The following is a 57,671-nucleotide window of genomic DNA, read 5'->3' as shown; positions in this document are numbered from 1 at the left end:
GAGAAACACGAAAAAGGAATATTGAAAGGAGCGATTGCCGGGCTTATTTTTGCTCCTGTGATGATTGCCGGCATCGCCGCGGCGGTACGCCGGAAAAAACGGCCTTAAATCTGGCCGAATTTTCTGGTTGCGGACAGATAACGGGCAAGCGCGCCCATATTTGCGTAATAATAAGAAAAACGATCTACTTTTTTGACTTGAATCAGGCTGGAATCGATCAGCTTTTTCAGGTGCTGAGAAATGGTAGCCTGTGAATAATCAAAAGCAGCGACCACATCTTTGTTGCACACATCGGTCCGTTCCCGGTTGCACTGCATAATAAATCGGTAAATATTGATGCGGGCAGGATGCGCTAGCGCATCCGAAACTTTTGCAATGAGCAGGACTTCATCATCCTGAATACTGTCAGATTCTTTTCTTAGTCTCATCTAAACTCCTCCCAAAAAATACACTGCTCATTTACAATACACTTTTTTGTAGGAATTTGTCAAGAAATTTGGTAAAAAAATGAAAAATAAAGGCCCCTGCAGGCAAGGACCCTTCTTTTCTACTCTACGCTAAAACCAGATTCACATTGGCGGATTCAAATTCCGCGGCCAGTTCCGCGTTAAGATTCCGATCCGTGATGACAAGATCGATGGCGGTAATCGGGCATATGTGGGCGAGAACATCCCGCCCGAACTTGCTGTGATCCACCACCAGAATGACTTCCTTTGCCTTTTCCACCACTTTTTTGCGAACCAGAGCCTCTTCAATATTGTAATCAGACAGTCCCCTCTCCAGCGTCAGACCGCCTCCGCCGATAATGGCCTTGCTGATCTGAAAATTTTCCAGTTCAAACATCGTAAGGGCTCCGGAAACGGACCCTTCCCCATGCCGTACCTTTCCACCGATTACATAGATATCAAAATCCGTGTCCATCAGCTCGTTAACAACATGGATGGAGTTGGTAATTACGGTAAGATTCCGTTTTTCCTTCAGAGCTTTGGCAACCTGCAGCGTGGTTGTTCCGACTTCCAGCAGGATCGAATCGCCATCTTTAATAAAGTCCGCGCATTTTCTGGCGATTTCCGCTTTTTCCGCGAGATTGCGGGAAAGCCGATCCGATGTAGCCGGTTCTTTGGCTTCCGGAGCCATAAGGGTCGCTCCTCCATAGATTTTCTTTATAATTCCTTCTTTCTCCAGATGATTCAGATCCCGCCTTGCCGTTTCGATGGAAATATCAAATAGTGAAACGATCTGGTCGATTTTGATAATTTCATGCTCCTGCAGGTATTCGATCAGTTTATTGTAACGTTCTTGTGGAAGCATAGCTGTCCCCTCCTTTTGCGTCCTTACAGTATAACAGAAAAAAAGAAATATGACAATATTATTACTAACTTTTGAAGAAAAAATAAAAAAGTTGCAAAAAAGTGTTTACAAAAATGCAAAGATATAGTAATATTGCATTGTAAGTTGGTAAACAATTAGTCAATAAAATATTCAGGAGGTAATGTGATGAAAGTATTTTGTTTAGGTGGCGCGGGAAGAATCTGCAGAGAATCTACGTTAGATCTGGTGCAGCATACGGATTTTGAGAGAATAACAGTTGCGGACTATGATGAAAAAGCGGGAAGAGAGGTTGTTGAATGGCTGAATGACCCGAGAGTAGATTTTGTAAAAGTGGATGTCAACGATCACGACGCGACCGTAAAGCAAATGAAAGGTTACGACATTGTAATGGATGGAACGACCATCGCGCTAAACGGTAAGACGACCGCCTGTATCGCTGAGGCAGGATGCCACGGCGTAAACCTGAACGGATTTGGTGAAGAAAATCAGTACGCGGATATTTTTAAAGAAAAAGGAAAGACCTGCGTGCCGGGATTCGGAATGACTCCGGGAACGACTCAGATGATGGCAATGCACGGAGCCAACCAGCTGGATACCGTGGAAATCGTAAGAGTCAGCCACGGCGCGTATCGTCCGTTCGCGTTTTCAAAGGCGATTACCGCGACTACAACATATGAATACGATCCGAATCTGCCGACTCGTACCGTATTTGAAGACGGAAAGTTCATCCAGGTTCCGCCGTTCGCAAGACCGAGAGATATCGCGCTTCCGGAACCTTACGGAACGCATCCGCAGTACATCATTCCTCATTCCGAGACTGTGACTCTGGCGGAAGCTCTGAAAGATAAAGGCGTCAGACTCATCGAGACAAGAGGAACCTGGCCGCAGAAGAACATGCAGCTTGTCCGGGCGCTGTATGACTGGGGAATCCTGAGAAATGACAAGATCATGATTAACGGAAAAGAAATCGGTGTTATGGACTGTGTTGCCGAATATCTCCTGAACAGCAAAGAAGGAACGGAGACCGAGCTTTACGGATACGCCCTTCATATTGAAGTGGTAGGCACGAAAAACGGAAAGAAAATGCAGCACATCCTGACTCATACACATCCGAAATCTGACGGCTCCGTTCCGGGCTGGGAAAAGCTGAGAGCCTACACCAGGAATGTGGGAATCCCGATGGCCGTCGCGGTTAAACTGATTGCGGAAGGCAAGGTGAAAGACACCGGACTTCTGATTCCGGAGTATGCCTTTGACCCGCAGGATGTATTTGACGAACTGGCTAAGAGAGAAATCTACATCCACGAAGAGATCAACGAACTGGACGACTAATTCAGATATAAAAGGGCAGGGAGAAAGAAATCTCTGCCCCGCCATGCGTATTGTTGCGGGCGGACATCCGTCCGGAGTGCTGGGTGATTATCTGCATGGAAATAAACAGACCCAGTCCGGAATGAGGGGAAGGAGTTCTTCTTTCAGACAAGTGCGGCAGGAAATGGAAATTTCCTGCCCCATTGGCGTATGGCGGATGGAATTGTTAATTAAGTTGGAAACTACCTGCTGTATACGGTAGGGATCTACAATTAAAATGGCGTTTTCCGCAATCTCAGCGGATACCACCGCCCGGTGCCCGGACTGGGCGATGTGGAACTCTCCCTGATTCAGGAGATCGGTGAATACTTCCACGGCGGAATGTTCGTAAAATCGGTATTCCAGGCTCTGGGAAGTGACGCGGGAGGCCTGTGCCAGATCATCCACCAGCGTTGTAAGCATCATGGCTTTGGCTCTGTGACAGGGCGGGAGAAGATCCCGATGATTTCCTTATTTTTTTCCACCGTATTGACATAGTCAAAAAAGCGTTCCGGCATCTTGTACAGCTGTTTGTCCGTAACGCCGATCAGATTCGCGATGGTTGGACTCACATATTCAAACTCCTGACGTTTGTAGTCGTACAGAAACATGGAATCCGAGGAATTTTCCACAAGCAGGCGAAACCGGGTGGACTGGCGGATATCCATAAAGCGGAGCTTTTTAAAATAAATGATAATGAGGGTCAGGATCAGGATGTTGACCGTAAACAGACCGATAAAATAGGTCGCTACAGCGAGGGCGGTATCCTGGAGGGTGAATCCGAAGTGGTTGATGAAAATGCCCCATATAATGATAAAAAAGCTTGCCATCCGCTTTTCCGGCAGATTCTGGGTCCAGGAATATGAAATAAACATGCATCCCGCGCCGATCAGCATTCCGGAGCAGTAGATAACATTGGGAATCAGGGCGACGCTGCGGATCAAAGGAAACTGCGGATAGGCGAGAATCAGGACAGCGGAAAAAAGGGTCGCCCGCAAAAGCCAGCGGGGCGGTTTGAGCTGAAAAAAATGGTAGGTTCCCAGCAGAAAGAGGCAGGAGCCGGCAAGCGCCGCCAGCTGCCGGAGCATGATATAATAACCGTTATGGAACTGGATCTGAAAATTTACAAAATCCAGGAGAAACATCCCCGAATAAATCAGCCAGGAAATTCCCCAGAACCACATAAAGTTTTTTCCGCTCTGGCGCGATAAAATCAGAAAAATGATGCTCAGCATCAAGGTTGTCACCGTTGATGCCAGCATGGGATAGCTGGTAACAAGATACATAAGGTCCGCTCCTTTGAGACGTTTGTGAGGCGTTTGAAAGTTTTCTGCTTTTATGATAAATTAAAGAAAGCCTAATGTAAAGAAGACTGATTGATAATCAAGGGATTATTGTGACGGCCATGGCGGCGTTATGCGGAATGCTGGTTGTAATTTTTCCCATGGTTCAGGAAGAAGCGGCGATTCTTACCGGAATCTTTTTTACCGGATTCGCGCTCTATGGAATCAACGGGATTCTCTGGCTCTACGCGCTTGATCAGGGGGGAAGGGTGTTTGCGGGCAGTGTTGCCGGCATCCTTAACGGATTCGCGTATCTGGGGGCCTTTCTGGAGAATCTTCTCTTCCACACGGTTATGAACATTTTTTCAGGAACCATGGCGGTATTCTTCGTCATGGAAGTCTTTTGCATCTGTATGGTGATCTGCGGAATGGTGGTCTGCAAAAAGAATACGGTGGTCATTCCGGAAGTTCGGGAATAAGCGCGCGAACAGAAGTATAAGTTTCCTTAAAGAATTTAGTCAGAATATTGAAAATCTAAAAGAGGCGAATTAACATAAAGGCATCAGAAACAGGAGGGATGCTTTATGGCTTTTATTCTCGGAATGGATACCGGCGGAACGTATACCGACGGCGTCGTAATCGATTCTGCCAGACGGAACATTATATGCAAGGCAAAAGCACTGACGACGCGGGAGGATCTGACGCGGGGGATGAAAACCTGTATGGAACATCTGGACTTTGACAGGATGGAGGAAATTTCGCAGGTCTCCCTATCCACAACCCTGGCGACAAACGCCATTGTGGAAGGCCGCGGCGCCCGTGTGGGGCTTATTTACATGGGAGCGGAACTGGAAGATAAAGTTCCGGCGGAGCTGGAAGTGAAGGTAAAGGGGCGTTTCGATATTATGGGAAGGCTGCAGGAGGATCTGGATCAGGATGAAATTCGAAACGCTCTGCTGCAGATGAAGGGCCGTGTGGAAGCCATAGCTGTTTCCGGCTATGCCAGTGTGCGAAACCCCAAACATGAAAAGGAAGTCGGGCGCATGGCGCAGGAACTTTTGGACGTACCGGTTGTCTGCGCCCATCAGCTGACTTCGGCTCTGGGATTTCACCACAGGACGGTTACCGCGGTGCTGAACGGAAGGCTGATTCCGATTATCCGTCAACTGCTGCGATCCACAAAAGAAGTTCTGCGGGAAAAGAATATCCACGCCCAGCTGCTGGTGGTAAAAGGAGACGGCACGCTGATGACAGAAGCCGTGGCAAAAGAGCGTCCCATTGAAACCATTTTATCGGGACCCGCGGCCAGCGTGATTGGGAGCCTTGCCCTGACCGGAAGAAAGGAAGGCATCGTTTTGGATATGGGTGGGACGACAACCGATATTGCCCATGTCTCGGACGGTACGGTAAAGATTAAAAAGGAAGGGGCGAAGGTAGGAGGCTGGTTTACAAGGGTACAGGCGGCAGAAATGTGTACCTTTGGTCTGGGAGGCGATAGCCGTATTTACCTGGATGAGAAGGGACGCCTTCAGATCGGTCCGCAGAAAGTCTGGCCTCTGTGCCTGATTGGAGCGGAATATCCGCATCTTGTACGGGAGTTGAAAAGCTTTACCAGAGTCGGAGAGTACAAGCGATATTTTGCGCAGGAAGCGGACTGTTTTCTGCCGGGAAGTAACCCGCTTCCCGCGGGAGCATCCGAATGGGAGCAGAGGATTGCGGATATGCTGCGGGAAGGGCCCCATAGTCTGACCTATCTGGCAAGGCAGTTGGGAGTGGACGCGGAAACGCTGGAACTGACGCCGCTGGTGGAATCCGGCGTACTGTCCCGTATCTCAGTGACTCCTACGGATCTGCTTCACGCGCAGGGGACCTATACCAGGTGGAACCGGGACGCGGCCCTGGCAGGGATCCGAATTTTGGCAAAGAGAAAGGAAATGCCGATATCGAAATTTTTATCCGCGGCGGCAGGGCGGATTACCGAAACCGTCGAGCTCCTTATCAGCGAAGACGGCGGTCAGTATATTCTGAGCGCGCCCTGGCAGCGGATGGTCTGTGAGAGCCGGGAGGAAGCCGTGTTTTACGCGATTCATGAAGGCAGGAAGCATATTGAGCACCTTCTTCGGGATGCCGGATGCCGCACCTGGACGATTCGTGAAACCTCTTCGGACATTCTGGCGGATGTGGCGGCTGAGGACGGAACCGCGCAAACAGCCTGTATGGGCACAAAGCTTGTCATAAGCGGAACCGGCTCCCCTCTGTAGCGAGGCAATACCGGTTACAGGGGCAGCGTCCGCGGATCAAAGTCTTCCAGCGATTTCAGATATTGACTGCACAGGGGAATAATTTTTTCCTCATTAATTCCCTCACTGGTATCATAGACGCCGATGACATAGTAGCCGGCAGAACTGGCTGTGGTAATCGCGTGGAGCGCGTCTTCAAAAACGATAGTGCTTTCTTTGGTGCTCTCCATCTGATCCGCTGCGCGGTCATAAACGTCCGGATGATCCTTTCCGGCGCCTACATCGCCGCAGGTGACAATGTGGGAAAAGTAAGGGAGGATCTGCAGGCGATCCAGCACCATAATTACAATTTCTCTCGGGGAAGAAGTGGCGACTGCCATTTCGACCCCTTTTTCTTTCAACAGATTTAAAAGGGGCAAAACTCCAGGCTTCAGCCTGACATTGGTACGATATTCGTGCTTTACAACACGGTTAAATCCCTGGAGAATTTCTTTGGTGGACTGCTGCAGCCCATATTCTTCCCGGAACAGCTGAGCGGCCTGCTCAAGACTTAAAGGTCGCAGCTGTTCCCGCAGATTGGGAGCGGGCATTTTTCCGCAGCTTTTGAGATAGGTTTCTCCCGCGATATCCCAGATGTACATGGAATCGGTCAGGGTGCCGTCCATATCAAAGATGGCGGCTTTTACTTCATGAATTTCTTTTCGCAAGGTATTTCTCCTGTTTCTTCTTTTTTCTGGATTTGGACATGGACTGTCGGCGGTCATGTCTGATACGCCTTATTATACCCCGAAACCGGTCTTGTGTCAGGCGGGGAAGAAAATAAAATCTTACTTCTGAAAAATCAGAATATTTCTTTAACTTATCTTTAACATTCCTTATACAAAGCTATAGGTTATCTTGAGGCAGCCTTTAATCCCATGCTTTATAGTAAAAGCATAAACAAAGTCAATGAAAGATGGAAATACCATTTAAAGGAGGAAGAATTATGTATAACAGAACTTACACAGGAAAAATCGAGTTAGCGGTACTGGACACTGCGGGTACATTCTGCGACGGTCCTAGGGATCTGAGACACAGATGGCCGAAAGATGACCTGAGAGGATGTAAGGCTTCGGTTGTACCGTTTTATGAAGCTCTGCAGCAGTTCGGAATCGAATGTGACTGGGCAGAAATCAGAAAGCCGATGGGAGCGTTCAAGCCGACTCATCTGAGAATGCTTTTAAATCTGCCGGAAATCTCCGCCCAGTGGGAAGAAAAATACGGACGTCCGTGGAATGAAGATGATTTCGACGCAGTTCTGGCAGCATTCCGTCCTTTAATGAGTAAATACATAGTGGACGAGGACCTGGCAAAACCGATTCCGGGGGCGGTAGAATGTATTGACAAGCTGAGAGCGGCAGGAATCCTGGTAGGATGCGATACCGGATACTACGCGGAAGACTCGGCGGCGCTGAACAAACTGCTGGAAGAGAAATTCGGCATGAAGTTTGACGTAGTAACCAACGCGGAAAAAGTTCCGGGAAGACCGGCTCCGTTCATGGTATTCGACTGTATGCTGCAGGCATATGAAATCACTAAGAAGGAAATTCCGGTAGAAGCCGTTGTAAAAATTGACGATACCGCGCCGGGAATGAAATGCGGAAACAACGCGGGTGTATGGACCATCGGACTTTATGCTTCCGGTTCCAATAATTATGACCAGCTGGCAGCCGCAAAACCTGATTTCTTAGTACCAGACGTATCTTTATGTTCCGGAAATTATCTTCGGACAGATCGAGCCAAGACTCAGAAGAGGGGAAAGACCGGGACAGGGCATCATTGAGACAATTTAAGTCCGGCTGGCAAAAGGGCACTCCCGCACTTCACTCAGGGAGTGCCCTGATTTTATGAGACAGAAAATACGTGTCAACAAGTAAAAAGGAGGGGCGTTATGAGTGAGAAACCAAACAATGGAATGCTCGGCTATACACAAGAAGAGTATAAGAAGTTTTCAAAGAACGCCTGGATCGTACTGCTGGCTTTCTCCGTTCTGTACTGTTTTCTGTACTGCGGCAGACTGAATCTGCAGTATACAATGCCCGCCATGATGGAAGAGGAAGGGTGGACAGAACTGGATCTGGGAATCCTTTCATCGGTACTGTTCTGGACCTATGGAATCGGCCATCTGTTTAACGGAAGGCTGGGTGAAATTTTCGGTGTAAACCGGTTTATTGTCGCGGGGATGTTTTTGTCCGCGGCGGCGAATCTGCTGATCGGATTCCAGTCCAGTCTGGTTGTAATCGCGGTTTTATGGGGATTTAACGGATATTTTCAGTCCATGCTGTGGTCGCCGGGAATCGCGCTGCTTTCCAGATGGTGGCCGGGAGAAAAGCGCGGATTTGCCACAGGATTCGCCAATGCCTTTTCCGGTTTCGGTCAGGTATTCGCGGCGCTGACCGTATCGCTGGCGTTTATCATTATGCCAAACAGCGGCTGGAAAGCGGGATTTATCGTACCGGTTGTCATTATGGTTATTTTCGCCATTATCTATATTTTCCTGGCAAAAGACAGCCCGAAAAAGATTGGTCTGAAAGAATACGTGGATCCGGACGCGAAACGCCATGAGCAGGATCTCGAACTGCAGAAGTTGATCGCGGAGAGGGGAAAGCTGTTCCCGTATATCTATCTGTTTAAAAAATGGAGATTTGATCTGTGGCTGCTGATTATCGCCGGCTCCAGTATCGCGAGATACGGACTTCTGACCTGGATTCCGACCTATTATGTGCAGGAATTTAACTACGATATTGAAAAAGGCGCGTTGGGCACGGTACTGCTGCCTCTGGGAATGGCCTTCGGGACGCTGATTATTCCGTGGATTTCCGACAAGTTTTTCTCAACCAACCGGCTGCCGATGGTGATTATCTGCGCGGTGGTCTCCGGCGCGACGGTATTCTTCTTTATGAAAGTGGAACCGGGAGCATTGGCGGGAGCGCTTTTGTTTGTTGCTGGATTTTTCATCTATGCTATTAACGGTCTGGTATGGGCCTATGCGACGGATGTAGGCGGAAGAGCCTTCGCGGGAACCGCGGCCGGTATTTTAGACTGCTTCGCTTACCTGGGAGCTTCCGTACAAGCGATTTTCTTCGGAAGCGTACTTACCAACAGCAGCAACTGGACGTTAGTATTTACAGCCATCGCGGGAGTGTGCGTCGCCATTATCATAATTGCCATTATCGCGGGATGGGGACTGAATCAGGAGAAAAAAGAAGAAAAAGCCGCTTAGTTAACATGGATCTAACATAGATGTCCTATAATGATAAAATTACAAAAAAGAATTGCTCGAAAAGGAGGAGAAAAATGGAATATCCGAAAGTAAAAAGAAATGTATTGCTCAATCCCGGTCCGGCTACGACCACGGATACGGTAAAATATGCGCAGGTGGTTCCGGATATCTGCCCGAGAGAAAAGGAATTCGGCGCGATTATGAAACAGATGGGAGAAGATCTGGTAAAGATCGTCCACGGCGATCTGGATAAATACACAGCGGTGCTGTTTACCGGCTCCGGTACCATTAATATTGACGCTTGTGTCAACTCCCTGGTTCCGGAGGGGAAGAAAATTCTGGTTTTGAATAATGGCGCTTATTCGGGAAGAGCGGCGGAAGTCGCCCGCTATTATCACATGGATCACATCAATCTGGAACTGCCGATTACAGAACCCATTGATGTGGCAAAGGCGGAAGAAGCCATCAAATCCGATCCGGATATCGCGGTTGTATACTGCTGCCACCATGAAACCGGCACCGGCGTGCTGAATCCGATTCGGGAGATTGGAGCGGTCGCCCACAAATATGGAAAAACCATGGTTGTCGATACGACTTCGACATACGCCATGATTCCCATCGATATGGATAAGGATAATCTGGACTTTATTATGGCTTCCGCGCAGAAGGGGCTGATGTCCATGACAGGACTTTCCTATGTAATCGGAAATACGGAGATGATCGAAGCTTCTAAAGACTACCCGACCAGATCCTATTATACGAACCTGTTCATGCAGTATGACTTTATTAAGAATAAAGGCGAAATGCACTTTACGCCTCCGGTACAGACCATCTACGCTACCCGCCAGGCAATCAAAGAGTATTGGGAAGTCGGCGAGCAGGCCAAATGGGAACGGCATCAGACCGTGTGGAAAGCGCTGTATGAAGGGCTTGACAGACTGGGATTCCAGACGATTATTCCAAGAGAGCTGCAGTCCAGACTGGTAATTTCCGTTCTGTATCCGAAGGATCCGAATTTCGATTTTACAAAGATTCACGACTATGTCTATGAAAGAGGATTTACCATTTATCCGGGAAAGGTTTCTGACCTTCCGACCTTCCGGCTGTGTTCGCTGGGGACCATTGTACCTAAGGATATTGAAGACTTCTTCGAATGTTTTGAAGAAGGCCTGAAGTCCATGGGAGTACAGATCCCTGTCAAGTATTAGTGACATTTTAAACACTCAAAGAAAAGGAGCTTGCCCGGCAGACTGCTGACATCTGCCGGAGCAAGCTCCTTTTCCTTTCAGCCGGATACCAGTTTATATCCGACGCCCCTTACTGTATGGATGTATCGGGGCTTTTCCGGATTTGGCTCGATTTTTTTTCTGAGATTGCTGATATGAACCATGACGGTGCGCACATCCTCGTCAATCCCGTAGGAGTCCCAAAGATTATCGAAGATCTGGCGGCTTGTAAACACCCGGTTCGGATATCGGGAGAGAAGAACCAGAAGTTCAAATTCTTTTGCTGTAAGGTGTACAGGTTTTCCTCCGACTGTGACGGTATGAGCGGAAAGATCGATTTCCAGATCGCCGGCCGTCAGAATGTTCTGCGGCGCCGGGGCGTCGGGAGCACCGGAGTGGCTCATATTCTGTCGGCGGAGGTGTGCCTTTACCCGGGCAACCAGTTCGGCCGGGCTGAAGGGTTTGGAGATATAATCATCTCCGCCGATGGAAAGACCCAGTACCTTATCCATCTCCTGATTCTTGCAGCTGACGAAAAGAATGGGGACATCGCTCTGCTCACGGCTTTTCGTCCTGAGCAAGGGCGACGGCCTTTGTGCTGTCGGTCGTCCAGACGACTTCATAGCCTTCTCTGGATAAGTAGAGCTTCATAAGCTGAATAATTTCCATTTCATTGTCGACTACCATGATCTTGTCTTGTGCCATGATGCACCTTCCTGTTATCCTACTATTTTACCTTCAAAATTATTCCATTGCAAGACTTGTGAATTTGAAATATGTCGCTTTTAAAATACATGTTTTTTCCGTCATGTGAGGACCTGTCCAAAATCCGCTCAAAACATTGACAATTCGGCATCCGCGGCTTATAATAGTACGATATGACATGGGTCGAAAGGAGATTAACCAAATGACAGAAGAAATACTGTTAACCAAAGAAGGCTACGATAAAATTGTAGAGGAGCACGAGGAGCTTGTTGCCGTCAGAAGGGCAGAGGTAGCGGAAAAATTAAAAGAAGCGATCGCGCAGGGCGATATATCGGAGAATGCCGACTATGACGCCGCTAAAAACGAGCAGGCGGAGCTGGAAGAGCGTATTCAAAAGCTGGAGAACATGATTCGTAAAGCCAAGATTATTGATGAAAGCGAGCTGGCAGGGGATCAGGTAACGGTAGGACTGACTGTAAAAGTTCAGGATATGGACACAAAGGAAGAAGAGGAATTTACCATTGTAGGCTCTACAGAGGCGGACCCGTTTGAAGGAAGAATCTCCAATGAATCGCTGGTAGGTCAGGCGCTGCTGGGAAAAAAGGCAGGGGAAGAAGTTGCGGTAGAAGTTCCGGACGGAATTATCAACTATAAAATAATCGAAATCAGCAAGTAAGAAACCAGAGGTAGTAAGAATGAGTGAACAGAAGAAAAACCAGAATGTAAATCCGGACACGGAAGAGCTGACAGAAGAAGGATTGAGTGAACAGCGCAGAATCCGGAGAGAAAAGCTGAAAAATCTGCAGGAAGCGGGAAGGAATCCCTATTTGATTGAAAAGTGGGATGTCAACGCTTACAGCCAGGACATTAAAGACCGGTTTGAAGAAATGGACGGAAAGGAAGTTTCCATTGCCGGAAGAATGATGGCCAAAAGAGGCATGGGAAAGGCATCCTTCATTGATATCCAGGATTCCAAAGGCAGAATTCAGTGCCATGTAAAAAAAGATGTTCTGGGAGAGGAAGAATATAAATGGTTTAAAACTTCCGATATCGGAGATCTGTTCGGTATCGTGGGAAAGGTGTTCCAGACCCAGCGGGGCGAAATTACAGTGGAAGTTTCCAAAATGGTGCTTCTTTCCAAGTCCCTGCAGGTGCTCCCCAATAAGTGGCACGGCCTGAAGGATACGGATATCCGTTACAGACAGCGTTATGTGGACCTGATTATGAATCAGGATGTAAAGGATACCTTCATCAAGCGGGCGGCCATTATCAAGGAAATCAAGCGGGTTCTGGAGGAAGACTTCGGTTACCTGGAAGTGGATACGCCAATCTTGACAACGATTGCGGGCGGCGCCAACGCCCGTCCATTTGAGACACACCATAATACGCTGGATCTGGATATGAAGCTGCGTATTTCCAATGAATTGTACCTGAAGAGGCTGGTTGTGGGAGGCCTCGACCGGGTTTATGAAATGGGTAAAATGTTCCGTAATGAAGGGATGGATCGGAATCATAACCCGGAATTTACATCCATGGAATGCTACATGGCCTATGAGGATATGGAGAAAACCATGGAAGTTACGGAACAGGTCGTTTCCAAAGCCGCGCTTAAGGCCACCGGCAGCATGGTGATCGAATATCAGGGAAAGAAGTTCGACCTGACGCCGCCGTGGAGAAGACTGAGAATGAGCGACGCGGTGAAAGAGATTACCGGCGTGGACTTTGATCAGATTCAGACGGACGAGGAAGCGAGAACCGCAGCCATCGGCCAGGGAATGGATAAGGATGAAGTGCAGGAGATGACCAGAGGTAAGATCCTGGCGGAAATGTTCGAGGAATATTGCGAAGATGTTCCGGGATATCTGGACGGTCCGGTTTTCGTAGTGGGACATCCGGTGGAAATTTCTCCGCTGGCAAAGCGGGATCCGGAAGATCCGAGAATCACCAGAAGATTCGAAGCGTATATCAACGGCTGGGAAATTGCCAACGCTTTCTCCGAGCTGAACGACCCGATTGACCAGTACGAACGGTTTAAAGAGCAGCAGGCGCAGCTCGACGACGGTTCGGATGATGAGGCGCATCCGATGGACGAGGATTTTGTAAACGCGCTGGAAGTCGGACTGCCGCCGACGGGAGGTCTGGGAATCGGCATCGACCGCGTAATCATGCTGATTACCAACGCTCCGAGCATTCGGGATATTATCCTCTTCCCGACAATGAAGCCGCTGGACAGTGATTCCAAAAAGGCGAAAAAGCCGGCAGCCGCGGCTCCGGAAAAAATTGATTTTTCCAATGTGGAAATTGAACCGCTCTTTGAAGATATGGTGGACTTCGACACATTCAGCAAGTCGGATTTCCGGGCGGTTAAGATCAAGGAATGTGAAGCGGTTCCCAAGAGCAAAAAGCTGCTGAAATTCGTTCTGGATGACGGAACGGATGAGGATCGCGTAATTCTCAGCGGAATCCACGATTATTACGAGCCGGAAGAGCTGGTAGGAAAGACTGCGATTGCCATTGTCAACCTGCCGCCGCGCAAGATGATGGGAATTGATTCCTGCGGCATGCTGATCAGCGCCGTACATCACGAAAAGGGAGAGGAAAGACTGCATCTTCTGATGGTGGACGATCACATTCCGGCCGGCGCCAAGCTGTACTAAGATGTAACGTTTTGGATGTCAAAACTCAGAGATAAAAAATCGCATAATGAACAGAAAAAAGGCAGCCCAAGTATCAAAGTGGCTGCCTTTTCCGTATAAGTGGTTGCTTATTTCGTAATAATACTCCAGTATCCGGTCTTTTTTGAGCCAATACGCTCAATGGCACTTTTATCTTTCAGGGATTTAATTGCTCGATCAATAGTACGAGCAGAAATATCAAGTATTTCAATCAGGTCTGATCTCGTAGCCGTAGGATTAGCTGCAATCGCGTTGTATACAAGCAATTCGTTTTTATCAAAATTTATTTCGCCATTTATTTCGCCATCTGCGTTGTTATTTTGTATCGTAGCATTGAGCATAAAGGCATTATCACTGTATTCCGGTGCGGGAAGTCCGGCCCCCTCCATTTCCTTAAACATACGATCAACACCTTCACCAAACTCTTTTACATAATCATATTCCTGCAGGAAACGAGCGATTTTTGGATTGCGAGAAAAATGTACGGTGCGGATATTGCTTAAACGCACAATGCCGGGGAGAGTACCGGGACTCTCTACGGTAATATGATCGTCGAACATTTTTATCTGAATATCGGTTCCTTTAATGCTGTAATCACGGTGGGCGATGGCGTTGATGATGATCTCTTTCCAAACAAACTCAGGGTATTCCGGAGTGGTGTGAAATCTGCCATCGTTGCCGAGCCGTGTGCGTTCCTTGATTTGATCGCCTACAAAATTGAGGGACTGGCGTACTATATCAAGGATTTTACTTACAGTATTCGGCAACAAAATTCATATCAATATCATCTAACGTAGAGCGGAACACAGGCTCATCTTCAAAATAGCGGGAGCCTTTGGCATACATAAGCTGTAAGCGTTCATCAAAGTTTAGCTTCTTTGATTTGTCGCCCATTCGATAATAAACGTCATCCTGCTGATTGGCGTGTAACTCAGAACTTTGGGGAATCGTTATAATTAAAAGATGATTTGGTTTCCCGTCTTTATCCTTGCATTCAACTGTTCCGAACATTACTTTTACCGAAGGAGTGCAGTAATCAAAAGGGACACGGAGTATATCGTTGATATTGTTGGTATATGTGTCAATACCCGTTATGTCTCCATTGTCTTCAATGCCGATGACGAGTGTACCGCCATCTGCATTGGCAAAGGCCACGATATGATTGGATAATCCTTTAGCGTCTTTTCTTGCGCTTTTGCGGTCAAAGACCTGATCCTCTTTTTTCGTACATAATTCTTCAAGCGAGTATTTCATATATAAACAGCTCCATTCTGTCACTTTATTTCAAAAACTGGTTATGGTATTCTTGATAACGGAAACGATAACCCTACGCAATCTGCTGAATATCATACCCAATTTCGATATATTCTAATATTGTATCATTCTTTTTATATAAGTAAATGCTGTTGCTCTGGTTTTCTCATGAAAATCAGTTGAAAAAACAGGCGCAAAGTGATACCATAAAATGAACTGTAAAAGTATACAAAAATTCCCGGCTGTAACAGCCGGATAAAAATAAAAGGGAGAGTGAACTATGAAGGATATACAGGTACGTTCCCTATTCCGGGAACCAGACAAGTATGCGGACCAGGAAATTACGGTTCATGGCTGGATTCGGACCAACAGAGGATCGAACAAATTCGGATTTATTGAACTGAATGACGGGACATTTTTCAAATCCGTGCAGGTGGTTTATGAAGCCGAATTTTTGAATAATTTTGAGGAAATTTCAAAGGCGCCGATCGCGGCGGCATTGATGGTAAAAGGGACATTTGTTCTGACTCCGCAGGCAAAACAGCCTTTTGAAATCAAGGCAAAGGAAGTTGTAATCGAGGCGGACTCTGATTCGGATTATCCCCTCCAGAAAAAACGCCACAGTATGGAGTTTCTGCGGGAAATTGCCCATCTTCGTCCGAGGAGCAATACGTTTTCAGCAGTATTCCGGGTGCGCTCCCTGGCAGCCTACGCAATCCATAAATTCTTCCAGGAACGGGATTTCGTATATGTGCATACGCCGATTGTAACCGGAAGCGACTGCGAAGGGGCGGGAGAAATGTTCCGTATCACAACCCTGGATATGGAAAACCTCCCGAAAACAGAAGATGGCAAAATTGATTACAGCCAGGACTTTTTCGGAAAGGAAACGAGCCTGACCGTGAGCGGACAGCTGGAAGCGGAAACTTTTGCCCTGGCCTTCCGCAACGTCTACACCTTCGGACCGACCTTCCGCGCGGAAAATTCCAATACCGCGAGACACGCGTCCGAATTCTGGATGATTGAGCCGGAAGTGGCCTTCGCGGATCTTTCCGACAATATGGATCTGGCGGAAGATATGATCAAATATATTATCCGCTACGTTCTGGAGCATGCTCCGGAGGAGATGGAATTTTTCGGCAAGTTCATGGATAAAGGTCTGCTGGAGCGGCTGACCGCCCTTGTGAACGCGGAATTCGCCCGTGTCACCTACACCGAAGCCGTAGAACTTTTAAAGAAATCCGGTAAGAAATTTGAGTACCCGGTGGAATGGGGGATTGATCTGCAGACGGAGCATGAACGTTATCTGACCGAGGAGATTTATAAAAAGCCGGTCTTTGTAACGGACTATCCGAAAGACATCAAGGCCTTTTACATGCGCCTCAACGACGATGGAAAAACGGTCGCGGCATGTGATCTGTTAGTTCCGGGGGTAGGCGAGATTATCGGCGGTAGCCAGAGAGAAGAACGCTACGACGTGCTGAAATCCAGAATGGATGAGCTGAGTTTGGATGAGAAGGACTATTGGTGGTATATGGATCTCCGCAAATACGGAGGCGTGAAACACGCGGGCTATGGTCTCGGCTTTGAGCGAATCATTATGTACCTGACCGGAATCAGCAACATCCGCGACGTTCTCCCATTCCCGAGGACGCCGAAAACGGCTGAATTTTAAATAGAAAAACGGGCTAAGCTGCCATGCTTTCTGCGGGCAGCTTTTTTCGTGGAAAAAACGATGCTGCTATAAAAGAAAAAATCCCTTTGACAAACGACGCGAGTAGCAGTACAATAATTAGCGTAGCAATAATTAGAAAGACAATGATATTTCGAAAATCAAATTCTATCGGAAAGGAAATGGTGTTCAGAAGCTATGAGCGCCGGAATAGGGAGAATGAAGACAGAACAGACAAAGAGGATGGATGCAAACGTCGATAGCCGCCTTTTTAACGATATTATGTCGGTACAGATCCTGTTTCATAAAATGCTGTTTCACAGACTAAAGCCTTCCGGACTGACTGCGGGACAGCCTAAAATACTGGAATTCCTGGCGGCGAGGGGAGAGGCAGTGCAGCGGGAGATCGCCAGTGCCAGCGACATCGGAGCCCCCACGGCAGCCAGGATTTTATCGAAAATGGAAGCTTCCGGACTGATACAGAGGGCCCACAGAGAAGGAAATCGGCGCAGCGTCGTAGTAGAGCTTACTTCCAAAGGACAGGAGCAGTCTCGGCTGGTGCGGGAGACCTTTGCCCGGTGCGAATCAATCGCGATTCGAGGATTGGAGGACAGAGATCGGATTTTGAGCCTCCTGGGGAAGGTGGAAGAAAATCTCAGAACGCCAGACGGAGAGGATGTCGAAGAAGAACGCGGCTCAGAGGCTACGAAAAAATTTCCCTTTCAGAAAAGCCTGCACTATAGACTGATGATCTGCCAGACGTTGCTGCGAAAGCGGCTGTATGAGGAACTTGCGGATACAAAGCTTACAACCGGTCAGCCTAAGGTTCTGGAATTTCTCGCTGGCAGAGAAGGCTGCCAGCAAAAGGAAATCGCTCAGGCGTGCCTGATAGAGCCGGCTACGGTTACAAGCCTGCTGCTTCATATGGAACAGGCCGGTCTGGTTGTACGCAGAGAAGAAAACGGAAACCGTCGGTCGCTGTTTGTATATCTGACGGATGAAGGCAGAGCGATGGCAGCCCGATCCAAAGAGGGCGTCCAGCGCGTGATAAACGGTGCTTTCGCGGGAATAGAAGACAGGCAGGAGGAAGCGGCCGCGGATCTGAGGCAAATGTATGAGAACTTAAAGGAGCGAGCAGAACGATAATTTGGAGGAATTATGTCAAAAAAAGAAGTCTTAAAACGTTATTTCATTTTTTTAATCGGTATCTATATTAATTCGTTTGGGATCAGCTTTATTACAAAAGCGGCTCTCGGCACGTCTCCTATTTCCAGTGTGCCTTATGTCCTGAGCCTTGGATTCTGGCCGACGATGGGGGAATTCACGATTGCCCTCAGCCTGTTGCTGATTCTGCTGCAAATTGCGCTTTTGGGAAAAAAGTTTAAAAAGGCCAGCCTGCTGCAGATTCCGGTGTCTATCGTGTTCGGATACTTTATCGACTGGTCCATGCTGCTTTTGGAATGGGTGAATCCCCAGGAATATCTGATGAAAATTTTATTTCTTTTGATCGGATGTGTGATTCTGGGATTCGGCGTGTTCCTCGAAGTCGCGGCGGATGTGGTTATGCTTCCGGGGGAAGCCTTTGTACAGGCGGTCACCATTCGTTTCCGGACCGATTTCGGAATCACGAAGGTATGTTTTGACGCTTCCATGGCAGGAAGCGCGCTGGTCATTTCTCTTATTTTATTCCACGGGGTAATCGGGGTTCGGGAAGGGACGATTGTCGCGGCGCTGACCGTGGGACTGATTGCCAAACTTTTCGGAAAGGCATTGAAAAAACCGACTGCCAAGCTTCTTCCGGCACAGGTGCGGGAAGCGGTTCCTGAATATGAAGAGACCGGTACGCCGCATCGGATTATTACCATTGGAAGGGAGTTCGGAAGCGGCGGCAGAGAAGTGGGAAAACTGGTGGCGGAAAAGCTGGGAATTGCCTATTATGACAGTGAGGTAATACGGCGCGCTGCCGAGGAAAGCGATTATTCCGAACAGTATATCCGGAATAATGAGGAAAAGCTTCCGGACGCGCGTCTCTATGATCTGTACACGCAGTACTACTCCTATGGAGCTGAGGAAAAGCCCAAGTATGAAGCATTGTTTCAGGTGGAACAGAAGGTTATGAAAGAACTGGCGGAAAAAAATTCCTGCGTTATTGTGGGAAGAGCTTCCGGCTATGTGTTCCGGAAATATAAAACCGCGCTGCATGTGTTTATCAGCGCGGGAATGCAGCATAAAATCGATCGGGTTGTCCGGCGGGACGGACTGGATCCGAAAGAAGCGGAGAAAAAAATTAAAAAGGTGGCGATCGAGCGTAAAAACCACTGTAAATACTTTACCGGAAGAGACTGGGGGATGGCGGAAAATTACGATCTGGCGCTGCGGACAGACGCTTTTTCTGTGGAGGATGTAGCAGACACCATTATTAAAATGTCAGACAAAAAACTGCGGGCACAGTAGGAAGAAAAAAGATTGACATTTTTTTACAAATATGTCAGAATAGAAAAAAGGAGGCTGTGCCAATGAACGTGAGGAATTTACATAGAGCAAGAACGACTGCCGGGATTATCGCGGTGATTATGCTCCTGGCCGTGACATTCTGTGTCCATCGTGTATACGCGGCCGCCGGGATGCCTGAGTTTCAAACGGTAAAGCAAATCCGTTATACAAAATCCGCGGCCTGGCTGTTTCAAGAACCGAAAGCCTCAGCGCCGAAAGCGGTAAAGCTGAAAAAGAGCAGAAAAGTCCGGGTGACCGGAATCTCCAAAGCCGGCTGGTCAAGAGTATACGATTCGAAAAAAACGTACTATATCAGAAGCGGACGGCTGTCCCGGAATAACGGATATTTAGTAGCGATTGACGCGGGTCACCAGAGAAAAGGAAATCCGTCAAAGGAGCCTATCGGTCCCGGAGCAAAGCAGAAAAAGGCAAAAGTGTCCTCCGGCGCAACAGGAACCAGTACCGGAATTCCAGAATATAAGCTGACACTGAAAATGGCGAAAAAGCTTAAAAAGGAGCTGGTTTCCAGGGGCTACAAAGTAAAACTGATCCGCGCAAAGCATAATGTGAATATCAGCAACTCCCGGCGTGCTAAAATTGCCAATAAAGCGGGAGCGGATGTATTTATCCGGATTCACGCCAACTCATCGACAGACAGCGGAGTAAAAGGCGCTCTGACGATTTCTCCAACCGCGGAAAACAAATACTGCAAAAAGATTTCGAAAAAAAGCCGCAGTCTTTCCAGGGCGGTTCTGTCAGAATTCTGCGAAGTGACCGGCGCGAAAAACAGAGGCGTTATGTATACGGATACCATGTCCGGCATCAACTGGAGCAAGGTGCCGGTAACGATTGTAGAGATGGGATTTCTTTCAAACCCGAAAGAGGATAAAAAGATGAATCGTTCCGTCCGATACCAGAACAAGATGGCGAAGGGCATGGCAAACGGAATCGACCGTTTCCTGAAACGAACTTAAGAACGCGGGAGAACGCGTCGCCGCATGCTGTGAAAGGAACAAAATTCTTCTTGCGTGCGGGCAGAAATTAAGATACAATCAACGTACCTTAAACAGGAAGCACAGAAAGGTATTCAGTATAAGGAGGAACTTAATATGGAAAAAAGTACGCTGCGGAAGGTGGAGGAACTGTTTTTATTCTTTCTGGCCACCTCTATTATCGGATGGATGTACGAAGTGTTCCTGGAGGTAGTCGTTTACCGCTGGGGGTACTCGGACAGAGGTGTTTTAATCGGGCCGTACTGTATTGTGTATGGCGTCGGCGCGATTGTACTGCTGCTTTGCCTCGGAAAGTTTATGAAAAAGAAAATACGGATCGGAAAAGTCAATATCACCCCGGTTCTTGTTTTCATTGGAATTATGGTGATTGCAACGGCCATCGAGCTGATTGCCAGTTATATTATGGAGTGGACGACAGGAGACTGGATGTGGGATTACGATCGGTTCTGGATGAACTTTGAAGGCCGGATCGCGCCAAATCCCAGCTTTCGCTTTGGCATTGGCGGAATGGTGATGCTGTATATTTTCTACCCGCTCTTCCGTAAGATTATTGATAAACGAAAAGACCGGAATGTCGCCATTGTCGCCGCGATTACAGCCGTTATCTTTTTGCTGGACTGTATTTTTCATAATCAGATCTGACAGAGGCACCATTTTATCCCCGGATACATAATCTGATCCTGAGACGGTAAAACCGTCTTGACTCTGAGGCAGAAGGGGAATGAAAGATGGCATGGCAATATTTGATCTATCCGTTTAAGGTTATGGGCATCAGCCAGACTTACGACGGATCTTACAGCCATAGAAAATACAGTACAGGAAATAAAAAGGATTACCCTATCGACGAGGCGGGAGCGGATACCGGAAGAGATTATATGTACGCTCCGGCTGATGTCGTTGTGAAAAAAATTTACGGCAGGGGAGATTCGGGAAAGCCAAATACCATATGGCTTCAAACGCGTAAAAAAGTGATTACGCCCATTGGAATTTTCTATGTGACCGGGAGAGTTACCCATATGAGCGACGCGGATATCGCGAATTTAAAAGTGGGAGATGTTTTTCGGGCAAAGGAAAAGATGTTCCGCGAAGGAACAGATGGAGGCGCTACGGGCAACCACATTCACATGACGTGGGGAACCGGAAAATTTAAAGGCTCCGGCTGGAGCGCCAACAGCAACGGAGCCTACGTGCTTACCACAACCGGAAGCAACCGAAAGCCGGAAAAGCTTTTCTTCGTGGACAGTGGATTCACAAGGATCAGAGACAGCCGCGGGCTGAAATTTGAGAAAAAGCCGGAGCCGAAAACCCGCTACGTTCATACGCCGGGAAGCAGGCTGAATGTACGAAAATCTTATAGCGTAAAATCGGAAGTTGTAGGAAAACTGGCTGACAAATTAAAGGTTACCGTATACGCGCGGCGGAACGGCTGGTCCCTGATTGGTGTAAAAAAATGGGTAGCTTCCAGGTACCTGAAAAAAACCCGATAGATAATTTGACGGGAAACTGACTGGCATTTGAGCGGATGTCGGCAGGAAGCCGAAAGAAAATTGGAAAGATAGAAACAGATTGTAAATTTTTGAATTTGTTTCTATCTTTTTCAGCGTTTCCGGGCTGTATTTCGAGGAAAAATCCGGATTACCGGTTGATCGGCGGAGCAAAGCCCTGGGAACGCTGAAAATTGTATAAACAAAATGGGAATTTTTAAATTTGTTTCTAAGCAGGAAGGGTTCCAAACAGGACTCACAGAAAAATTTGAGCAGGAAGTACTTTTTTTTAAAGAAAAGCTTTTATTTTGGAGAAAGACGTGCTATAATATTTTCGCTGACAAAAATTGCGGGGAATTAGCTCAGCTGGGAGAGCGCATGGTTCGCAATCATGAGGTCAGGGGTTCGATCCCCCTATTCTCCACCATTTAGCCATCATCGATACGATGATGGCTTTTTTCTTTTTGTGGAATCGCAGCTTTGAGCAGCCTAGAGAATGTGTACAGTTCCCATTTCCTACGGCCGCCGTATCCAACCGGCGACCATGTTCAGAAGAATTACATCCTGAATCACGCGCGGATCTTTTCCGGTTTGCCGGAGAATCTTATTGATTTTGTACTGGACGGTATTTTTGTGGACAAAGAGTTGCTTTGCGATTTGGCCGATTGAACCGTTGTTCTGTACATAGGCATTCATAAAATCCGCGAATTCTACCATTTCCTCTTCTGTAAAGCCGGGGAGCAGCTGGCGGATCAGCGCTTCTTTATATTCCGGCAGAACATCGTGGAAAATCAGTTCCGCCGTACTGTTGTCATAGAAAAAAATACCGCTCTCACCCTGCTTCACAGTTAAAAGTTTCCGCGCCTGATTGTAAGAACGTTTCACGCCGGTATAATCGGGTTGGACGCTCCCTACAGAGGCGAGAAATGTTTCCTGTCCCGCGTTTCGGGCAGCTGTCTTTAAAAAAGCCGCCAATTTTTCTGTCTGGCTGGTGCTGCAGATGACAACTCCTACATCTCCGTTGCAAGAGCAGAGACAGCTGGAAAGCACAGGCGGCTCCGCGTCCTGCAGAATCTGTCCGGGCGTGACCAGGGCAACCGCAAAGGGCGCGTTCTCTGAAAAGCCATAGCTGTGGAGTTCATCCCGAAAGGCAGGAAGGAGTTCCGCAGGTTCTTTATTCACCCATTCGTTGATAAAAAATAAGAGGGCTTGTTCCTGCTGGCTTTTTTTGTGGTAAGAAAAAAGATCCAAGACGAGAATTTCCGTCATCTTTTTCAATACCTTCGCGTATTTCATTACTTCCGCAACCTCCCCGGTAATTCCAATAACACCGATGATCTGATCGTTTAAAAATACCGGCAGATTGATTCCTTTGCGGCATCCGTGATACTGCCCATCTTCATAAATGCACAGCTCTTTCAGATGGTAGCGGATAATGCGCCAGGCTCCTTCATGAAACATTCCGACCCGCGACGGATCGGTACTGGCTAAAATAGCGCCTTTTTCATCCATGATATTCAGGTCATAATCCAGAATCATGCTGATTTCTTCGATAATTTTGGCTGCGGTATCTTTTTGCAGATACATGGAACACCTCCGTATTTAGTACAGGTAACAAAAAAACGTGTAAATTTTTGGGGAACAGCCCATTTCTTTCGGGCTATGGAACTATTATACTAGTAATACACAAATTTTACAATCCGGAAAGGAGGCAGACGCATGTTATACAGCGCAGGAACGAGATCCTGCACAACCATGGCGGCGACAGGCGCCGCGACAAAAGACGGAAGTGTTATTTTTGGAAAAAACAGCGATCGGCTGATAAACGAGGCGCAGCCTCTGTGTTTCTTTGAAGCGCGGGATCACGAGGAAGGGGAAGAAGTTCAATGCAGCTTTATCCGAATTCCGCAGGTCCCCCACACTTATGCGTGTATCGGCTCAAAGCCCCATGTGTTCTTCGGATTTGAACACGGAATCAACGAGCACGGGGTTATGATCGGCAATGAACAGGTATCAGGGCGGGAAGCGCCGGAACGCAGATGGGGTCTGATCGGAATGGATATTCTGCGGCTGGCGCTGGAAAGATCCGATTCTGCGAAAAAAGCGGTGGAAATCATCGGGCAGCTGCTGGAGACTTTTGGTACCGGAGGAGATCCGGAAACCAGAATCCGTCCCTTTAACAGCAATTATGTAATCGCGGATGGGGAGGAAGTTTATCTCTTTGAATCCCATCAGAGAAGCTGGGCAGCTAAAAAAGTCGAGAAGACCGGCTATTTATCCAACTGCTATTCCATCCAGTCTGATTATACCTGGATTAGCGAAGGAGCGCTGCGGGAAGCGAAGGAAAAAGGCTGGATTTCCCCGCAGACAGAGGAAAACGATTTTAATCCGGCGAAGGCATGGACCATTGACGACTGTCTGTTCGGGGAATCGGAAGGCTTCGTCCGCTACGCGCGGCTTGACAGGCTGATGAATGGCAGAGAGCCTTTTACTCCGAAGATGATGATGGACAATCTGCGGGACCATTATGAGGGAGAAGCGCTGGGACAGACGATTTTCAGTCCCGCCGCGGCGAAAATCCCATGTATCTGCAGCCATCCGGGAGGCGTCAGCGGATGTGTAACCGCGGCCAGCTGTGTGGCAGTTATCCGCAAGGACGCGCCGGAAGAACTGCGGTTTACTTATTGGTCGAGTATGGCGCCTCCATGCTGTTCCGTATTCCGTCCGTTTTATAATGTAAAATGGCTCCCGGAAGATCTGCAGCACGCGGACGCTCTGTATAGGGAACAGGATCCGTGGTGGACCTTTATTGAGCTGGAACGGTACATAGCGCTGAACTATGAGAAGTTCGCGCCCAAGGTGAAAGAGACGTTCTCCAGTATGGAAAACAGGTTTCTGGAGGAAGCAGAGTATATCGAGGGAAACTGGAACGGAGATCCGCAGGAGCTGAAGGATTTTTCCGCCAGAGCGGCTTCCGAGAGTTTTCAGGCGGCGAGAGCTCTGATCGCGGAAATAAAGGGTACACTGAAAACTTCGGATCTGGATCGGATGCTGCTTTCTTATTTTACACAAGTTTCAGACGGATGCGGAATGCCGTATGACCGCGCCGTGATTAAGTAAGAAGGAGGGGAGAATAGAATGGATGCCAGTAATACTTACGGGATAATCAGTCTGTTGCCGGTAGTGGTTGTAATTGTATCGGCGCTGATTACAAAACGGACCCTGGAGTGCTTGATTGTAGGTTCTCTGGTAGGGTTTGTCATTCTGGAAAAACAGAATTTCTTGTCTGAATGGGTCGCCGCGGCTCAGGAGGTTTTCGGAGAATCCGCCTGGTATATTCTCGTATTCGGGGTGTTCGGCGTGATCATCATGCTGCTGGAAAAATCCGGAGGCGCGCAGGGACTGTCGCAGTTGGGTACTAAATTCGCGAAAACCAGAGGCGTGGCGCTGATTTCCACATGGATATTAGGAATTTTGATTTTTATTGACGATTATTTGAATAATCTGGGCGTCAGCGTGGCTATGCGGAATGTAACGGATAAGTTCAAGGTTTCACGGGAATTCCTGGCATATTTAATCAATAGTACCGGAGCTGCCGTGTGTGTGCTGATTCCTATTTCATCCTGGGCCGTATTTATGTCCGGACAGTATGAATCCCTGGAGATTATGGGAAGCGACGGAACGAGCCTGGGCGCGTATATTCAGTCCATTCCCTATATGTTTTACGCCTGGTTGGCAGTGATTCTGGCACCGCTGTTCGCGCTGAAAATAATCCCGTTGTTCGGACCGATGAGAAAGGCAGAACAGCGCGCGGCGCAGGGGCAGGTTTTTCCGCCAAGCTATTATGAACAGCTGGAAAAAGGCACGATGGAAGAAGTCAAGGAAGAGATGGATCCGTCTAAAGCGAGGGCAGTTAACTTTATTGTTCCTATGGTAGTCTTTGTCATTGCCACCATTGTAACAGACGGCGACATTCTAATGGGCGGCGTTGTCACGATTATCGTATGCGCGGTAATGTTTATTCCGCAAAAACTCATGACAGTAGCCGAATTTTGTGATATATCTTTTAAGGGGTTTACCAGTATGAGTTTTGTGACCGGTCTGGTGCTGACCTCCTTTATTCTGGGGAAAGCCAATGAAGAATTGGGACTGACTCCATATATTATCGACAAGGTAGAGCCTTTGCTTAGTCCTGGACTGCTGCCGGTTATCGCGTTTCTGCTGGTTGCCTTCCTTGCGTTTGCCTGCGGAAGCTTCTGGGGAATCATCGCTATTGTCGCGCCGATTATTCTGCCGCTGGCGGTTGCGGTGGACGCTAATGTATATCTCGTAGGCGCGGCGATTATATCGGGAACGGTTTTCGCCAGCCACACCTGTTTTTACGCGGATGCCGTTACGCTGATTTCGGCCGGAACGCAGATTCAGAATACGGATTACGCGAAGACCGCCATCCCGCTTACCATTATACCGGTTGCGCTCAGCGCGATACTCTACCTGATTTTCGGAATGGTTATTTAACAGGCAATCAATAAGGCAAGGTGAAGGGGAACTATGAAAAAGTGCGTGATTGTACCAGATTCTTTTAAAGGAACCATGTCCTCGGTTGAGGTCTGCGATGTGATTTCGGAAAAGGTGCGGAACCTTTTTCCTCACTGTCAGATCTGCGGAATTCCCATCGCGGATGGAGGCGAGGGAACGGTGGATTGTTTCGTCCGCGCTATTGGCGGAGAAAAAAGAAATGTGAGGGTACAGGGCCCATTTGGAGAAGAGATTGAAAGCTTTTACGGAGTTGTGAAAGGCGATACGGCAGTCGTGGAAATGGCGGCGGCTGCCGGACTGCCTCTGGCCTGTGGAAAGCGTGATCCCGGAAAAGCCTCGACTTACGGGGTGGGACAGTTGATCGCTCATGCGGTCCGGTCCGGCTGCCGCGGTGTGATTCTGGGACTGGGGGGAAGCTGCACCAACGACGGGGGCGCCGGAATGGCGGCAGCCTTGGGAACCCGTTTTTTTCGAAAGGACGGAAGCTGCTTTGTCCCCTCGGGAGATTCGCTGGAAGACGTTGTATCCATTGATAACAGCGGGGCGGAAAAGATGCTTTCAGGTGTTGAAATTCAGGGAATGTGTGATATAGAAAATCCCATGTTCGGAGAAAAAGGCGCCGCGTATATTTTCGGCCCGCAGAAGGGGGCGGATACAGAAGAAATCCAGGTGCTGGATCGGAATCTGCGAGCTTTTTCAGAAGTGATAAAAAGGGAACTGGGGATGGATGTAAGCCGTATTCCCGGAAGCGGCGCGGCCGGAGCTATGGGGGCAGGGGTTTGCGCGTTTTTAGGCGGCAGTCTGGTTTCCGGAATCGAACTGCTGCTGGAGGTTGTGAATTTTGATCAGATGCTGCAGAGCTGTGATCTGGTGATAACCGGAGAGGGAAAGCTGGATCAGCAGAGCTTTGACGGGAAAGTGATTGCCGGTGTCGTGCGGCATGCCCGGAAATTTCATGTGCCGGTGGTAGCTGTTGCCGGATATGTGGAGCCGGATGTCCGCCGCGCGCTGGACGCCTTCGGAGTCAGCGGGGCTTTGTCGGTTTACGATAAAAGGATGAACCTGGAACAGATTCTTCCTACCTGCAAAACCGATTTGGGCAGGAGAGTGGAGGACCTGGCATATTTACAGGTTTGATCCGGGATTCGGAATGCGAAGGCTGGAAAGCAAACTATTGAGGAAATCATCAAAATGTGTACAGAGATGCTTTTTTAGTTTCTTTGCACACATTTTTACTTGGTCCCGTTTGAAGTCCCTGAAAGAATATTTGTCGAAATTTGTAGAATATGCTCGAATACAGAGTATTTATACAACGATAGTACGAATCATTCTTGTTTGCGCAAAAGCGCAGCTTTGGGAGGCTTCTCAAATGTGTATAATATGAAGAATTTTAAACTTAAGTACACCTTTTTGCGTTCTAAGAGCTTACGATGTGCTTTGCCTGCGCATACCTATTCATGTTGTGTCCCACGGGAGGGGATGAGATTGAAAATTTTTTGCCCGTACCTTGACAAACGCAGCATTGCTCTGGTACCATAAACCATGAAATACATAACAGGCAGATTTCTTCTAGAAGAGTGATCTCTACCGGCGGTACAGCCCGCGAGCGAAAGCTAATCCGGTCAGAACCCGGAGCCGACAGTAAAGTCTGGATGAGAGAAGAAAGCGTGGATGCTTTCTTTTGCGTACTTATTTTTAGAAGATAATGAATAGAGAAGGCATCGAAAGAAGGTGCCTTTTTTCATGCGCTCGATCCGGAAGAAATCCGAAATGATGAAAGGAGTAACTATGGAACAAAGACAAAACACAAGGAAAATTGGAATTCCCGGGGTAGTGGCGATTATGCTTGCCAGCAGTCTGACCGTCATGGTAGGCAACGCGATTACGCCGGCGCTTCCTCAGTTGGGAGAGGTATACGGACTCGGAAATTACGCTTCCTGGCTGGTGACGGCTCCGGCTCTGGGGGTAGTGGCGTCGGCTGTTTTTTTCGGGAAGCTGATTGACCGAAAAGGCCCTTACTGGGTCGCGTTTTTCGGATTGCTGCTGTATGGGATTTTCGGCGTAGCCGGAGGTTATATGCCAAATGCCGTGGCCATTTTCGTGGATCGGTTTCTTTTGGGCGTAGCGACAGCGGCGATTATGAGCTCGGCCGTCGCGCTGATTGCCGCTTTCTTCCAGGGGGAACGTCAGCTGAGATTGATCGCGGTACAGGGAATGTCCATGGAATTCGGCGGCGTGATTTTCCTCAGTATCAGCGGAGTGCTGGCGGATATTTCATGGCGCTGCCCGTTTTATATCTATGGGCTTGGTATCTTAGCCTTTCTTCTTTTGATTTTCTTCGTGCCAAGATGCGGAAGAGCCGCAGAGGAACAGTCGCAGGAGGAATCGCAGGGCGCGGGAAAAGGCGTGCCGATACCGCTGGTGCTGCTGATTGCCTTCCTGGGAATGCTGATGTTTTTTACAGCCATGGTGTCGCTGCCGATTTATCTGCAGACAGAGCTGGGGTACAGCCCTTCCTTCACAGGCTACTATCTGGCGGCGCTGGACTTAATCGCGGTCCTGGCGGCAGGGTTTATGCCCAATATTGTAAGAAAAATACAGGAAAAAGGTTGTCTGACCATCGCGTTCTGCTGTTATGGAATTGCCTTTCTTCTGTACTTCCTGTCGGGCCATGCGGTCGTTTTATGGATCGCGGTATTTTTCGCCGGACTGGGCTTTGGCTGTTCCACGCCGTTGTTTAACAGTCTGATTGTCAACAAAAGCACGCCGGAAAAGAAGGGACTGAATATCAGCTTCTGCACCATGGCGATGTTTCTGGGCCAGTTTCTGTCGGCGCTGCTGGTATCCGCCTTTTCCGGGACGACTTTGTTCCTGGTCGCGTTTATCATCGCCTTTGTGATCGCCGCTTGTATACTTCCGGTCGCGGGGCGGTATCACCGGATCCGAGGATAAGGGGACGCGGCTTCTGTATGTCCGATATAAATTAAATAAGATTACGGAAAACGGGACGGTGCACACCCAGGGGCAGATTTTGCCGACTGCGTATACATCGCCCCGTTTTTCCATGCTTTTAAAACGAATTTTCTCTAAATTTCCAGACATTCGGAGCAGTTTTATACGCAATATCACAAATTACAGGCCTGGTGTGGACGATTTGTATACGCAATCCGAAAAAAAGTCATGACGGTGTGCACTGGCGCACGCTCTGTTTGCTCGCCCATCTGCAAAACGCCTGTTTCCATGCTCCTTCTCCCCAACCGCTCCGATATATGCAGAGCGTCCTCTATCTTTTCATAAAAAACCTTGACAAAGAAAATTAGTATGATATTATTATGATATCATAAAGATATAAAAATAAGAGGAGGAAGCAAGATGTTGATACTGACTATTAATTACGTTCCCGGAAAAGAAATTGAAGCGCTGGGAATCGTCAAGGGGAACGTCGTACAGGCAAGACACATAGGAAAAGACATCATGGCGGGATTGAAAAATGTGGTCGGCGGAGAGCTTCGCGGATATACGGATATGCTCAACGAGGCGAGAGAGGTGGCCACGCAGAGGATGGTTGCGGAAGCGGAAAAAATGGGAGCGGACGCGATTATCATGATGGAGTACGCCACATCCGCGATTATGGACGCGACTGCCGAAGTAATTGCCTACGGAACCGCTGTAAAATATAAAGAGTGAATGAAGGCGCATGGAAAATGAGCGGGAAAATAAGGAGGAACAGATGGAAAAGAACTTTGTAAATACGCAAATTGAAGAAAAAGTTTTAAAGCCTGCAAATGGAATGGCAATGATGCTGATACTGATTCTGGTGATGCTGATTTGTGTGGGAGCGATTGTATGGGGAGCTATGGCTGCGCTGGCTGCTGTGATTGTGGCGGCGGCTGTCGTATTCTGTATCGCGTGCGTGCTGCTGGGAGGGCTGAAAATCATCAATCCGAATGAAGCGCTGGTTTTGACTTTGTTCGGTAAGTATTACGGTACAATAAAGGATCACGGATTCTTCTTTGTGAACCCGTTCGTAACAGCCAGGAATCCCATCGCGGAAAAACAGAATGAGTCAGAGGGTCTTTTGCAGGAGCTGAGTGAAAGTTCGAAAAAGAATAAGGAGAAAAAGCCGTCCATAAACAAAAAGGTTTCTACAAAGGTTCTGACGTTTAATAACGGTACCCAGAAAGTAAACGACGCCATGGGAAACCCGATTATCATCGGAGCGATTGTCGTCTGGAGAGTAGAAAACCCGACAAAAGCGGTATTTAACGTGGATAATTATTTTCAGTATCTGTCCACACAGTGCGACTCCACCATCCGCAGCATCGCAAGGCAGTATCCGTACGACAGTATTGAGGAAACCGATACTGAGGAGAAAACTCTGCGCGGCAGCAGCCAGGAAATCGCCGATATGATGAAAAACAGACTGCAGCAGCGGGTCGAGGACGCGGGCCTGGAAGTGCTGGAGGTTCGGATTACCCATCTGTCCTATGCGGAGGAAATCGCGGCGGCTATGCTCCGGAGACAGCAGGCGGCGGCTATCATCGCGGCAAGGCAGAAGATCGTGACCGGAGCGGTGGGCATGGTAAAAACGGCGCTGGATCAACTGGGTGAAGAAGAAATTGTCCTTCTGGACGAAGAACGAAAGGCGGCCATGGTAAGCAATCTGCTGGTCGTACTCTGCGGTGACAAGGAAGCGCAGCCGGTAGTCAACAGCGGAACCATTTACTAAAGAGGCCAGCCTATGAAAGAAGAACTGGAGAAAAAGGAAGAGCAGCTCCAGAAAAAGCTGGAAAAGCTGGAAAAAATGGAGCAGGAAATCAAGGCCAGAGAGAAAAAGCTGAAGGAGTCCGAAAAAAAGAAAAAACAGATTCTTCTTAGGATCGCGCCGTCTTTGTGGGATGAAATCGCCAGGTGGGCGGAAGAGGACTTTCGGTCGATTAACGGACAGATTGAGTATCTTCTGGCAGAGTGTGTAAAGAAACGTAAAAATAAATAATTCAAGGAGCCCGGGAAACCAAGCGGGCTCCTTTTCGGCGTTCTCTTAAGAAGATACAATTTGCAGCCGCCTGCTCGTATAACATCACCGCGAACATCTTTTGTAAAAAATCCGTTGGATGGCGCCGAGCAAAACGAAATGCGAACAATTAAGGCGCTTTGAATGTAAAATTGCGGATTTGGTTGTCCCCGAAGGAAACGAGGGAGTATGAAAATGGAATGGCCCTAAAAAACGCAATTTTCTCTGTTTTTTTGCGATTGATTCGCGCTGCGCGGCCTCTAAAGGAAATTACAAGTGATTTGTTCGCGCTACCCGGATGCCTATGTATTCTGGCTGGCAACGAAAATTTTGCGTGTCTATTTTTTGGAAGAGATGGTATACTGAAAGTATCGAGTGAATCTTTATCGGGAAAAAGCCGATAAACCGCAGCCGCAGGTATATAACCGCGAATAAACGCGATCATGAAAAATAGAACAGGAAAGCGAGGAGAAAACAACATGTACAAAGAAAACGCGTGGAAAAAATACACGGATGAAGAGATGAAAAAGGTAATGGAATTCAGCGAAGGTTACAAGGCCTTTCTTTCAGAGGGCAAGACGGAACGGGCGTGTGCCCGGCTGACTCTGCGGATGGCGGAGGAAAAAGGATTCCGCGATCTGGAGGAAGTCCTGAAAGCAGGGGACTCTTTAAAACCGGGCGATAAAGTTTACGCGGTGAACATGAACAAAAATGTCGCCCTGTTTGTCATCGGGGAAAAACCGCTGGAAGAAGGACTGCGGATTTTAGGCGCGCACATTGACTCGCCGCGTCTGGACTTAAAGCAGAATCCTCTTTATGAGAGCGAAGGCTTTGCCCTTTTCGACACCCATTATTATGGCGGCATTAAAAAATACCAGTGGGTAACGCTGCCCTTGGCGCTGCACGGCGTAATCGTGAAAAAAGACGGGACAAGTGTCGATTTTGTCATCGGCGAGAAGGAAGAGGATCCGGTATTCGGAGTCAGCGATCTTTTGATCCATCTGGCGGCGGATCAGATGAAAAAAACAGGCGCGAAAATCGTGGAAGGCGAAAATCTGGACGTTACCATCGGCAGCATTCCTCTGAAAGAGGCGGCGGAAGATGAGAAAGAAAGGGAAGCGGTAAAAGCCAATATCCTGCGGATTTTAAAAGAAAACTACGGCATTGAGGAAGAGGACTTCCTCAGCGCGGAAATCGAAGTGGTTCCCAGCGGCAAAGCGAGGGATTACGGACTGGACCGCAGCATGATCATGGGATACGGGCATGATGACCGGGTATGCGCCTATACATCCCTTGCCGCGATTTTAGATGTGGAGTCCTGCCAGTATACAAACTGCTGCTTCCTGGTGGATAAAGAGGAAATTGGAAGCGTGGGAGCCACAGGCGCCCAGTCTCTGTTTATGGAAAATACTATCGCGGAACTGATGGCCTGCATGGAGGGAGAATCGCTGATTAAAGTCCGCAGAGCCCTTAAAAATACAAAGATGCTCTCCAGCGATGTCAGCGCGGGACTGGACCCGCTGTATCTGAGTGTCAGCGACAAGAAAAACGCCGCTTTCCTGGGGCACGGGATTGTATTCAACAAATACACCGGCGCCAGAGGAAAGAGCGGCTGCAACGACGCTAACCCGGAATATATCGCCCAGCTCAGAAAGATTCTGGATGACGCGAAAGTCAACTATCAGACCGCGGAACTGGGAAAAGTCGATCAGGGCGGCGGCGGAACCATCGCTTACATCATGGGGAATTACAACATGAATGTTATCGACGCGGGCGTGCCGGTACTGAATATGCACGCGCCGTGGGAAGTCGTTTCCAAGGCAGATGTGTACGAAGCCTATCGGGCATATAAATCGTTTTTAGGCGATTTTTAGCGAAAAAAGGAGAAACTGACGATTCATGCAGTTTGGAATGACAATACCGATGCAGAAATTTTTTCATATGGGCAAGCCTCCATATGGAGAAAAAATCGAAGATTTATTTTGCTGGGAACTGCATGTGATCCCCATTCAGGGGCGGAACGGCCAGACAGACGCTGTTGGGCGAGCTTCTGAATGCCGCTCCGACAAAGTGTACAGGGGATTCCTATGAAATAATAAACCGGGAGTTTATTGCTCCCGGTTTTTCACTGCGCGATTTAAAGATAGAATCATCAGCTGTTTTTCATTACAATCTGCTCCACCATATCGGCGACATCCTCGCAACTGTCGCAGCACCGCTCCAGACGCCCGTAGATGGAGGACCAGGCAAAGATTTTTACCGGATCGGTCTCCTCCATATAGAGACGCCGAGTAGCATCTACGTAGAGACGGTCGCCCTCCTCCTCCAGGCGATTGATCTCCACAATGATTTCGCGGAGAAGCGCTGATTTGCGGAAGTTGTGGAATTCCGCGGCGATTTTTTGCAGACCGCAGCAGCAGTCATAGATGATTTTCGCGAAGGTTTTCGCGTCCTCGCGAAGTTCTGTAGTATTGGACATGTACATGCCCAGCAGCACATCCTCAATGCTGTCGGTAACATCGTCGATAGCATGCGCCAGTTCGACGATATCTTCCCGTTCAAGGGGAGGCAGAAACTCCTTAACCAGACGGTTCATCATTTCATGTTTGATTTCATCTGCCGCGTGTTCGATATCATGCATGGCCTCAATACTTTTCGGCAGATCGATTGATGTATAATTGTCAAAACAGTCCCGCAGCATTGCCGCGGCGTCGTGACAGTAAGAAACACTCTTTATAAATGTTTCAAAATAATAATTTTTTTCCTTTTTTCCCATAATGCCTTCTCCTTTGTATTATCAGAATAACCACATAAACAATTTTGCCATAAGAAATCCGATCAGACCGCAGCCCGGAAACGTAAGAATCCAGGTCAGCACCATTTCACGGACAACACCCCAGTTTACGTTGGAGAGCCTTCTGGCCGCCCCCACGCCCATGATGGCAACAGTCTTTGTATGCGTCGTAGATACCGGAATTCCGGTAACCGAGGACAGGAGCAGACAGCCCGTGCCGGCAATGTCCGCGGAAAATCCCTGGTATTTTTCCATCTTTACCATATCCATGCCCACGGATTTAATAATGCGGTGGCCGCCGATGGAAGTCCCCAGGGCCATGACGGCGCTGCACAGAACCATCAGCCAGATGGGAATTTCAAAATTGGAAACATTGGCCTGTCCGTTTACAAGGAAGACGCCGAGCATAAAAACGCCCATAAATTTCTGACCGTCCTGGGCGCCGTGCATGAACGCCATCGTCGCGCCGCCGGCAACCTGTCCATAGCGGAAGAAGCCGAGGGTTTTGCGGCGATCCATTCGCTTGCACACAAGCTCGACGATTTTGACGGCAAGCCAGCCGAACCCGAAGCCCAGTACGGTGGAAAGCCCCAGTCCGTAGATTACTTTGATCCATTCGGAACCGTTGATTCCGCCCATTCCGCCGTGCAGAGCAATGGCGGCGCCGGAAATGCCGGCGATCAGAGCGTGGCTTTCGCTGGTTGGTATTCCAAACCACCAGGCCGCGGTTGCCCAGACCACAATGGCGAATAAAGAAGCGCACAGCGCGACCAAAGCGTCATCAGGGTTTCCGCCGAAATCCACCATATTGTAGATTGTGGTCGCGACGCTGGCGTTTACCAGCGTCATGACGAAAACACCGAGAAAATTAAAGACAGCGGCCATCAGTATGGCTGCTTTGGCAGAGATTGCCTGAGTCGATACGCAGGTCGCGATCGCGTTTGGCGCGTCGGTCCATCCGTTCACAAGAACGACCCCCAGAGTCAGCAGAACGGTAACCACCAACACAGGACTGGAACCGAGCTGGGAGATAAATTCTCCTAATGAAACTGTCATTTGATCTCTTGTTCTCCTTTCATTTTACCGGAATTCATTACAATAATTTTGATTCTTTACATGCTGTTAGAAACGTAATCATTATACAGAGGAATGATGGTCGGATCAATATGCTTTCCCTATTTCCATGCCGGATTTTCGCAAAAAAAGAGCTTTTTTAGCGAAAAAAGGAAAATCGTTGGGATAAGAACAAAAAGGAGCGTTGCCGCATAGGATAAAAAAACTGAAAAAGAAAGGAGATATGCACCATATGGCGATTAAAATATTTGTCGATCAGGGACATAATCCCCAGAACCCGAATGCCGGAGCTGAGGTGAACGGGGTCAGAGAGCAGGATATCAATTATGAGGTGGGAGTGCGCCTGGCGGCGCTGCTCCGGGCGGATCCTGATTTTGACGTGAGGCTTTCCCGCGATACGCCGGAAGAGCAGCTGGGAACCAGCAACGCCACCAGTCTGCAGGCCAGGGTCTATGAGGCCAACACCTGGGGCGCCGATTATTTTGTCAGCCTGCATTGCAATACCAGTACCAACACTTCCGCCAGCGGCAGCGAAGCCTATGTGTATAGTGAATCCACGCCGGCTTACACACTGGCAGGGCGGATTCTGGAAGGCCTGCATGATATGACCGGTCTGAGGAACCGGGGCGTATTCATACGTCCGAGTCTGTATGTGCTGCGCGCGACTTCCATGCCGGCCGTGCTTGTGGAAATGGGATACATGACAAACGCAAACGATCTGTATCTGCTGACCAGCGATCCGGAAAGCTTTGCCAGGGGAATCTACCGGGGAATCCGTCTGTATTTCGGAATGACGTCTTAATTATAAATCTACCCGGTTGAGCGTTCCGCCCTGAAGAAAACTGCTCAGGTTGTCTGCCAGAACCCTGCAGATAGTCTGGCGCATTTCGGTCGGAGTCCAGGCCAGATGCGGCGTGATAATACAGTTTTCCAAAGCGATCAGAGGATGATCGGAGGAAGGAGGCTCCTGGGCAAGTACATCCACGGCGGCGGCGCGCAAACGACCGGATTTCAGAGCGTCCGCGAGAGCCGCTTCGTCAACCAGCCCGCCTCTTGCGGTATTGATCAGAACAGCTCCGGGCTTCATCCTTTCGATAAATTCTGTGTTGACAAAGTTCGCGTTTTCTTTTGTAAGAGGGCAGTGGAGCGTGACAAAATCGGACTTTACGGCTGCGTCAGGCTCTTTGCTGTACACATGAATTTCCATTCCCAGCGCCTTCGCGATTTCCGCGACCCTTCTTCCGATCTGGCCATAGCCGACAATCCCCAGGGATTTGCCCTTCAAAAGGACGAGGGGTTCTTTCCAGTAGCAGAAATACGGGCAGTCGTGCCAGTCGCCTTTTTTTACAGAGGTGTTATGAAGACCTGCGTGGTTGCATAGTTCCAGTATCAGCGCGATCGTATGCTGGGCGACCGCGTCTGTCGAATAGGCCGGGATATAGGTAACCGCGATGCCGAGCTCTCCGGCGGCGTCCACATCAATATTATTGTAACCGGTAGCCATGGAGCCGATATATTTTAAAGAAGGACATTTCATCATCAAATCTCTTGTAATCAGACATTTGCTGGTCAGCAGGATTTCCGCGTCTCCAATGCGGGAAAGCATCTGATCCGGCTCTGTAGCGTCATAAACCTCCAGCTCTCCGATTTCAGAAAGCGCGTTCCAGGAAAGATCGCCGGGGTTGATGGTATGCCCGTCAAGCATGACAATTTTCATAAATACAAACTCCTTTCAAAGCAAATCTACAGGTATTCTACCGCACAGGGAGTAGAAAGTCCAGAAACAATATGGTATAATAATGCAACTAATTCCAGTTGTTTGAACGGAATATAAAGAAGGAGGGCATTATGTTTAAGTACGCATTTATTGAAGAAGCGGAAGGCGCGTCGCCGGAAAACTATTCGTTTACTTATGAGAATTCCGAAAGCCGCAGCTTTGTAGCCGGGGTCAATGATATGGATATGGCCGAGGAATTGGTGAAAAAGCTGGATCAGGAAGGCTATGAGCTGATCGATCTATGCGGCGCTTTTGATGATGAGCGGGCGCAGCGGCTGAGGAAAGCGGTGAAAGGGGATATGGAGATTCTTCATGTCAATTTTTTCCCGGAAGAACAGAAGAAGCTGGACGCTCTGGATTCTTTCAAAGAATTCGGCGTTGTCATTGTAATGGATGGAGTGGAGGATACTCAGAAATTTGAGCTGAGAAATGAGGAATGCAATACATATGTACGTTTTACAAAAGATCTGGAAGCGGCAAAGGCGGCCGCCAAAGAACTGACGGATCAGGGCGTATATTTCATCGAAATCTGCAGCTATTTCGATGAAGAAAAAACCCGCGCGATAATTGACGCGGTCGGCGGAAAAGTTCCGGTAGGTTCCTGCGGAATCTGAAGTAATAATCGCGGAATGGGTCATACTATAGGATGAGGAGTTTTTATGAGTATCATTGTCGCTGCATCAAAAAATCAGCATAAAATCAAGGAAATCGAAGCGATCACAAAGGAATTCGGAATGGAAATCATCCCCAGGGACAAAGCCGGCGTTCCGGATGTGGAGATTGAGGAAGACGGGAGCACGTTTGAAGAAAATTCCCGGAAAAAGGCTTATGAAATCATGAAGCTCTGCGGTGAAATCACGATCGCGGATGATTCCGGCCTGGAAGTAGATTGTCTGGACGGAGCGCCGGGCGTGTTTTCCGCCCGCTTCGCGGGAGAAGATGGAAACGATCAGGCTAACAATGATAAACTGAAATCATTGATTAAGGATGTCCCTTATGAGAAACGAACCGGCCGGTTTGTATCTGTGATTACCATGGTGTATCCGGATGGAGAAACTCTGACGGCCCGGGGAGAAGTGGAGGGGCATATTGTACTGGAAGAACGGGGCAGCAACGGATTCGGGTATGATCCGCTGTTTGTGCCTCTGGGATATTCCATAACTTTCGGAGAATTTCCGCCGGAAGAAAAAAATAAAATCAGCCACAGAGCCAACGCGCTGAGGGAATTGCGGAGGCTGCTGGAGCAGAAGACCGGAGAAAAAGAAAACAGGTAAAGCGAGAGCAATTATGAAACGACGATTTTTACAAATGGTATTTTTAGGGATCAAGCGGTTTCGTGATCCGTATTATCAGGGGTTTGCCGCGCAGATCTCCTTTTATCTGTTGCTTTCGATTGTGCCGGTTCTCTTGATTTTAACACAGATTCTGGGCTACTTTAATATGTCGGTGGAAGATGTCGTTCAGTGGCTCAGCGCGTATACCGGAAATGAAATTTCCAGCGCGCTGCACAGGCTGATCGAATTTTCGCCGGCAGGCGCGGGAAACATCGTTTTCCTGGTTGTAGCCCTCTGGGCCGCGTCCAGGGCGCAGTTCGCCATTATGCGGATTACCAATTATACCTTTACCGATGGGCAGACAACGGGAAGAGGATACTGGAGAGAGCGGTTTCGCGCGGTGCGCACGATGATCGTGACGCTTTTTACAATCGCGTTTGCCCTGGTGATTCTGGGTTACGGAGATCTTTTGCTGCGGGCGGTCGTGCGTTTGCTGAGTCTGGACGCGGATAAATATATCAACAATATCTGGATGTATCTGCGCTGGATTTTAGGGCTGGCTCTTTATTTTCTGATGGTAAGCTACAATTACTATATTTTGCCCACAAACCGGGTTCCGTTCCGCAAAATCCTGCCCGGCAGCATTTTCGCGTCAGGCGGTATGCTGATTGTGACGCTGATCTACGCCCGGTATACAACGAGCGTGGCAAATTATGATATTATTTACGGCGCGTTGTCTTCGATTGTAGCGATTCTATTCTGGTTCTACTTTTTAGCCTGGGTGCTCTGCCTGGGAATCCTCGTGAACAAAGTGTGGGACGATACAGAAGAATTCAGTAAAAGAAAGCCGGTACAGAGACCGGGCACAAAATAGAAAAAGCATGCCGCGTTGGAATGAAAAATGCGGCATGCTTTTTTACAGAGATCTTATTGAATAACTCTTACACGGATAAACTCGTCTGTTCCGAGTTTTCCCTTCAGTTCGTCTTCTGAAATTCCGCCGGAAGTTTCTAACAGGGTATAGGCGAAGTCTCCTTTGCTCTTGTTGATCATATTATCTACATTAATTGCGAGATCTCCGAAGACTCCGGTGATTTTTTCAAGAATTCCGGGAACGTTTTTGTGAATGATGCAGGCTCTTGACGCGCCGTCAGCCTTCGCCCCCAGGCTGCATGCCGGGAAGTTCACAGAGTTTACAATGTTTCCGTTTTCTATGTAATCCATAATCTGATCCACCGCCATGGAAGCGCAGTTTTCTTCCGCCTCCGCTGAAGACGCGCCCAGATGCGGCAGTACGATGGTATGATCAAAGTTGATGACCCGATCATCCGTAAAGTCTGTTACATATTTTTTTACTTTTCCGTCAGCCAGGGCTTTTTCCAGCGCGTCGTCATCCATGAGCTTGTCTCTGGAGAAGTTCAGGAAGATAACGCCCTCCTTCATCTGGGCGAAAGCTTCTGCGTTTACCATTTTGCTGGTACTGTCAGTCGCCGGAACATGGATGCTGATATAATCACATTTCGGATACAGATCCTTGAGGTTGTCCACAACACGGACCGTGGTGGACAGACTGAGGGCCGCTTTGACACTGAGGAACGGGTCATAGCCGATTACATCCATTCCCAGATTTTCAGCGGCGTTGGCAACCATGGCGCCGATGGCGCCCAGTCCGATAACGCCCAGCGTTTTTCCCTTCAGCTCGGTTCCGGCAAACTGGCCTTTTCCTTTTTCAACGGCTTTTCCGACGCCTTCGGTTCCGGCTAACGTCTTCGCCCAGGCAAGACCTTCGGGGATATTTCTCGCGGCCAGCAGCATACCCGCCAGGACAAGTTCTTTTACCGCGTTGGCGTTGGCTCCGGGAGTGTTGAATACGACGATTCCCTCCTGGGCGCAGCGGTCAAGGGGAATATTGTTAACACCCGCGCCGGCGCGGCCGATTGCCAGCAGATCACTCGAAAATTCCATATCGTGCATGGCCTGGCTGCGAACGAGAATGCCGTTCGCCTCATCGGTATTATCGATGACTGTATATCCATCCGTAAGCCTGGAAAGGCCAACCGGTGATATTTTATTAAGGGTTGCGATTTTATACATGGTTTCACCTCTCTAATATTTTGAATTATCCTAAATTATAGCACTTTACCGCAGGCCAGTAAAGTGATATAATAGGAAATCATTTGTGAAATTAAAATCAAGTCTTAGCGGAGGTGAAAAAATTGAGTTATAACAGAGCTTACAATTTTTCTGCGGGTCCATCCATGCTGCCCCTTTCGGTAATCGAAAGCGTAGCGGAGAACCTGCCTAACTATAAAGGCTGCGGAGAATCCGTAATGGAGATGAGCCATCGCTCCAAAGAATTCAAAACAATTCTGGAAGAGGCGGAAAAGGATCTGAGAGAGATTATGAACATTCCGGACAACTACAAGGTAATGTTCCTGCAGGGCGGCGGCACGCTGCAGTTTGCCATGGTTCCCCTGAATCTTCTGAGAAAATCAGGAAAGGCCGATTACATCATCACCGGTTCCTGGGCAAAGAAAGCTGCCAAGGAAGCGAAAAAATTCGGAGACATTAAAATCGTGGCGTCTTCGGAAGAATCCACATTCTCCTATATTCCGGAAGTGAAGAAAGAGGATTTCCGGCCGGACGCGGATTATGTACATATTACATTTAACAACACCATATACGGAACCCATTATCCGTATATTCCGGATACGGGAGATATTCCGCTGGTGGCGGACATGTCCTCCTGCATTCTGTCCGAGGAAATAGACGTTTCCAAATTCGGGCTGATTTACGCGGGAGCGCAGAAAAATGTCGCTCCGTCCGGCGTAACCATTGTAATTATGAGAGAAGACCTGATCGGATTCGCGAAAGAAACCGTTCCGACCTATCTGGACTACAAAGTTCACGCGGAAAACGACTCTGCCTATAATACGCCCAACTGTTTTGGCATCTATGTGGCGGGAGAAGTATTCAAGCACATTAAGAATATCGGCGGAATCGCAGCGATGCATGATCTGGACGTAAAGAAAGCGAAAAAACTGTATGACTATATTGATTCCAGCCAGCTTTACACCTGCCCGGTAAGAGAGCAGGATCGTTCCCTGATGAACGTGGTATTTGTTACCGGAAACGGCGATCTGGATAAAAAGTTTGTCGCGGAGGGAAAAGCGGCAGGGCTGCATAACCTCAACGGACACCGTTCCATCGGCGGCATGCGGGCCAGCATCTATAACGCGATGCCGATGGAAGGCGTAGACGCCCTCATCGACTTTATGAAAAAATTCGAAGCGGAAAATAAATAAAGAACGAAAAGCTTCCCTTTTACGGAAGGGAAGCTTTTCCGATTACAGGAGGATTTGTATGAAATATTTAATTCTGGTTCCCGATGGAGCCGGAGATGAACCGGTTGAAGCGCTGGGCGGAAAGACGCCTCTGGAAGCCGCGGATATTCCGATGATCAACGAACTGGCAGCCAAAGGACAGGTGGGAACGGTAAAGACCATTCCGCCGGGAGTCGCTCCGGGATCGGACGCGGCCAATCTGTCTGTAATGGGATACGATCCTTCCGTGTATCTGACCGGAAGATCACCTCTGGAAGCGGCCAGCATCGGTATTAATATGTCGGACACGGATGTGGCGTTCCGCGTCAACCTGATTACCCTTACGGGAGAGGGGGACTATGAAGATCTGATTATTACGGATCACAGTTCCGGTGATATTACGACGGAGGAAGCGGATCAGCTGATTCAGGCGGTCAATGAAGCTTTCGCCGATGAGCGGATTCATTTCTATACCGGCGTCAGCTACCGCCACTGCATGATTGTGCATAATGGATCTACCGATTATGAACTGACGCCGCCTCACGATGTTCTGACCCAGAGAGTGGGCGATCATCTGCCTAAGGGCGAAGGCAGTGAATTCCTCACGGATATGATGAAAAAAAGTTATGAGATCCTAAAAGACCATCCGGTGAATCAGGATCGGATCGCCAGAGGTCTGAATCCGGCCAATACACTTTGGATCTGGGGTCAGGGAAGGAAGCCGAGCCTGTCCTCTTTCTATGATAAATACGGAATTAAGGGAACCGCGATTTCCGCGGTGGATCTGATTAAGGGAATCGCTATCTGCGCGGGGCTGAACTCCGTGGATGTGGAGGGCGCTACCGGTACCCTGCATACCAACTTTGACGGTAAAGCCCAGGCTGCCATCCGGGAATACAAGGATGGAAAAGATTTCGTCTATATGCATCTGGAAGGACCGGATGAATGTTCCCATCAGGGAGATATGGAGGGAAAACTGGAGTGTATGCATTCCATCGACCAGAAGGTCTTGAAACCGATCGTGGAATATCTGCGCGGCGCGGGCGAGGATTTTCGCGCGCTGATCGTTCCGGATCACAGAACGCCTCTCGCTATCCGGACCCATTCGGCGGATCCGGTGCCTTATGTGATTTACGACAGCAGAAAGGAAAAGCCGGAGGACAAGTCCCGCCAGTTTAATGAAAAATCCGGCGCCGAAGGACCGTATTTTGACAGCGGATACGCGCTGGCGGATTTCTTCTTTGAAAAACAGGAGTAGCTATGAAATTCAGAAAAAGGCTGTTTGTTTTTATTATGATACTTGCGATTGCCTGCGTCCAGTGGACGCCGGCATTTGCTGCTTCTGCGGACAGCCCGCAGCTGGAAGCGGAGTCCGCGATTGTAATCGACGCCGATTCGGGGAAGATTCTTTACGAAAAAGATATTTATACCAAAAGGCAGCCCGCCAGCACGACAAAGATCGTTACCTGTATGGTAGTCCTGGAGCATCTGGAACTGGATGACACGCTTACCGCTAAGCATGACGCGGTGCAGATGGGGAGCATTATTGATATTAAGAAAGGCGAAGAATTTGTTGTAGAGGATTTGCTTTACGCGTTGATGCTGCCTTCGGCCAATGACGCGGCGGTCGCTTTTGCGGAGGAAATCGGAGGGAATGAAACGAACTTCTGCAAGCTGATGAACGAATGGGCGGAGGATTGCGGAGCGAAGAGTACAAACTTCCTTAACCCCAGCGGTCTGAACTGGCAGGGACAGGAAGAACATCTGACCACCGCTTATGATCTGGCGCTGATTACCAAAGAAGCCATGAAGAACAAAACCTTCCGCAAACTGATTAGCACGGAAAGCTACACCATGCCGGCAACGAACAAGTCAAAAAAGCGGGAGCTGAAGAATACCAACAAGCTGCTTTGGGATACGGAGCCGATTACCGTAGAAGAAGAAACAACTTCCACAAAAAACGGTAAGACGGTTGTGAATACAAAGGAAATTGAATTCGTACCGAAATACGAAGGAACAATCGGCGTGAAAACCGGTCAGACCAGCACGGCCGGAGCCTGTCTGGTAGGCGCGGTAGAACGCAACGGAACGGAGCTGATTTCCGTAGTACTCAACTCCGGCGCGGACAGCCGGTTTTACGACACGGCTAAGATGTGGGATTATGTGCTGGAAAATTTCTATGATACCCACAATATTGTCAGAAAAAATGAACATGTGGGTAAGGTCCGCGTAAAGCGGGGAGAACACCGGCATGTGGCGGGAATAGCAGAGTCCGCGGCAGCGGTGACGGTGACCAGCGGCGCGGAGATTGACGGCGTTACAACTGAATTTGAGGAGATGGAGCTGCAGGCCCCTGTAAAAAAAGGGGATAAGGTCGGTGTGATCAAGGTTTACAATGGGAACGAACTTGTGAGCCAGACCGATGTAGTGGCCGCGGAGACGATCGAAAAAGGCGGTCCTCTTTCCTACATAGGAATCCCTGACTGGCTGGCAGTGCTGATCTATATTGCCGCGGCGCTGATTCTGCTGATGCTTCTGATCATCTGGCTTTTGCGCAGACGGGCGCGAAAACGCCGGAGAAGGCGTAAAGCCGCGGCGGCGCGAGGGAGTCAGTACCAGGCCGGACAGAGTTACCAGAGGCAGCAGCGAAGTGGAACACGGCCGCCGGTACGTCCGAATCAGGAATCACAGCAGCCTTCCTCAGACAGACGCGCCCGCAACGCGGCAAAACGGAAGAAACGTAAGAGCAAAGGAAGAGTGCAGAGATAACGATGTTTGACATTCAGGAAAACCTAAAAAAACTCCCGGATTCTCCGGGAGTTTATCTTCATAAGGATAAACTGGGGCAGGTAATTTACGTGGGCAAGGCCGTTTCTCTGAAAAATCGGGTACGCCAGTATTTTCAATCCTCTCGCCATATGGACCCTAAAGTGCGGTCCATGGTTTCCCAGATTGAGGAGTTTGAATATATTACGACGGGCAGCGAAATGGAAGCCCTGATTCTGGAATGCAATCTCATCAAAAAATACAGTCCCAAGTACAATGTTCTGCTCCGGGATGACAAGACCTACCCCTATATCAAAGTCACCATGGAGGAGACCTATCCGCGGCTTCTGAAAACCCGGCAGGTAAAAAAAGACGGCAGTAAATATTTCGGCCCGTACAGCGACGCGGGAGCGGTCAATCAGATCGTGGATCTGCTGAACCAGGTATACGCTCTGAAGAAATGTTCCGCCAGAGTGTTTCCCAAGGGTTTCCGTCCGTGCCTGAACTATCATATCAAGCAGTGCGACGGCATCTGTCAGGGGACGGTTTCGCCTGCGGAATACCGGGAGAAAATCGATCACGCGGTGGAGTTCCTTCGGGGCAGAACGAAAGGCATTCTGTCACACCTGGAAGAGGAGATGCGCAAAGCGTCAGAAAATCTGGATTTTGAGCGGGCAGCCGAATACAGAGACTATATTATGGCCGCGAAGGCGCTTTCGGAAAAGCAGCGAGTGGTGCTGCAGGATACAAAGGATGTGGATCTGATTCTGGTAGCCCGCGGGGCAAAGCAGCGCCACGTCGTTCTGTTCTTTGTGCGGGACGGAAAACTCAGCGGGAGAGAGACCTACGATCTTCAGTCTATGGAGGAAGATACCTCCGATGAGATTGTGGCGGCCTTTCTAAAACAGCATTACAGCCAGAGCATCCATCTTCCCAAGGAGATTCTGCTGGAAAAACAGCCGGAGGAAAAAAAACTTCTGGAGGCCTATCTTTCGGAGCTGGCGGGACACCAGGTGCGCCTTCTGGCTCCGAAGAAGGGAGAAAAAAGAGCGCTTCTGGAGCTGGCGAAAAAAGATGTGGTGGAAATGGTCAAGACCATCGATCAGCGGGCGGAAGTCCGGAAGGAACGGGCCCAGAGCCTTGGAAAAGAAATTTATACCATTCTGAATCACATGGGTTATGAGGACCAGCCCTACAACGGCAGGGACTATCGGGTGGAAGCGTACGATATTTCCAACACCAACGGAGTAGACACGGTGGGGGCGATGGTCGTCTTTGAGGGACTGCGGCCGGACAAAAAATCCTATCGGAGATTTAAAATACGGACGGTGGAAGGACAGGATGACTATGCTTGTATGCAGGAAGTCCTGTTTCGGCGGTTCCGGCGCGCCCTGGAAGGAGACGAAGGCTTTTCCGTGCTTCCGGATCTGATTCTGATGGATGGAGGAAAGGGGCACGTTAACGCGGCGATTGAGATGATCCGGGCAATGGATCTGGATCTGGCGGTGGCGGGTATGGCGAAAGACGATCACCACAGAACCCGTTCGCTGGTATATATTGAAAACGGACAGATGCGGGAGCTTCGCCTGCGGGAACATCCGTTGCTTTACAAGTACATGGGGACGGTTCAGGAGGAAGTACACCGTTTTGCCATTGATTATCACCGGGGGCTGCGGGGAAAACGAATGCTCACCTCCGTGCTGGATGAAATTGAAGGAATCGGACCAGCCAAACGCGGCGCGCTGCTGGATCATTTCGGAAGCGTCGAACGGATCAAGCAGGCTTCCGTGGAAGAACTGCGGGAGGTAAAGGGAATTACGGAAAAACTGGCAGAAAAAATTAGAGAATATTTTCATTGCTAAAATACCGGCGGAATGGTATAGTAGTGATATTAGCAATGATTTTAAGAATTTTGGAGGAAACAAGCTATGGCAGAGGCAGATATCATCACATTGGAATATGATGATGGCACAGAACTGGAATGTGAAATGATGGGCGTCTTTGAGGCGGATGGGAAAGAATATATCGCGCTGATCCCTCAGGATGACTCGGACGACGTGTATATCTACGGATATAAAGAAGTCAGCGAGGATGAGTTTGAACTGATCGATATTGAAGACGACGCGGAGTTTGAAAGAGCGGTCGCTGTATTTGACCAGCTCATGCTCGAAGAGGATGAAGAAGAGTAAAGGGAATGTTTCCCGGAAGGGCATTGCCGGGCTTGCGCGCCGGCAGCTGTATGTGTGAAAAGGAGAATGGAAGATGCAGATTGCGGAATCCCGCAAAAGGATTGCGGGAGCTATTGCGGCAGGGCTGTTTCTGGCTCTGTGTTTTCTGGTGCTTGCTGGATCGGATGTCCATGCGCAGACCGACAATGAAAAGGGAAGCGCGGCGTCTGAGCAGACCAGTGTTTCGATTTTGTCCGAGCAGGTAAATGATGGATGGCAGGCAGATGGAACGTATTATCGGGATGGCGCCTTGCTGAGGGGGTTTCAGACGATTGACGGAACTCTCTACTATTTGGATTCTGCTACCGGAGTAAAGAAAGTAAACATCCGCGCGTTTTATAACGGAACGCTGTATCGCTTTGGTTCCGACGGGGCTGGAGCGCTTTATACGGGTACTTATAACAAAAAATATTACCGAAACGGTTCGCTTTATACCGGCACCTATAAAGGAAAACGCTATTCAAAGGGAGTTCTGTTTACCGGTACTTATAATAAAAAGTATTATAAGGCAGGAAAGCGTTATTCCGGTGTCCGCGGAAGCTATTATTACGCGAAAGGCGTAAAGCAGACCCGGTATAAGAACAAAGTCAGAAAAATGAACAATGGCAAAATCTATTACTTTACCAAAAAAGGGAAGGTATATAAGAAAAAAGGCTGGAAACGCGTTAACGGAAAGCGGTATTATTTTAAGAGCGGCGCGGCTGTGACCGGATGGAAATCCATCGGGAAATATAAATATTACTTTGATAAGAAGGGGCGCCTGTGCCAGGATCTGATCGCGAAATTCGGAAATAAGTGGAAGAAAAAAGTTTCGCTGATTAAAGTGAACCGCAAAAGAAACTGCGTGACCCTTTACGCGAAAGATGGAAAGAAATGGATTCCAGTAAAAGCGATGGCGTGTTCCGTTGGAAAGGCCGGAACGCCAACCGTTAAGGGAACCTACTACCTGACAAAAGACCGAACCTACAGATGGGGACTGCTGGGAGGACCTACTATGGGCGGATATGTTTACGGCCAGTACTGCTCCAGAATTACCGGAAGCTATCTGTTCCATTCGGTTACTTACAGAACAAGGAACAACCGGACACTGGTTACTTCCGCTTACAATAACCTGGGAGGACCGGCTTCCCACGGATGTATCCGTCTGCAGACGAGCAACGCGAAGATCATCTATGATATTGCGAGAAATAAGAACACGAAAGTTGTGATTTATGATGGAAAATCCGTAGGGCCTTTTGATAAGCCGAGCGTAAAGAAAATTCCTTCCGGACAGAATTACGATCCGACGGATCCGAACATCAAGAAGAAAAAATAAGACAATTTGGGACGCAGCTCATGGTATGAAAGCTGCGTCTTTTTCTTGCGCGGACCCCAAGATAGTATACAAAATTTCTTTACAAACGAAATAAAAGGACATAAAATATAAGAATTGGGAAATAGAAAGAAGATTGTTTGGGAGGATAGAAATGAAGCATTATGATATTATCATAGTGGGGGCAGGCGCCAGCGGCGTGTTCTTGTCCTATGAGCTGACAAAACTGGAGAACCGGGCAAAGGTTCTGATGATCGATAAAGGCGCGCCTCTGGAAAAGCGCCAGTGTCCGATTAAGAAGGGCGCGAAGACCTGTGTAAAGTGCAGTCCGTGCCATATTATGAACGGATACGGCGGAGCGGGAACCCTTTCAGATGGAAAATACAATATTACAACTCAGTTCGGAGGGGATCTGCATAACTATGTAGGCAGAGACGCGGCCATGGCGCTGATGGAATATGTGGATGAGGTGCTCTGCGGCATGGGCGGAGCGGACGCCAAACTTTACTCCACCGCCAGCTCCGAATTAAAGACGATCGCGCTGCGAAACAATCTGCATCTTCTGGAAGCCAAGGTGCGCCATCTGGGAACGGATCGAAATGTAAAAATACTGGGTCGAATCTTTGACTACTGCAGCGACAGGATTGATACGATGTTCTATACAACGATTACGGAAATTGAACAGGAGCAGGACGGAACGTTTCTCGTGAAGACGGATAAGGGAGAAGCTTTTTCCTGCCGGGATCTGGTCTTGGCGACAGGACGTTCCGGATCAAAGTGGATTTCCAGCGTCTGCGACAGAATGGGGATCAAACAGGAAAAAAACCGCGTGGACATCGGAGTACGGGTGGAACTGCCCGCTGAGATTTTTAAGCATATTACCGACGACGTCTATGAGAGCAAGATCGTCTATAAGACGGATAAATACAATGACCAGGTGCGGACATTCTGCATGAATCCCTATGGGGAAGTAGTAGCGGAGAACACCAATGGCATTGTGACGGTTAACGGGCATAGTTACGCGGACCCCGCGCTGCGGACGGAAAATACCAACTTCGCGCTGCTGGTTTCCAATACTTTTACAGAGCCCTTTAAAGACAGCAATGAATATGGGGAATCCATCGCTCGCCTTTCCAATATGCTGGGCGGCGGCGTACTGCTGCAGCGGTTTGGCGATCTGGTGAAAGGACGACGAAGCAGCGAACGGCGCATGAAAAAATGTTTCACAAGGCCGACCCTTCAGGCGACGGCCGGCGATTTGAGCCTGGTCATTCCAAAGCGGCAGCTGGATAATATTATTGAGATGATTTACGCTCTGGATAAGATTGCGCCGGGAACCGCTAACGAGGACACGTTGCTCTATGGTGTGGAAGTAAAGTTCTACAACTCTAAGGTAGAGGTGGATAAGAACCTGGAAACAAAGGTAAAGGGAATGTACGCGCTGGGAGATGGATCCGGCGTGACCCACTCTCTGTCCCAGGCCTCGGCAAGCGGCGTTTATGTGGGAAGGATTCTGGCAGAAAAGTACAGGTGATCCGGAAAATGAAAGAAAACGCGATTAACACCAGGAAGACCTCTTATTTGATTAAGCGGTTTCTTCCGTATTTCAAAAAATATAAAGGCATTCTGGCGATGGATCTGTTCTGTGCGGCGCTGACCAGCATCTGCGATCTGGTGCTGCCCATGATCGTGCGGTATCTTACGGATATCGCAGCGACCGACGTCAGCCAGTTGACGGTGCGGCTGATCTTGTCGGTGGGAGCCCTCTATCTGGTATTGCGCGTTATCGATCTGATTGCCAATTATTATATGGCCAATATCGGACATGTAATGGGCGCGAAAATCGAAACCGACATGCGCAAGGACCTCTTCGAGCACCTGCAGGATCTGTCCTATTCCTATTACAATAATACAAAGGTGGGACAGCTGATGGCGCGGATTACAAGCGATCTGTTTGACGTGACCGAGTTCGCGCACCACTGTCCGGAGGAATACTTCATCGCGGCTCTGAAAATTGTCGTGTCCTTCTGTATTCTCTGCTCCGTGAATGTGTGGCTGACGGTTCTCATTTTCGCCATTATCCCCTTCATGATTTTCTTTGCCATGAAATTCAATACAAAGATGCGGACCGCCTTTAAAAAGTCCAGGAATCAGCTGGGAGAGATTAACGCGCAGGTGGAGGACAGTCTGTTGGGCGTGCGCGTCGTCAAGTCCTTTGCCAACGAGGAGATTGAAGAACGAAAATTTGAAGAGGGCAACCAGGGATTTCTCAATATCAAAAAGGAAATGTACCGCTATATGGCAGGCTTTCAGAGTACAACCAGGCTCTTTGACGGTATCATGTACATCGCGGTTGTGGTTGCCGGTTCCCTGTTTATGATGGAGGGGAGCATCACAGCTGCTGATTTGATGGCGTATCTTTTGTATGTAGTGATGCTGCTTAATTCGGTCCGCCGCATTGTGGAGTTTACCGAGCAGTTCCAGAGGGGAATGACCGGGATTGAACGGTTCATCGAAGTGATGGATGAAGAGGTGGAGATTCAGGACGCGCCGGACGCCAAAGAATTGGATTCTATCAAAGGCGAGATTATCTTTGATCACGCCAGCTTCCGCTATAATGACAGCGATGAGGATGTGCTGACCAGCATTGACCTGAAAATCGAGGCCGGTGAGAATGTAGCGCTGGTAGGTCCATCGGGAGCCGGGAAAACGACTTTGTGTAACCTGATTCCGCGTTTCTTTGACGTGACGGATGGGCGGATTCTGATCGACGGAACGGATATCCGGGATGTGACGGCCCATTCTCTTCGCTCCCAGATCGGCATGGTGCAGCAGGATGTGTATCTGTTTTCCGGAACCGTCTATGATAATATCGAGTACGGGAAGCCGGGAGCTTCTCGGGAAGAAATTCAGGAAGCGGCAAAGCTGGCGGGAGCCCACGAGTTTATCACGCAGCTGGCGGATGGCTATGATACCTTTGTAGGAGAGCGGGGCGTAAAACTGTCCGGCGGGCAGAAACAGCGAATCAGCATTGCCAGGGTATTCCTGAAAAATCCGCCGATCCTGATCCTGGATGAGGCGACTTCCGCCCTGGACAACGAGAGTGAACGGATTATCCAGGAATCCCTTGAAAAACTGGCAAAAGGAAGGACCACCCTGACCATCGCCCATCGTCTGACTACGATTCGGGACGCGAAAACCATTCTGGTACTTACAGAGGAAGGAATCCAGGAGCAGGGCAGCCATGAGGAACTGATGGCAAAAGGAGGATTGTACAGCAGATTGTACCAGCTCTATACTGCGGATGAGGAGATCATCGGCATGTAAGCGGGACGTTGTATCCTGGGTGCCTGAAATCCGCCGAATGGATACAAAAGTTATGGGTTTGAAGACTTGCGCTTTCAGGAAAAAGAATAAAATCCGCGGTTTTGCCCGAATCCGATCCCGCAAACGGGAAAGTTTTGTATCCATAAAAGGCTTTTAAAGGGTGCGGGATACAATCTGAGATGACAGCGCGGGCTATCTGTAGTCCCTGGCCGCTGCTTTTCCGCGCAAGCCGTGGGATGGAAGGAATCCGCCTGTCTTTTTTATGGAAATTGTGATAGACTACAGGTAGAAGTGATGAATACAAGGAGGAAGTCTTAAATGTCAGAAAGAGTAAAGAAAGCATTGGAAAATCATAAGCATGGTTATAATTGCGCCCAGGCGGTTGTATGCGCTTACTGCGATTTGTTTGGAGTAGATGAAAAAGAAGCTTTCAAAATGTCGGAAGCCTTCGGATTCGGCATGGGAACTATGGGCACCTGCGGAGCGGTCAGCGCCATGGCGGTACTTACGGGAATGAAGCTGAGCGATGGAAATCTGGACAAGCCTGCCACGAAAAAAGAATGTTACAAGATGATGAAAGATATGACCAGGCAGTTTGAGGACAAAAATAAGTCGATTATCTGCGCGGAGCTGAAAGGCGTGAAAGGCGGCAATGTGCTGCGTACCTGCGACGGATGCATTGAAGATGCGGCGGAGATTATTGAGAACACTCTTCTGAAAAAATAGGAAAGGGCTTTGAGATAAGCAGCGCCTATAAAAATTGGGCTATTAGAAAATATAAAAAGCGGCAGAAAGAACCATGCCGCTTTTTTGTGCGCAGAGGGAATATGAGGCGGATTGGGAAATATTTCCTTGCGGTGCGAAGGTTACAATGTAAAAAATGTGTTAAATTTTGAATAATCTGCGAAAAATTAGTGATAATTGAATGATTATTTAGTATAATGGAGGCAGATATTTTATGTACCTTCAAGAAAGTTTTAAAGGAGAACGAACATGAAAAAAGTAATGGGCAAATTGCTGTCGGCAATGCTGATTCTTACGCTGGTATTCACTTCAGCGAGCGTTGCGTTTGCGGACAGCAGCGAAACGGGCGCAGGGGAAATGAAGGCTGAAGCGACCGCGGTGAAGACAGATGAAGCGTCGAGCGGCGCGGATCTCAGCCAGGATCTAGAAAAACAGGCAAAAGCTGCGACCGTAAAAGGCGCAGCAGAAACGAAAGCAGTTGGAACATTATCATTTACTACTGTGACAACTGGAAATGAGAAAACAAAAGACGTGACCTTCGGCTACACAAATGCGGATATGATCAGCAGTAGTAAAGCGGGAATTGCGCAGCGCATTTATTTACCTGCGAAAGGAAGTTTTATTATGTCAGTAGCGAATTCATCACAGAGTACAGACTATATCAACTATGGACTGTATCGTGATGCACAATTGAGCAGCCAAGTTGGTTCTCTAGGTGTATCGAAAGGAACTACAACTTCTTGGACAATTAAGGTGCCTGCTGCTGGATATTATTATCTTGGAGTATACTCTTCTGCATACAGTGGTGAATCGGTATCTGTAGTAGGTAATATGGTCGCTAGATATGTAAGGGGAACGGATCGAACCATCTACAATAAAAAACAGATTGCAGTAGGTTATAAGGATGCCCAGACAAATCATTTTAAATTTAAAGCGGTAAGAAACGGATATCTGAAAGTGCAGGGTTCTGAGGCATACGATAAGATTACATTGTGTAACAGCAAGAAAAAAGCGATCTCTACTGCGGTTTACACGGGATATAATCCTACTTTTGGTGTAAAAAAAGGCAAGACCTATTATATCAGAGTTGCTGCTTCTTATAATTCAGATGGAATTTACGCACTGAAGGTAACGAATAGCACCGTGCTCGATAAGAGCGGTAAAAAGAAGACCAGAGCAACCCTTCTGAAGAGGAATCGGACAAAGAAAGGTACAATTGTAGCAAGCGAAAACAGGACGGACTGGTATAAATTCAGGTTGACGAAGAAGAAAAAAGTTCGGATTACGGTGAAAGGTGCGACAAATAACAGAATCAAAATTGCTGTGTATCGCGGAAATAAAAGAATCGGTTCTGTCGGCTCTTTCTCTTATCTGAATAAAGGCGTGAAAATGACTTCCATCGGAAAATGGACAAAAGGCACCTATCACATTAAGATTTACAGAGGAAGTAAGAACTCTTCCGGTTGGTATTCCGTGAACTGGAAATAAGAAAGCATCGGATAATTCACTTTTTCATTTAATCATCAGGACATAAAATACCGTGAAAAACCCCGGCTCCTGTCAAAGATGGGAGTCGGGGCTTTTGAAAAAAGTTGTGTTTGACAAATCTGACAATTCCGTGATATACTAAACTTGTATTAAGTGGAGAACGATTATAAGCAATACAGTTTTTAAAAGTTCCAGCCAAGGATACTTTTAAAAGCTGTTTTTTTTATAATACAGGAACGAGAGCTGGCGGCAATCGCTTTGGAGTTTCAAAAGAGTACCATTTGCGGTGTGTCCTGGGCCCGACTGACAGGCATGAAACGCGTAACTCCACTGTTTCCACTTTTTATTCGTACAGTTATAGTTATGCAATTAGTAAACAAAAAGGGAGGTACCGCGAAATGTGCACAGGTACAGTAAAATGGTTTAATGATGACAAAGGCTATGGTTTTATCACAAATGATGAGAGCGGAGAAGATTTATTCGTGCATTTTTCGGCAATCATTGCGGAAGGATTCAAATCATTGAAAGAAGGACAGAGAGTGACCTTTGAGGTTGAAGATGATGAGGCTCGCGGAAAAATGCGGGCGGCCAATGTTCGCGTGACAGCTTAGAAGGAATAAACAGTGAAAAGGGGGCTTGTGGAATGACGCAAGTCTCTTTTATCTTGGGAGAAAATGTAGGAAATGATTTTTGGTTAAGCTGTTAGAAAGTAAAATAACGATACGTTTCTCCGCAAATTTTTTAAATTCATTGTTGCAGAACAGGGAAAACAAGTGTATAATAGGAAAAGTCAGATCGAGGCATAGCTCAGCTTGGTAGAGCGTTGCGTTCGGGACGCAAAGGCCACAGGTTCGAATCCTGCTGCCTCGACCAATTGGAACGTTGAACATTTCAACGTTCCTTCTTTTTTAGGGTATTGATGTAAATTTGACGTAAAACTAAATAATTCTGCGGACGGTCCGGCTATATTGGATCGGTTTTCCCCGGAAGTCCGTTCCGATTGTAACTTCAGATTGTACCATTGCAGTCCTGATTTATAAAATCGTTCTCATTGCTAGTGAGGTGGTTTTAACGATTTGACATTTGGAGCCTATTTGCTATAATATACTTAACAAGACAGCCGGAAGGTGCCTGACCCACCTGCCCCGGCAAGCTAATAGCCTATAGCCGTCACTTTACCAGAGCTGAACGGCTATTTTTTATTGGTAATACTCAGAGCGGTAACGACTATGAGAAGCATTGTCAACATAATCATTAGTTCTTCATATGTACTCATGTTACCACCTCACCGTACAAGACTCAGGGCAGGTGGAAGCACGTTCAAGCGGCTGCCTTGGTAAATATATTCAGTTGTTATTGTCTATTGCTTCCACGGAACTACAGCGCGCACCCAATAATCATAAATCGCCTGAAAGGGCCGTGTGCATTTGAAAACTAAAACTTCATGTCTGCCAGTAGATTGCTTTAAATAGGTGATTCGCAGATAATACTGGCGTTCCCATTGCTGCCATGCTCCCACTTCATTTCTGGTAAGATGATCGATACTTTTGATTAAAGTGTAAGGCAATGTGAATACTTGAACGAAATACCCATTAACAGACAAACCATTTTCATGACATTGAATCCGGTACATACGTTTATGAAGTTGTACGTTTCCATCTGTGCAGCGATCAAAATATCCAACTGCTTTGATAGGTGTTTTTCTTCCAATATTCATGATTGATTTCCTTATAATTAAAATGACATTTCGTTTCAAAGAGATAATAACATACTACAGCATAAAATACAGTATGGAAACAAATAAAAATCTGGCGCGCAAACAATTGTCTGTTTGCGCGCCAGCATGTATCGGATATGGCAGAATATTATAGCCGCCTGGATTTTACTTTAGAGGTTTTGCTGTAAACCCGTTTCCCTTGGACCGTTTTATAAGTACGGATTTTGTAGAAATATTTTTTTCCGGGGGTTAGATTTCGATCCGTGAATCTACGCTTCTCGACAGGCATCGTTTTAATCAGACGCCATTTCCGCTCCTCTGTCCTTCGATAAATCTGGCAGCCGCTGATTTGGGAGGGATCGGATTCTTTTCGCTTGAGGATAATTTTTCGCCCAACCTTTTTCACCGAAAACGCCGGCTGTGCCGGCCGCACTTTAGCAGAGGCTTTCGGGGACAGCTCGCTGTAGTAGTGCTTACCGTTACGGAAGCAGTAAGAGCGCATCTTGTAATAATAAGTTTTGCCTACAGTCAGTTCCCGATCTGTCCAACTGCGGGGGCGTCTTTGGGAGATCGTCTGAATTAACTGATAATCTCCATTTTTGGTATCAGAACGGTAGATTTCATAACCGTCTGTGCCAGTGGATTTTTTCCACGAAAGATGGATTGCTCGATAATCCCGGTTTGCGGTTTTGAGTGAAGGGACTTCCGCGCGAGGACGGGAAGTTACTTTTCGGCTCTCTGGGCTCAGAGCTTTTTTTCCGTCACGGGTGGTACCGTAAGCGACAATTTTATAATAAAATTTCTTATCGAATTTGCGGCCAGTGTCTCGGAACGACAGAATTTTTCCTCTGCGAATTCGCTTAATCCTATGATAAGAGCCATCTTTTTTATCAGAACGATAAATAAAATAGCCATTCGCTCGAGGCACTTTTTTCCAGGAAAGCTTTATCGCATGAGGACCTGCCGAATATGCTTTTACCGATTTTGGCCGCGCAAGCTGTGGAACTTTCAGCCCGTCAGACACACCTGCCGCTGCCGCAACAGCCCGGCAGGCATTTACGTTTCCATGACCCGTATAAATATCGTAGCCTGGCTTATAGAGATCCGTAGCTGTAGAATAGAGGATCTCCTTTACCTCCGCGGCGGAAAGCTGAGGATTCACATAGCGGACGAGCGCGGCAACTGCTGCTACAGATGGAGCGGCCATAGAGGTGCCGCAGCCTTTTTTGTAGGACCCATTCAACCCGGTTGTATATACGCCCCTGCCAGGCGCGGAAATATCCTTTGAGGAACCAAAATTTGAACGTCCGGTTTTACATTTTCGGCTCCAGGCATTCTTATACTTTTTGGTATTAATGACACTGATGGTCGCGTCGAAATCGGAAGGATACCAGATCCGGGCATCTCCGTTGTTTCCGGCGGAACATACGATTACCACATCTTTCTTGTAGACGGCATCGTTAATCGCCGCTTCCAGCGCTGCGTCATCATGGGGCAAGCCAAACAGATCAGAATCTCCTTCCGAATGACCCAGACACATATTAATGACTTTTGCGCCCTTCGCGCAAGCATACTCAATGCCTTTGATGATATCTACGGTAGAGGCACTGGCCTGGGAAATATATCCCTCGCTGTGGAAAACGTTAATCGCCATAAGTGAAATAAGATCGTTATGATTGCCGGCTGCTATTCCGGCAATTCCGATACCATTGTTGGAAGTAGCGGCAATGATCCCCGCGGTTCCTGTTCCATGGGATGATGGCAGCGCTTTGCCGTAAACCGGATAGGGGGATTCTCTGTCCGCCACCGTCACACAATTTTCAATGGCAACATTCTTTTGGAGATCCGGATGTTGGTAATCAACACCTGTGTCCAGAGTCGCGACAATGACTTTATCCTTTTCGTCGCGCAGGGCTTGAGGCTTTACCTTATCGATCAGATCCCAGGCCTCCGGAACATCCATGTAATCCAGGTTCCACTGCCTGTCAATAAAAGAATCTCCGGAAGAGGAAGTTTCTCCCAGGGTGTACCGGTAATTAGGCTGAACAGAGGCAACTGCCGATTCTTTTTTTAGCTTAGAGATAGCCTGCCTTCTCATTTCAGATGAATCCAACCGTAACAGAAGGGTATTCCCTTTCCTTTGGAACATCTTATCTTTTGCGATTACATTAACTTTTTTCATTACTTTTTTTGCCTGATGTTTTGTCACGCCGGTTTTAAACGTGATAAGAAGCCCATTTCCCCCATTGGCTTCTGTGCTTTCGGCCAGACAGTAATTCACTGCTGAAAGGCAGAATAGAATTCC

54 protein-coding genes, 2 tRNA genes and 1 riboswitch (2 of these 57 cut by a window edge) are annotated in these 57,671 nt (G+C 48.2%); of the genes, 40 read left to right on the top strand and 16 right to left on the bottom strand.

Features of this window, described 5'->3' with window-relative positions; all coding sequences use genetic code 11:
* On the top strand, positions 1 to 108 hold the end of the coding sequence (locus H9L42_RS03925) for a purple acid phosphatase family protein (protein WP_187302097.1). It extends 1,218 nt beyond the left edge of the window; 108 of the gene's 1,326 nt are visible here — the last part of the coding sequence; its start codon lies beyond the left edge, outside the window; it ends in the stop codon at positions 106 to 108.
* Here the strand turns inward: H9L42_RS03925 and H9L42_RS03920 are convergent.
* Together H9L42_RS03920 and H9L42_RS03915 are read right to left on the bottom strand one after the other, a co-directional pair.
* Positions 105 to 428, bottom strand: coding sequence for an ArsR/SmtB family transcription factor (locus H9L42_RS03920; protein ID WP_187302096.1), 324 nt, complete (start codon positions 426 to 428; stop codon positions 105 to 107). The two genes, H9L42_RS03925 and H9L42_RS03920, sit on opposite strands and share 4 nt — an antisense overlap.
* A gap of 124 nt (positions 429 to 552) precedes the next feature.
* Positions 553 to 1,311, bottom strand: a complete 759-nt coding sequence (locus H9L42_RS03915) for a DeoR/GlpR family DNA-binding transcription regulator (protein WP_187302095.1) — start codon at positions 1,309 to 1,311, stop codon at positions 553 to 555.
* Positions 1,312 to 1,497: 186 nt separating this feature from the next.
* Here H9L42_RS03915 and H9L42_RS03910 point away from each other — a divergent pair, with 186 nt between their 5' ends.
* Positions 1,498 to 2,664, top strand: a complete 1,167-nt coding sequence (locus H9L42_RS03910) for a saccharopine dehydrogenase family protein (RefSeq protein WP_187302094.1) — start codon at positions 1,498 to 1,500, stop codon at positions 2,662 to 2,664.
* Positions 2,665 to 2,751: 87 nt separating this feature from the next.
* On the opposite strand, the gene H9L42_RS03905 is transcribed toward H9L42_RS03910, so the two are convergent.
* Together H9L42_RS03905 and H9L42_RS03900 are read right to left on the bottom strand one after the other, a co-directional pair.
* Entirely contained in the window at positions 2,752 to 3,108 is a 357-nt protein-coding gene (locus H9L42_RS03905) for a sensor histidine kinase family protein (protein ID WP_187302093.1), read from the bottom strand.
* A complete protein-coding gene (locus H9L42_RS03900) occupies positions 3,105 to 3,968 on the bottom strand; it encodes a PAS domain-containing protein (protein ID WP_187302092.1) in 864 nt (287 codons plus the stop codon). Before H9L42_RS03900 ends, H9L42_RS03905 begins: the two co-directional genes overlap by 4 nt.
* Positions 3,969 to 4,105: 137 nt before the next feature.
* Between H9L42_RS03900 and H9L42_RS03895 the strand changes: the two genes are divergently transcribed.
* Together H9L42_RS03895 and H9L42_RS03890 are read left to right on the top strand one after the other, a co-directional pair.
* Complete coding sequence (locus H9L42_RS03895; protein WP_187302091.1) at positions 4,106 to 4,444, top strand: MFS transporter; 339 nt, start codon at positions 4,106 to 4,108, stop codon at positions 4,442 to 4,444.
* Positions 4,445 to 4,549: 105 nt separating this feature from the next.
* Positions 4,550 to 6,226 (top strand): hydantoinase/oxoprolinase family protein, encoded by a 1,677-nt coding sequence (locus tag H9L42_RS03890; protein ID WP_187302090.1) that lies wholly within the window; start codon positions 4,550 to 4,552, stop codon positions 6,224 to 6,226.
* Positions 6,227 to 6,240: 14 nt separating this feature from the next.
* On the opposite strand, the gene H9L42_RS03885 is transcribed toward H9L42_RS03890, so the two are convergent.
* The gene (locus tag H9L42_RS03885; protein ID WP_187302089.1) at positions 6,241 to 6,912 is read right to left on the bottom strand and encodes an HAD family hydrolase; all 672 of its coding nucleotides are present in this window, start codon (positions 6,910 to 6,912) and stop codon (positions 6,241 to 6,243) included.
* Positions 6,913 to 7,190: 278 nt separating this feature from the next.
* Here H9L42_RS03885 and H9L42_RS03880 point away from each other — a divergent pair, with 278 nt between their 5' ends.
* From H9L42_RS03880 to H9L42_RS03870, 3 genes are all read left to right on the top strand, one after another.
* The gene (locus H9L42_RS03880; RefSeq protein WP_187302088.1) at positions 7,191 to 8,027 is read left to right on the top strand and encodes an HAD hydrolase-like protein; all 837 of its coding nucleotides are present in this window, start codon (positions 7,191 to 7,193) and stop codon (positions 8,025 to 8,027) included.
* Between the two features lie 108 nt (positions 8,028 to 8,135).
* Positions 8,136 to 9,467, top strand: a complete 1,332-nt coding sequence (locus H9L42_RS03875) for an MFS transporter (protein ID WP_187302087.1) — start codon at positions 8,136 to 8,138, stop codon at positions 9,465 to 9,467.
* Positions 9,468 to 9,541: 74 nt separating this feature from the next.
* A complete protein-coding gene (locus tag H9L42_RS03870) occupies positions 9,542 to 10,675 on the top strand; it encodes a 2-aminoethylphosphonate aminotransferase (RefSeq protein ID WP_187302086.1) in 1,134 nt (377 codons plus the stop codon).
* Between the two features lie 77 nt (positions 10,676 to 10,752).
* On the opposite strand, the gene H9L42_RS03865 is transcribed toward H9L42_RS03870, so the two are convergent.
* Together H9L42_RS03865 and H9L42_RS16945 are read right to left on the bottom strand one after the other, a co-directional pair.
* Positions 10,753 to 11,274 (bottom strand): response regulator transcription factor, encoded by a 522-nt coding sequence (locus H9L42_RS03865; RefSeq protein WP_243235640.1) that lies wholly within the window; start codon positions 11,272 to 11,274, stop codon positions 10,753 to 10,755.
* Complete coding sequence (locus tag H9L42_RS16945) at positions 11,252 to 11,398, bottom strand: response regulator transcription factor (RefSeq protein WP_243235639.1); 147 nt, start codon at positions 11,396 to 11,398, stop codon at positions 11,252 to 11,254. Before H9L42_RS16945 ends, H9L42_RS03865 begins: the two co-directional genes overlap by 23 nt.
* A gap of 202 nt (positions 11,399 to 11,600) precedes the next feature.
* On the opposite strand from H9L42_RS16945, the gene greA reads away from it, so the two are divergent.
* Both greA and lysS read left to right on the top strand, forming a co-directional pair.
* On the top strand, positions 11,601 to 12,074 hold the full coding sequence (greA, locus tag H9L42_RS03860; RefSeq protein ID WP_187302085.1) for a transcription elongation factor GreA: 474 nt from the start codon (positions 11,601 to 11,603) through the stop codon (positions 12,072 to 12,074).
* 19 nt (positions 12,075 to 12,093) lie between these two features.
* Positions 12,094 to 14,055: a lysine--tRNA ligase gene (lysS, locus tag H9L42_RS03855; RefSeq protein ID WP_187302084.1), complete on the top strand. Its 1,962-nt coding sequence runs from the start codon at positions 12,094 to 12,096 to the stop codon at positions 14,053 to 14,055.
* A 107-nt stretch (positions 14,056 to 14,162) separates the two neighbouring features.
* Here the strand turns inward: lysS and H9L42_RS16810 are convergent, their stop codons facing one another.
* Positions 14,163 to 14,840, bottom strand: a complete 678-nt coding sequence (locus H9L42_RS16810) for an ATP-binding protein (protein WP_207734913.1) — start codon at positions 14,838 to 14,840, stop codon at positions 14,163 to 14,165.
* Complete coding sequence (locus H9L42_RS16805) at positions 14,821 to 15,327, bottom strand: AlbA family DNA-binding domain-containing protein (protein ID WP_207734912.1); 507 nt, start codon at positions 15,325 to 15,327, stop codon at positions 14,821 to 14,823. Before H9L42_RS16805 ends, H9L42_RS16810 begins: the two co-directional genes overlap by 20 nt.
* Positions 15,328 to 15,607: 280 nt before the next feature.
* On the opposite strand from H9L42_RS16805, the gene asnS reads away from it, so the two are divergent.
* The 7 genes from asnS (at position 15,608) to H9L42_RS03815 (ending at position 22,416) form a co-directional block, all read left to right on the top strand.
* Positions 15,608 to 17,002, top strand: a complete 1,395-nt coding sequence (asnS, locus tag H9L42_RS03845) for an asparagine--tRNA ligase (protein ID WP_187302083.1) — start codon at positions 15,608 to 15,610, stop codon at positions 17,000 to 17,002.
* 216 nt (positions 17,003 to 17,218) lie between these two features.
* Positions 17,219 to 18,145 (top strand): MarR family winged helix-turn-helix transcriptional regulator, encoded by a 927-nt coding sequence (locus H9L42_RS03840; RefSeq protein ID WP_187302082.1) that lies wholly within the window; start codon positions 17,219 to 17,221, stop codon positions 18,143 to 18,145.
* 12 nt (positions 18,146 to 18,157) lie between these two features.
* On the top strand, positions 18,158 to 19,453 hold the full coding sequence (locus H9L42_RS03835; protein WP_187302081.1) for a cytidylate kinase family protein: 1,296 nt from the start codon (positions 18,158 to 18,160) through the stop codon (positions 19,451 to 19,453).
* Between the two features lie 62 nt (positions 19,454 to 19,515).
* Complete coding sequence (locus H9L42_RS03830; protein ID WP_187302080.1) at positions 19,516 to 20,466, top strand: N-acetylmuramoyl-L-alanine amidase; 951 nt, start codon at positions 19,516 to 19,518, stop codon at positions 20,464 to 20,466.
* Between the two features lie 135 nt (positions 20,467 to 20,601).
* On the top strand, positions 20,602 to 21,147 hold the full coding sequence (locus H9L42_RS03825; protein ID WP_187302079.1) for a putative ABC transporter permease: 546 nt from the start codon (positions 20,602 to 20,604) through the stop codon (positions 21,145 to 21,147).
* Between the two features lie 86 nt (positions 21,148 to 21,233).
* The gene (locus H9L42_RS03820; protein WP_187302078.1) at positions 21,234 to 21,992 is read left to right on the top strand and encodes an SH3 domain-containing protein; all 759 of its coding nucleotides are present in this window, start codon (positions 21,234 to 21,236) and stop codon (positions 21,990 to 21,992) included.
* Between the two features lie 348 nt (positions 21,993 to 22,340).
* Positions 22,341 to 22,416 (top strand) — tRNA-Ala (locus tag H9L42_RS03815).
* Positions 22,417 to 22,505: 89 nt separating this feature from the next.
* Here H9L42_RS03815 and H9L42_RS03810 read toward each other — a convergent pair.
* Positions 22,506 to 23,576: a CdaR family transcriptional regulator gene (locus H9L42_RS03810; protein WP_187302077.1), complete on the bottom strand. Its 1,071-nt coding sequence runs from the start codon at positions 23,574 to 23,576 to the stop codon at positions 22,506 to 22,508.
* Between the two features lie 132 nt (positions 23,577 to 23,708).
* Between H9L42_RS03810 and H9L42_RS03805 the strand changes: the two genes are divergently transcribed.
* The 8 genes from H9L42_RS03805 (at position 23,709) to H9L42_RS03770 (ending at position 33,416) form a co-directional block, all read left to right on the top strand.
* Positions 23,709 to 25,109 carry a C69 family dipeptidase gene (locus H9L42_RS03805; RefSeq protein WP_187302076.1) on the top strand — a complete coding sequence of 467 codons (1,401 nt, stop codon included), beginning with the start codon at positions 23,709 to 23,711 and terminating at the stop codon, positions 25,107 to 25,109.
* 18 nt (positions 25,110 to 25,127) lie between these two features.
* Positions 25,128 to 26,507 carry a Na+/H+ antiporter NhaC family protein gene (locus tag H9L42_RS03800; protein ID WP_187302075.1) on the top strand — a complete coding sequence of 460 codons (1,380 nt, stop codon included), beginning with the start codon at positions 25,128 to 25,130 and terminating at the stop codon, positions 26,505 to 26,507.
* 33 nt (positions 26,508 to 26,540) lie between these two features.
* Positions 26,541 to 27,665 carry a glycerate kinase family protein gene (locus H9L42_RS03795; RefSeq protein WP_187302074.1) on the top strand — a complete coding sequence of 375 codons (1,125 nt, stop codon included), beginning with the start codon at positions 26,541 to 26,543 and terminating at the stop codon, positions 27,663 to 27,665.
* 423 nt (positions 27,666 to 28,088) lie between these two features.
* Positions 28,089 to 28,196: riboswitch (FMN riboswitch) on the top strand.
* A 120-nt stretch (positions 28,197 to 28,316) separates the two neighbouring features.
* On the top strand, positions 28,317 to 29,480 hold the full coding sequence (locus tag H9L42_RS03790) for an MFS transporter (RefSeq protein WP_187302073.1): 1,164 nt from the start codon (positions 28,317 to 28,319) through the stop codon (positions 29,478 to 29,480).
* 420 nt (positions 29,481 to 29,900) lie between these two features.
* Positions 29,901 to 30,215, top strand: coding sequence for a YbjQ family protein (locus tag H9L42_RS03785; protein WP_187302072.1), 315 nt, complete (start codon positions 29,901 to 29,903; stop codon positions 30,213 to 30,215).
* 43 nt (positions 30,216 to 30,258) lie between these two features.
* Positions 30,259 to 31,257 carry an SPFH domain-containing protein gene (locus H9L42_RS03780; protein WP_187302071.1) on the top strand — a complete coding sequence of 333 codons (999 nt, stop codon included), beginning with the start codon at positions 30,259 to 30,261 and terminating at the stop codon, positions 31,255 to 31,257.
* A 12-nt stretch (positions 31,258 to 31,269) separates the two neighbouring features.
* On the top strand, positions 31,270 to 31,524 hold the full coding sequence (locus H9L42_RS03775) for a type II toxin-antitoxin system antitoxin (protein WP_346726283.1): 255 nt from the start codon (positions 31,270 to 31,272) through the stop codon (positions 31,522 to 31,524).
* A gap of 497 nt (positions 31,525 to 32,021) precedes the next feature.
* Complete coding sequence (locus H9L42_RS03770; RefSeq protein WP_187302070.1) at positions 32,022 to 33,416, top strand: aminopeptidase; 1,395 nt, start codon at positions 32,022 to 32,024, stop codon at positions 33,414 to 33,416.
* 278 nt (positions 33,417 to 33,694) lie between these two features.
* On the opposite strand, the gene H9L42_RS03765 is transcribed toward H9L42_RS03770, so the two are convergent.
* Positions 33,695 to 34,318, bottom strand: coding sequence for a DUF47 domain-containing protein (locus H9L42_RS03765; protein ID WP_187302069.1), 624 nt, complete (start codon positions 34,316 to 34,318; stop codon positions 33,695 to 33,697).
* 21 nt (positions 34,319 to 34,339) lie between these two features.
* Positions 34,340 to 35,392: an inorganic phosphate transporter gene (locus H9L42_RS03760; protein ID WP_187302068.1), complete on the bottom strand. Its 1,053-nt coding sequence runs from the start codon at positions 35,390 to 35,392 to the stop codon at positions 34,340 to 34,342.
* A gap of 250 nt (positions 35,393 to 35,642) precedes the next feature.
* Between H9L42_RS03760 and H9L42_RS03755 the strand changes: the two genes are divergently transcribed.
* A complete protein-coding gene (locus H9L42_RS03755) occupies positions 35,643 to 36,212 on the top strand; it encodes an N-acetylmuramoyl-L-alanine amidase family protein (RefSeq protein WP_187302067.1) in 570 nt (189 codons plus the stop codon).
* On the opposite strand, the gene H9L42_RS03750 is transcribed toward H9L42_RS03755, so the two are convergent.
* On the bottom strand, positions 36,213 to 37,127 hold the full coding sequence (locus tag H9L42_RS03750; RefSeq protein WP_187302066.1) for a D-2-hydroxyacid dehydrogenase: 915 nt from the start codon (positions 37,125 to 37,127) through the stop codon (positions 36,213 to 36,215).
* A 131-nt stretch (positions 37,128 to 37,258) separates the two neighbouring features.
* Here H9L42_RS03750 and H9L42_RS03745 point away from each other — a divergent pair, with 131 nt between their 5' ends.
* From H9L42_RS03745 to H9L42_RS03735, 3 genes are read left to right on the top strand one after another with little or no spacing between them, the layout of a single operon-like run.
* A complete protein-coding gene (locus H9L42_RS03745) occupies positions 37,259 to 37,801 on the top strand; it encodes a DUF6506 family protein (RefSeq protein WP_187302065.1) in 543 nt (180 codons plus the stop codon).
* 45 nt (positions 37,802 to 37,846) lie between these two features.
* Entirely contained in the window at positions 37,847 to 38,461 is a 615-nt protein-coding gene (gene rdgB, locus H9L42_RS03740) for an RdgB/HAM1 family non-canonical purine NTP pyrophosphatase (protein ID WP_187302064.1), read from the top strand.
* Between the two features lie 13 nt (positions 38,462 to 38,474).
* A complete protein-coding gene (locus tag H9L42_RS03735) occupies positions 38,475 to 39,335 on the top strand; it encodes a YihY/virulence factor BrkB family protein (RefSeq protein ID WP_187302063.1) in 861 nt (286 codons plus the stop codon).
* Positions 39,336 to 39,388: 53 nt separating this feature from the next.
* Here H9L42_RS03735 and H9L42_RS03730 read toward each other — a convergent pair whose 3' ends face one another.
* Complete coding sequence (locus H9L42_RS03730; protein ID WP_187302062.1) at positions 39,389 to 40,555, bottom strand: 3-phosphoglycerate dehydrogenase family protein; 1,167 nt, start codon at positions 40,553 to 40,555, stop codon at positions 39,389 to 39,391.
* 122 nt (positions 40,556 to 40,677) lie between these two features.
* On the opposite strand from H9L42_RS03730, the gene serC reads away from it, so the two are divergent.
* From serC to H9L42_RS03670, 12 genes are all read left to right on the top strand, one after another.
* Positions 40,678 to 41,766 (top strand): 3-phosphoserine/phosphohydroxythreonine transaminase, encoded by a 1,089-nt coding sequence (gene serC / locus H9L42_RS03725; protein ID WP_187302061.1) that lies wholly within the window; start codon positions 40,678 to 40,680, stop codon positions 41,764 to 41,766.
* A 58-nt stretch (positions 41,767 to 41,824) separates the two neighbouring features.
* Entirely contained in the window at positions 41,825 to 43,042 is a 1,218-nt protein-coding gene (locus H9L42_RS03720) for a cofactor-independent phosphoglycerate mutase (protein ID WP_187302060.1), read from the top strand.
* A 2-nt stretch (positions 43,043 to 43,044) separates the two neighbouring features.
* Positions 43,045 to 44,553 (top strand): D-alanyl-D-alanine carboxypeptidase family protein, encoded by a 1,509-nt coding sequence (locus tag H9L42_RS03715; protein WP_187302059.1) that lies wholly within the window; start codon positions 43,045 to 43,047, stop codon positions 44,551 to 44,553.
* A 2-nt stretch (positions 44,554 to 44,555) separates the two neighbouring features.
* Complete coding sequence (gene uvrC / locus H9L42_RS03710) at positions 44,556 to 46,412, top strand: excinuclease ABC subunit UvrC (RefSeq protein WP_187302058.1); 1,857 nt, start codon at positions 44,556 to 44,558, stop codon at positions 46,410 to 46,412.
* 66 nt (positions 46,413 to 46,478) lie between these two features.
* A complete protein-coding gene (locus H9L42_RS03705) occupies positions 46,479 to 46,739 on the top strand; it encodes a DUF1292 domain-containing protein (protein WP_187302057.1) in 261 nt (86 codons plus the stop codon).
* A gap of 73 nt (positions 46,740 to 46,812) precedes the next feature.
* Entirely contained in the window at positions 46,813 to 48,093 is a 1,281-nt protein-coding gene (locus tag H9L42_RS03700) for a L,D-transpeptidase family protein (RefSeq protein WP_187302056.1), read from the top strand.
* Positions 48,094 to 48,244: 151 nt separating this feature from the next.
* Entirely contained in the window at positions 48,245 to 49,624 is a 1,380-nt protein-coding gene (locus H9L42_RS03695; protein ID WP_187302055.1) for an NAD(P)/FAD-dependent oxidoreductase, read from the top strand.
* 8 nt (positions 49,625 to 49,632) lie between these two features.
* Complete coding sequence (locus H9L42_RS03690; protein ID WP_187302054.1) at positions 49,633 to 51,417, top strand: ABC transporter ATP-binding protein; 1,785 nt, start codon at positions 49,633 to 49,635, stop codon at positions 51,415 to 51,417.
* A 318-nt stretch (positions 51,418 to 51,735) separates the two neighbouring features.
* On the top strand, positions 51,736 to 52,143 hold the full coding sequence (locus tag H9L42_RS03685) for a C-GCAxxG-C-C family protein (protein ID WP_187302053.1): 408 nt from the start codon (positions 51,736 to 51,738) through the stop codon (positions 52,141 to 52,143).
* A 267-nt stretch (positions 52,144 to 52,410) separates the two neighbouring features.
* Positions 52,411 to 53,649 (top strand): hypothetical protein, encoded by a 1,239-nt coding sequence (locus tag H9L42_RS03680; protein WP_187302052.1) that lies wholly within the window; start codon positions 52,411 to 52,413, stop codon positions 53,647 to 53,649.
* A 398-nt stretch (positions 53,650 to 54,047) separates the two neighbouring features.
* The gene (locus H9L42_RS03675; protein WP_187302051.1) at positions 54,048 to 54,260 is read left to right on the top strand and encodes a cold-shock protein; all 213 of its coding nucleotides are present in this window, start codon (positions 54,048 to 54,050) and stop codon (positions 54,258 to 54,260) included.
* A 185-nt stretch (positions 54,261 to 54,445) separates the two neighbouring features.
* Positions 54,446 to 54,522, top strand: a tRNA-Pro gene (locus H9L42_RS03670).
* Between the two features lie 487 nt (positions 54,523 to 55,009).
* On the opposite strand, the gene H9L42_RS03665 is transcribed toward H9L42_RS03670, so the two are convergent.
* Together H9L42_RS03665 and H9L42_RS03660 are read right to left on the bottom strand one after the other, a co-directional pair.
* Positions 55,010 to 55,366, bottom strand: coding sequence for a hypothetical protein (locus H9L42_RS03665; protein WP_187302050.1), 357 nt, complete (start codon positions 55,364 to 55,366; stop codon positions 55,010 to 55,012).
* Between the two features lie 148 nt (positions 55,367 to 55,514).
* On the bottom strand, positions 55,515 to 57,671 hold the 3' portion of the coding sequence (locus H9L42_RS03660) for a S8 family serine peptidase (RefSeq protein WP_187302049.1). The gene runs 48 nt beyond the window's last position; only the last 2,157 of its 2,205 coding nucleotides appear in the window; its start codon lies off the right edge, out of view; it ends in the stop codon at positions 55,515 to 55,517.

The organism is Zhenpiania hominis (genome assembly GCF_014333425.1).
Taxonomy (GTDB): domain Bacteria; phylum Bacillota; class Clostridia; order Peptostreptococcales; family Anaerovoracaceae; genus Hominibacterium; species Hominibacterium hominis.
This window is presented reverse-complemented; position numbering and strand designations above follow the sequence as displayed.

Excerpts from the sequence above, each read along its gene's own strand:
- H9L42_RS03920 (WP_187302096.1), bottom strand. The coding sequence starts at position 428 with ATGAGACTAAGAAAAGAATCTGACAGTATTCAGGATGATGAAGTCCTG.
- H9L42_RS03915 (WP_187302095.1), bottom strand. The coding sequence starts at position 1,311 with ATGCTTCCACAAGAACGTTACAATAAACTGATCGAATACCTGCAGGAG.
- H9L42_RS03910 (WP_187302094.1), top strand. The coding sequence starts at position 1,498 with ATGAAAGTATTTTGTTTAGGTGGCGCGGGAAGAATCTGCAGAGAATCT.
- H9L42_RS03905 (WP_187302093.1), bottom strand. The coding sequence starts at position 3,108 with ATGATGCTTACAACGCTGGTGGATGATCTGGCACAGGCCTCCCGCGTC.
- H9L42_RS03900 (WP_187302092.1), bottom strand. The coding sequence starts at position 3,968 with ATGTATCTTGTTACCAGCTATCCCATGCTGGCATCAACGGTGACAACC.
- H9L42_RS03895 (WP_187302091.1), top strand. The coding sequence starts at position 4,106 with ATGCTGGTTGTAATTTTTCCCATGGTTCAGGAAGAAGCGGCGATTCTT.
- H9L42_RS03890 (WP_187302090.1), top strand. The coding sequence starts at position 4,550 with ATGGCTTTTATTCTCGGAATGGATACCGGCGGAACGTATACCGACGGC.
- H9L42_RS03880 (WP_187302088.1), top strand. The coding sequence starts at position 7,191 with ATGTATAACAGAACTTACACAGGAAAAATCGAGTTAGCGGTACTGGAC.
- H9L42_RS03875 (WP_187302087.1), top strand. The coding sequence starts at position 8,136 with ATGAGTGAGAAACCAAACAATGGAATGCTCGGCTATACACAAGAAGAG.
- H9L42_RS03870 (WP_187302086.1), top strand. The coding sequence starts at position 9,542 with ATGGAATATCCGAAAGTAAAAAGAAATGTATTGCTCAATCCCGGTCCG.
- H9L42_RS16945 (WP_243235639.1), bottom strand. The coding sequence starts at position 11,398 with ATGGCACAAGACAAGATCATGGTAGTCGACAATGAAATGGAAATTATT.
- greA (WP_187302085.1), top strand. The coding sequence starts at position 11,601 with ATGACAGAAGAAATACTGTTAACCAAAGAAGGCTACGATAAAATTGTA.
- lysS (WP_187302084.1), top strand. The coding sequence starts at position 12,094 with ATGAGTGAACAGAAGAAAAACCAGAATGTAAATCCGGACACGGAAGAG.
- H9L42_RS16805 (WP_207734912.1), bottom strand. The coding sequence starts at position 15,327 with ATGAAATACTCGCTTGAAGAATTATGTACGAAAAAAGAGGATCAGGTC.
- asnS (WP_187302083.1), top strand. The coding sequence starts at position 15,608 with ATGAAGGATATACAGGTACGTTCCCTATTCCGGGAACCAGACAAGTAT.
- H9L42_RS03840 (WP_187302082.1), top strand. The coding sequence starts at position 17,219 with ATGAAGACAGAACAGACAAAGAGGATGGATGCAAACGTCGATAGCCGC.
- H9L42_RS03835 (WP_187302081.1), top strand. The coding sequence starts at position 18,158 with ATGTCAAAAAAAGAAGTCTTAAAACGTTATTTCATTTTTTTAATCGGT.
- H9L42_RS03830 (WP_187302080.1), top strand. The coding sequence starts at position 19,516 with ATGAACGTGAGGAATTTACATAGAGCAAGAACGACTGCCGGGATTATC.
- H9L42_RS03825 (WP_187302079.1), top strand. The coding sequence starts at position 20,602 with ATGGAAAAAAGTACGCTGCGGAAGGTGGAGGAACTGTTTTTATTCTTT.
- H9L42_RS03820 (WP_187302078.1), top strand. The coding sequence starts at position 21,234 with ATGGCATGGCAATATTTGATCTATCCGTTTAAGGTTATGGGCATCAGC.
- H9L42_RS03810 (WP_187302077.1), bottom strand. The coding sequence starts at position 23,576 with ATGTATCTGCAAAAAGATACCGCAGCCAAAATTATCGAAGAAATCAGC.
- H9L42_RS03805 (WP_187302076.1), top strand. The coding sequence starts at position 23,709 with ATGTTATACAGCGCAGGAACGAGATCCTGCACAACCATGGCGGCGACA.
- H9L42_RS03800 (WP_187302075.1), top strand. The coding sequence starts at position 25,128 with ATGGATGCCAGTAATACTTACGGGATAATCAGTCTGTTGCCGGTAGTG.
- H9L42_RS03795 (WP_187302074.1), top strand. The coding sequence starts at position 26,541 with ATGAAAAAGTGCGTGATTGTACCAGATTCTTTTAAAGGAACCATGTCC.
- H9L42_RS03790 (WP_187302073.1), top strand. The coding sequence starts at position 28,317 with ATGGAACAAAGACAAAACACAAGGAAAATTGGAATTCCCGGGGTAGTG.
- H9L42_RS03785 (WP_187302072.1), top strand. The coding sequence starts at position 29,901 with ATGTTGATACTGACTATTAATTACGTTCCCGGAAAAGAAATTGAAGCG.
- H9L42_RS03780 (WP_187302071.1), top strand. The coding sequence starts at position 30,259 with ATGGAAAAGAACTTTGTAAATACGCAAATTGAAGAAAAAGTTTTAAAG.
- H9L42_RS03775 (WP_346726283.1), top strand. The coding sequence starts at position 31,270 with ATGAAAGAAGAACTGGAGAAAAAGGAAGAGCAGCTCCAGAAAAAGCTG.
- H9L42_RS03770 (WP_187302070.1), top strand. The coding sequence starts at position 32,022 with ATGTACAAAGAAAACGCGTGGAAAAAATACACGGATGAAGAGATGAAA.
- H9L42_RS03765 (WP_187302069.1), bottom strand. The coding sequence starts at position 34,318 with ATGGGAAAAAAGGAAAAAAATTATTATTTTGAAACATTTATAAAGAGT.
- H9L42_RS03760 (WP_187302068.1), bottom strand. The coding sequence starts at position 35,392 with ATGACAGTTTCATTAGGAGAATTTATCTCCCAGCTCGGTTCCAGTCCT.
- H9L42_RS03755 (WP_187302067.1), top strand. The coding sequence starts at position 35,643 with ATGGCGATTAAAATATTTGTCGATCAGGGACATAATCCCCAGAACCCG.
- H9L42_RS03750 (WP_187302066.1), bottom strand. The coding sequence starts at position 37,127 with ATGAAAATTGTCATGCTTGACGGGCATACCATCAACCCCGGCGATCTT.
- H9L42_RS03745 (WP_187302065.1), top strand. The coding sequence starts at position 37,259 with ATGTTTAAGTACGCATTTATTGAAGAAGCGGAAGGCGCGTCGCCGGAA.
- rdgB (WP_187302064.1), top strand. The coding sequence starts at position 37,847 with ATGAGTATCATTGTCGCTGCATCAAAAAATCAGCATAAAATCAAGGAA.
- H9L42_RS03735 (WP_187302063.1), top strand. The coding sequence starts at position 38,475 with ATGAAACGACGATTTTTACAAATGGTATTTTTAGGGATCAAGCGGTTT.
- H9L42_RS03730 (WP_187302062.1), bottom strand. The coding sequence starts at position 40,555 with ATGTATAAAATCGCAACCCTTAATAAAATATCACCGGTTGGCCTTTCC.
- H9L42_RS03720 (WP_187302060.1), top strand. The coding sequence starts at position 41,825 with ATGAAATATTTAATTCTGGTTCCCGATGGAGCCGGAGATGAACCGGTT.
- H9L42_RS03715 (WP_187302059.1), top strand. The coding sequence starts at position 43,045 with ATGAAATTCAGAAAAAGGCTGTTTGTTTTTATTATGATACTTGCGATT.
- uvrC (WP_187302058.1), top strand. The coding sequence starts at position 44,556 with ATGTTTGACATTCAGGAAAACCTAAAAAAACTCCCGGATTCTCCGGGA.
- H9L42_RS03705 (WP_187302057.1), top strand. The coding sequence starts at position 46,479 with ATGGCAGAGGCAGATATCATCACATTGGAATATGATGATGGCACAGAA.
- H9L42_RS03700 (WP_187302056.1), top strand. The coding sequence starts at position 46,813 with ATGCAGATTGCGGAATCCCGCAAAAGGATTGCGGGAGCTATTGCGGCA.
- H9L42_RS03695 (WP_187302055.1), top strand. The coding sequence starts at position 48,245 with ATGAAGCATTATGATATTATCATAGTGGGGGCAGGCGCCAGCGGCGTG.
- H9L42_RS03690 (WP_187302054.1), top strand. The coding sequence starts at position 49,633 with ATGAAAGAAAACGCGATTAACACCAGGAAGACCTCTTATTTGATTAAG.
- H9L42_RS03685 (WP_187302053.1), top strand. The coding sequence starts at position 51,736 with ATGTCAGAAAGAGTAAAGAAAGCATTGGAAAATCATAAGCATGGTTAT.
- H9L42_RS03680 (WP_187302052.1), top strand. The coding sequence starts at position 52,411 with ATGAAAAAAGTAATGGGCAAATTGCTGTCGGCAATGCTGATTCTTACG.
- H9L42_RS03675 (WP_187302051.1), top strand. The coding sequence starts at position 54,048 with ATGTGCACAGGTACAGTAAAATGGTTTAATGATGACAAAGGCTATGGT.
- H9L42_RS03665 (WP_187302050.1), bottom strand. The coding sequence starts at position 55,366 with ATGAATATTGGAAGAAAAACACCTATCAAAGCAGTTGGATATTTTGAT.